The sequence below is a fragment of the Amycolatopsis sp. NPDC051071 genome, from assembly GCF_040682875.1.
Lineage (GTDB): Bacteria > Actinomycetota > Actinomycetes > Mycobacteriales > Pseudonocardiaceae > Amycolatopsis.
Genome location: NZ_JBFBBY010000004.1, coordinates 56811 through 114481, shown reverse-complemented (window position 1 = coordinate 114481; position 57671 = coordinate 56811). Strand labels below are relative to the sequence as shown.

The following is a 57671-nucleotide window of genomic DNA, read 5'->3' as shown; positions in this document are numbered from 1 at the left end:
CAAGGGCGGTCATCCTGGCCGGGTCGCGCAACGAGGACGACACCCTGCAACGGAATCTGACCAAGGAGCTCAAAGCGTTCGAGGCCGCCGACGGCCAGGTCGTGGTGATCGGGCAGCGGAAACTGCCGTTCGACACCGTCCTGCTCGAAAACCGGGCGGGCGCGGCGAATCTGGCCGAACGGCTCGCCGGGCTCGGGCACCGCGATTTCCTCGTCCTTGCCGGGCCACCCGGTTTGATGACCTCGCGTGATCGTGTCCTCGGCTTCCGTGACGGCCTCGCCAGACAAGGCATCCCGCTGCCCGAGAACCACGTGCTACGTGCGGAGTTCACCCGCGACGGGGGTTACGCGGCGATGGTGCGGGCGATCGAGAACGGCTTCCGCGGATGCGTCTTCGCCGTCAACGACGTGATGGCCGTCGGCGCGATGGCCGCCTGCCGCGACCGTGACGTCGGCGTCCCCACGCAGATCGCGATCGCGGGATTCGACGACATCATCACCTTGCGCGACATCAGGCCTTCGCTGTCCACCGTGCGTGTCCCGATCGAGCGGATGGGCGAACAAGCACTCGACTTCATCCTCGACGACCGCGCGGACCACCCCCGCGTCAAACCGATCACCGGTGAGGTCGTGCTGCGGGAAAGCACTCAACCGTTGGAGGGGAAATGATCCGGCCGGGACTCTGTTCGGTGACGCTGCGGCGACTGGACGCCGAGGAGGTCGCCCGCCTCGCCGCGGACGCCGGTTTGAAAGTGGTCGAGTGGGGCGCCGACGTCCACGTGCGCCCTGGTGACGACTGGGCGGCCGACCGCGTTCTCGAAGCCATGGCCACCTACGGCCTGACCTGCGATTCCTACGGGTCCTACTTCCGTGCCACGCCCGCGGAATGCGGGAAGTTCGCCGAGATCGCCGAGACGGCGGTGCGCCTCGACGCGTCCAGGATCCGGGTGTGGGCAGGCAAAGCGGGCTCGGCGGACGTCGACTCCGAAGAGCGGGGCCAGGTCGTGGCCGGGCTGCGCGAAGCCGCCGACGTCGCCGCCGGGCACGGCCTCGAAGTCGCGCTGGAGTTCCACGGCGGCACGCTGACCGACACCGCGGAGTCGACCGTCCGGCTGCTCGACGAGGTCGGCCGGGACAACCTCGGCACCTATTGGCAGCCACCGCAGGATCTGCCCGACGATCCCGCGCTCGCCGGGCTGGAACTGGTGCTCCCCCGGGTACTCGCGGTGCACGTCTTCTCCTGGTGGCCCAGCAACGAACGGCATCCGCTGACCGCGAGGACGGAGCTGTGGACGCGGGCGTTCGCGCTGCTCGCGAAGACCGGACGGCCGCTGGACGCGCTGCTGGAGTTCGTCCCGGGCAACGATCCGGAGCTCATCACCGGCGAGGCAGACTCGCTGCGCGAACTGATCGAGGCGGGCGCGTGAAGTTCACCGAAACGGACCGGCTGCTGTTCGCCGGTGACTCGATCACCGATTCCAGCCGCGACCGCGACGATCCGGCGTCACTGGGCAAGGGTTACGTCCGGGAAATCGCGGACCGGCTGCGTGGCGGGCCGGAGGTGATCAACAAGGGGCTCAACGGCAACCGGATCTACGACCTCGAAGCCCGGTGGACCACCGACGTCCTCGCGCTGCGGCCAACGGTGCTGACCGTGAAGATCGGCATCAACGACACCTGGCGCACCTTCGATCGAGGGCTTCCCAGCCCCGCCGGGAAGTTTCGCGCCGCCTACACCCGGCTGCTGGCCAGTGCGCGACAGAATCTTCCGGCCGAGCTGTACGTCATCACGCCGTTCCTGCTGCCTGTCGAACCGGAACAAGACGAGTGGGTCGCGGACCTCGCACCCCGGATCGAGGCCGCGATCGACGTGGCCACCGAATTCGGCGCACGCCTGGTCCGCGCGGATCTGTTCATGCCGCGTGCGGCGGCCGAGCACGGGGCGGCGGCCCTCGCCCCGGACGGCGTCCACCCCAGCCCGCTCGGCCACCGCCTGCTCGCCGAGGCGTGGCTCGCGGCCGCCGGTGTACCGGTCACCGAGATCTCGCGGCCCTAACGGATACAAGAACGGTTCCCTGGCGCAGAACGGCGAGCGGAGTCCCTAGCGTGCCGTGGATTCTCGTGCGTTGAGCCGCACGGGTACTTCGATCCGGCTTTCGGCGGCGCCGGCTTCGATGAGGTCCATCAACGCCGTGGCCGCACGGCCACCCACCTCGCGGGGATGCACGAACACACCGGTGATCTGCGGCGAAGTGAGCTGAAGCGAACCACTGTCCACCGCGCTGCCGATTCCGAGCTCGCCCGGCACTTCGAGCCGACGGCGACGGGCTTCGTGCAGGACACCGAGCGCGAGGTTCTCCGACGTCGTGAAGACGGCGTCCGGGCAGACCGGCCGGTCGAGCAGCCTGCCCAAGGCCTCCGCGGTGCCTTCGGCGGTCGGCGGCTCGTCGATCTCGGCCACCACGGGCTCCAGTCCCCGCTCCCCGGCCCAGCCGGTGTAGCCGGCGACGAGATCCGCCGCGTAGGAGCGGCTGGTGTCGGTCGTGATCATCGCGGGGCGCTCGTAGCCGTTGTCCGCCAAGTGGTCCAGCATCAGCCGGGCCGCCGCGACGAGGTCGTTGTCCACGACGACCGGGACGGGGCACGGTGCCGCCATCGCGCGGCCGGTGGTCACCAGCGGGCGATCACGGCACCAACCGGTGGCGAAGAACGGTTCGTCGCCACGGGGATCCACGAGGATGGCGCCGTCGACAGCGAAGGCGTTCAACCGGTCGAGGTCCGCGTCCGCGGGGGTCAGCAGCAGGCCGTACGACCGTTTCGACGCGGCTTCGGCCGCCCCGTTGAGAACTTCGAGGAAGTAGTCCGAATTGGGGACGAGCGCGCAGGCGTTGCTCGCGTCCACCGAGTTCGCGAGCTGGATCGCCAGCGTGCGGCTGCGCCGGGTGACCAGTTGCCGCGCGTGGACGCTGGCCTGATAGCCGAGTTCGGCGGCAGCCCGCGTGACACGGCGCCGGGTGTCCTCGGAGATCCGGCCCTGCCCGCTGAGCACATGGGACACGGTGGTGATCGAGACCCCCGCGGCGGCGGCGACGTCACGGATGGTCGGCGGCACGGTCAGGCCTCCACGGACGGTCCCCAGACGCGGTTCGACCGGTCGGTGTCCAGCCGATAGTCGGTGACATGGGCGTCACCCAGCCTACGGCCGAGATCCGCCGCGGCCTCCAGCGGCCGCGCGGGGTCGCGTTCCACCTCGCCCCGGCTGTTGCCGATGCCGACCACGACACCGGCGAGATCTTGGCGGAGGTACCGGGTCAATTCCTGGAACTGGGCTTCGAGGCCGAGTGTCGCGCCGCGATAGCTCTCCTCGCACGAGATCAGCACCGCCGCCCGCTTGTGCATCAACCCGGGTACGACCTCTCCGGTATGCGGCGAACTGGCCGAGGTGTAGCAGAAGAACCGGTCGAAGAACGACTTCAGCCGCCCGGTCATGCCGTAGAAGTGCAGGGGTGTCGCGTAGACGATCGCGTCCGCCGGGAGGACGTGATCGAACAGCAGCCGCTCGTAGTCATCAGCGATGCCACACGAACGGTCGCTCAACCGGCAACTGCGGCAATCCCCGAGCGGAGCCTCGACGTAATCGGAGAGCTGGACGAAGTCGATCGTGTGGCCCGCCTCCTCCGCTCCTTTCGCCAGCGACTGGGCGAGCGCCCAGGAATTGCCTTCACGGCGCGGGCTCGCACTGAGCACCAAGACCTTCACGTGGTTCTCCCCGGAGAGACTGCAAAAACGCTTTTGCAGTCTCTCCGGGCAAGGATTCACCTGTCAAGCGACCGAGGTCAGCCGACCTCGGATGAGCCAAAATCCACACACCTACCACTCACGAGACCGGCCGAGTGCGTGGAACAGGGCCGTCGCGAGGACAAGGCCCTCGCGGGCGATCGGCGCGAGCAGATGCTCGTCGGGCGCGTGTTGCAGGCAACCCGGGTACGAATGCGGCAGCCACAAGGTCGCGATGCCGAGGATGTCGGTGAACACGTGGTTGGGCAGGCCGCCGCCGAAGCTCGGCAGGATCGCCACCGGCCGGTCGGAAACCTCCTCGAGGACGCCCTTCGCCCAGCCCACCCACGGGTTCCCGACCGGGGTACGGCTGGCCTGGAAACTCCCTTCGGCGGCGACTTCGACCATCGAGAACCCTTGCGAGGCAAGATGTTTCGTGATCGCCTCCGCCACACCGCCGACATCGGTCCCCGCGACGTAGCGCAGTTGCAGCATCGCGCTCGCCCGGCCGGGGATCGCGTTGACAGGCCGGTCGATGTCACCGGCGCTCAGCGAAAGGACTTCGAGGGTGTTCCAGCCGTAAAGCCGCTCGGCGGCGGTCAGCCCGGTGTCACCCCAGCCTTCCGCCAACGCCGGATCCCCCGGTTTTCCGGCGATCCGGATCTCCGCGAGCGCCTCGCGGACGCTCTCCGGGAGTTCGGGTGGCAGGAGCCCGGGTACTTGGATGCGGCCGTGCCCGTCGACGAGACAGGCGATCGCACCGGCGAGGGTGGTGGCGGGGTTGCGCAGCACACCACCCCAGTTACCCGAGTGGTACGCGTCGGGGCGCAGGTCGACGTCGAGCGAAATCCGGACGCTGCCACGCGCGCCGAGGAACACCGTCGGTGTCGCGGCGTCCAGCCGCGGGCCGTCCGAAGCGATGAGGACGTCGGCGCCGAGTGCTTGCCCGTGCGCGGCGACGAACTCGTCGAGACCGGGCGAGCCGATCTCTTCACCGGTCTCGAACAAGAACTTGAGGTTGAACCCCAGCGAACCCGTCTCGGCCAGTAGCAATCTCAGCGCGGTCAGGTTGATCAGATGCTGTCCCTTGTTGTCCGCCGAACCGCGGCCGTACCAGCGCTCGCCGTCGGCGGTCAGCGTCCACGGGTCCCGGCCCGCACTCCAGCGCCCTTCGTGGCCGTCGACGACGTCGGCGTGGCCGTAGCACAGGACGGTCGGCAGCCGCGGCGACTCGATCCGGGTGCCGATCAGGAAGGGGCCCCCGGCCGGGTCGGGGTTGGGATACGTCTCGACCGAGCAGCCGAGCGCGGTCAGCGCCGGGGTCAGCACCTCGTCCAGGTATGCCTTGATGGCAACGCGACCGCTCGGATGGTCGCTCACGGTCGGGTACCGGACCAGTTCGGCGAGCTCGGTGAAGAAGGCACCCGAGTCCACGTGCTCGTGGGCCTTCGTAACCAGTTCCGCTGGAATCACCACGTTTTCTCCCGACTCGCTCACCACTTACCGCTGAGAAGCGTAGAACGGTTCTCCTACACTGACCATTGCCGTTTACGGCGCCCTGCGTTCTGATCGAGGCAAAGGAAGACCCGATGCGCCTGCTGCCGATCGCGTTGACGTACTTCCTCGAAGTCGCCCGCACCGGCTCGGTGTCCGAGGCGGCGGCTGAACTGACCGTCGCGCCGTCGGCGATCAGCCGTCAGATCGCGAAGCTCGAGGCCGGGATCGGGGTACCGCTGTTCGTCCGGCATCCGCGTGGCATGGTGCCGACCGACGCCGGGAACCGGCTGCTCGACCATGTCCGCCGCAGCGAGGCCGAATCGGCCGTCCTCGTCGACGAACTTCGTACCGGACGCGGGCTGCACGCCCGTTCGCTCACCGTCGCCTGCTCCGAGGGGTTCGCCCGCCGTGTCGTGCCCCAGGCGATCGCCGCCTTCCGCCGCGAACACGACGTCACCTTCCACCTCGACGTCGTGACCCGCGAAGAAGCCACGCGGCGCGTGCTCGACGGCGCGGCCGACGTCGCCGTCACGTTCGCGACCGGGCCGCAGTACGGCGTGCGGGTCGAAAGCGCTGTCGTCGTCCCGGTGTACGCCATCGTCCCGCTCGGCCATCCGCTGACCAGCCGCGACTCCGTCGGGCTCGCCGAACTGTGCGAATACCCGCTGGCACTGCCGGCACCGGGTCAGAGCCTGCGCGATTTGTTCGACATCGCCGCCACGATCGACCACCTCACGACGCGGCCGGTGCTGGTGTGCAACGAATTGAGTCCCAAGTACGAGTTCGTCCGTCACGGCGGCGGGGTCGCGCTCGTCGGCGGGCTCGGCGACATCCGGCAGGACGCCACCACCGAGGGAGTCGCCTACGTGCTCCTCGACAACGCCGTGTTCCGCAAGCGCGAAGCGCAGGTTCAGACCATGGCGGGGCGGACGTCGTCGTTGGCCGCCAGGCGGTTCACCGCGCTGCTGACCTCGTTCGTCAGGCCGCCGGTCAACGGATGAGCACGCCGGGATTGAGGATCCCCGCCGGATCGAGCGTGGTCTTGGCGGCGGAGAGTGCGGCGGCGAACGGATCGGGACGCTGCCGGTCGTACCAGGGTCGGTGGTCGCGGCCGACGGCGTGGTGATGGGTGATCGTGCCGCTGTGCCCGGCGATCGCCTCGGACACCGCGGCCTTGATCTCGTCCCATTGCGCGACCGTGCTCCCCCAGCGTCCCGCGGCGTAGATCCCGTAGTAGGGAGCGGGACCGTCGGGATAGACGTGGGTGAAGCGGCAGGTCACGACACCGGCGCCACCACACACCTTGTCGATCGCGGTGCGGGCCGCCGACGTGATCGCGTCGTGGAACACCGCGAAATTGTCCCAGGTACAAGCGGTCTCGAAGGTTTCCACGATCAGGGAACGCCTGGCGAGCGCGTCGCGCTGGTACGGCATCCGCAAGAAGGACGAGCGCCACGTCGACGCCGAATCGCTGTCCTGGCGCGCGGAATCCTTGCTGCGGCGGGTTTTCACCCTCCCGCCGTGACCGATGGCCAGTTCCAGCGCGCGATCAAGCCCTACGTCAACGGGGTGGTCCGCCGACTCGAACCCGACCAGCAGCAGTCCTCCACTCACACTCGCGCCCGCGTTGATGAAGGCCTCGGCGGGATCGAGCAGACGGCAGTTCGACGGGTAGAGCCCGGACTGCGCGATCGCACGGGTGGCGGCGACGGCGTCTTCCAGGCGCTCGAACGCGACCGACGCGGTGACCTGCCAGACCGGCCTGTCCTGCAACCGCATCCACGCTTCGGTGATCACACCGAGCGTGCCCTCGGAGCCGAGGAACAGCCGGTCCGGCGACGGGCCCGCACCCGATCCGGGCAGCCGCCGCGACTCGCTGATCCCGGCCGGGGTGACGACCCGCAGCGATTCGGTGAGGTCGTCGATATGCGTGGCGAGGGTGGCGAAATGCCCACCCGCGCGGGTGGCGAGCCAGCCGCCGAGCGTCGAATGGGCGAACGACTGCGGGAAATGCCGCAAGGTCAACCCCAGCGGGCGGAGGCGGTCTTCCAGTGCGGGGCCGTGGATCCCGGCCTGGATCCGGGCCGCGCGGCTGACCGTGTCCACTTCGAGCACGGTGTCGAGGCCACCCAGATCCATCGACACCGCGGGCCCGTCGAAGCGCGGCTCGACGCCGCCGACCACGGAACTGCCGCCACCGTAAGGAATCAGCGGGATTTCCTCGGCCGAACACCATTCGAGCAGATCGACGACGTCCTGTTCCGAACGTGGGCGGGCGACCAGATCCGGGAGGTGGCCGACTTGCCCGAGCAGATTGCGGACGACGTCGCGGAAGGCCTTGCCGCGGCCATGGGACAACCGGTCGGCGGGTTCGTCTCCGCACAACGCGGCCAGCGTCGCGGGCGGGCGGATCCGTGACGGCGGCACCGGGAGATCCGACGGCCGAGGCGGACCATGGTCGGTGAAGTCGTGGCCGGGCAGCACCGCCGCCGTGCGAGCGACGAGCGCGTCGGATTCCTCCGCCGACAACGCGCCGGCGGTGGTGCCCCAGCCCCACCAGGAACGGTCCTCGGTCGACATCGTCGTCTCCGTTCAATCTGACTCAGCAGTAAGTTACTTATCGGTCAGTTACCGTGTCAACGGAGAAGGATGTCCCGAAGGCCCCCTTTGAGACGATGATCGTCTCAAAGGGGGCCTTCAGGACACCGAACCCAGGCGGGTGCGATTCGAGGCCTTCGACGCTTTACAACGTTGTATCAACGATGTAAAAACATCCTGACGACTTGCCTTGGCCCCGCTCACCCCTGATCCCTACTTGGCCACGGAGTCGTTTTCACGCCTGCACAGGTCCAGTGGGAGGTTCACCTCCACCGAGGCGGCCGCCCCCGGAGAAGGGTGTCGAACAGATGTTGTCAACGTTGTCACCTCATCGTCCCCGATGTACGTCCAGAACCGCCGGACGCTTCCGAAAGACACTGACCGCCGCGCTGGCGGTCGTCTCCGCCCTGGCGCTGACCTCGGGCGCCGCGACCGCCGCGGAGAGCGGCTGGAAGATGGGCAAGCCGCGGCTGACCACTCCGTGGACCAACCAGGTCTCGCCTGCGAACGCGCTGCCCGAGTACCCGCGGCCGCAACTGGTGCGCGAGGACTGGCAGAACCTCAACGGCCTCTGGGAATTCGCCGGCGCCGCTCCCGGCGAGGTCCCGCCGTTCGGCGAGCGGCTCGCCGAGAAGATCTTGGTCCCCTACCCCACCGAATCGGCGCTTTCCGGCATCCAGCGCCACGAAGACTTCATGTGGTACCGGCGCACGTTCACCGTGCCGAAGAGCTGGAAGGTGGGCAAGGACAACACCCTCCGGATCAACTTCGGCGCCGTCGACTACAAGGCGAAGGTCTACGTCAACGGCAAGGAGGTGGCCGCTCACCAAGGCGGTTACGGCGCGTTCTCCGCCGACGTGACCTCGGCGCTGAAACCCAAGGGAGACCAGGAGATCATCGTCGGCGTCGAGGACCGTGCCGACGCCACTTGGCAGCCCGTCGGCAAACAGCGCCGGGTTCCCGACCGCGGGATCTTCTACGAAGGCGCGTCCGGTATCTGGCAGACGGTGTGGATGGAACCCGTCGCGGCCAAGCATGTCGGCACGCTCGGCATGGTCCCCGATCTCAAAGCGTCCACCCTCAAGCTCACCGTCGACACCGGCGGGAACTCCGGGCTGACCGTCGAGGCCGTGGTCCGTGACGGCAAGAAGGTGGTCAGCCGCAGCAAGGCGTCCGCTGCCGGGACGATCTCGCTGCCGGTGCCCAAGACGAAGCTGTGGACACCGGACTCGCCCTTCCTCTACGACCTCGACGTCGAACTGAAGGACGGCCGCCGCACCGTTGACAAGGTGTCCTCCTACTTCGGCATGCGCGAGTTCGGCACCACGAAGGGCGCCGACGGCAAACTCCGGTTCACCCTCAACGGCAAGATCCTCTTCCTCATGTCCACTTTGGACCAGGGCTACTGGCCGGACGGCATCTACACCGCACCCACCGACCAGGCGCTGCGCTTCGACCTCGAACAGCACAAGGCCCTCGGATTCAACACGGTCCGCAAGCACATCAAGACCGAACCCGATCGCTGGTACCACCACGCCGACAAACTCGGCCTGCTCGTCTGGCAGGACATGCCCGCGATGCGCACCGGTGGCCGCCCGCCCGCCGACGCCCAGCGGCAGTTCCAGGTGGAACTGAAGGAACTGGTGGAACAGAAGAAAAACTGGACCTCGATCGTCGGCTACGTGCCGTTCAACGAGGGCTGGGGCGAGTGGTCACGCGAGACCACCGGGAAGATCGCCGACGACGTCAAGGCACAGGACCCGACCCGGCTGGTCAACGCGCACAGCGGGGTCAACTGCTGCGACTCCCTCGGTGACTCGGGCAAGGGCGACGTCCTCGACTGGCACGCCTACCCGGGCCCGGCCAAACCGATGCCCGACGGCAGGCGGATCTCGATCGACGGCGAACACGGTGGTTACGGCCTCGAAGTCAAGGACCACATGTGGTTCGGCGAAGGACACGCGTACGAGATGGTGAAGGACCAGGCGACGCTGAACAGCCGCTACGTCCAGAACCAGCGTGACGTGCTCGCGTCGGCGCAGAGCTGCGCCATCAGCGGCGCGATCTACACACAGATCACCGACGTCGAGCACGAGGTCAACGGCTTCTTCACCTACGACAGGCAGGTGAAGAAGATGGACTTCGCGCAGGTGCGCGCGGTCAACCAGGCGATCATTCGCAACGCCGACGGCAGTGGTTCCGGCGCACCCGATCCGGGGCCCGGCACTCCGGGACTCACCGGCGTGCACGCCTACAAGTTCAATGAGGGCACGGGATCCAGCGCGGCGGACTCGGTCGGCGGTGCCACCGCGACGCTGACCAACGCGCGGTGGGCCGGCGGGGTCGAGGGCGGCGCGCTGGCGTTCGCGGGCAACGGCCAGGCCGACACCGGGAAGAACCTCGTCACCACGGCGGGCAGCTACTCGGTCTCGGCGTGGGCGAAGCTGGACGAGGCGAGCGGCGCGTTCCAGACCGTCGTCAGCCAGGACACCGACCGCGACAGCGCGTTCTTCCTGCAGTATTCCGGGCAGGACCAGCGGTGGGCGATGAGCTTCGTCGGTCTCCGCGCCCTCTCCCCGGAGAAGCCGGAAGTCGGCCGCTGGTACCACCTGACCGGTGTCCGCGACGCCAAGGCGGGCACGTTGTCGCTCTACGTCGACGGCAAGAAGGTCGCCTCGCAAAACGCCTGCGCCGCGCCGCCGAGCACCGGCCACACGGTGCTCGGCCGGGGACAGTACGGCGGTCAGCAGGTCGACTTCCTGCGCGGGGCGGTGGACGACGTCCGGCTCTACGACCGGCCGCTGTCCGACGCCGAGGTCGCCGCACTCGCGAAACGCGACTGAGCACACGCGGCGCCGGGAGCCACTCCCGGCGCCGCGCGCTCCGCACGAACGAAGTTACAACGAGGAAGGCGAGGGTGAACTGGGCGACCACCCGATCATGGCCGACATCCGGAAGAAGCTGGCCGTCCTCGGGACCGATCGGATCATCTTCTCGGCCGACCATCCGTACACCCCGAACGAGCCCATGGTGAACCTGCTCAAAACCGCGCCGATCGACGAGGCCGACCGCGAGAAGATCGCGCACGGCAACGTCGAAAAGCTACTTCGCCTCTGACTCGATCCATTCCTGGACGATCTCGCCGAGCAGGGGCAGCGGCACCTGCCCCTGCTTCAGCACGAGGTCGTGGAAGTCGCGGACGTCGAAGGCCTCGCCAAGGCGTTTCTCGGCGAGAGCGCGCAGTCGCTGGATCTCCAGCCTGCCCGTCATGTACGACAGCGCCTGGCCTGGCCATTCGATGTACCGGTCGGTCTCGGACCGCACCTCGATGTCGCTGAGCACGCAGTGCTCGGTGAGGTAGTCCACGCACTGCTGCCGGGTCCAGCCCAGCGCGTGCAGTCCGGTGTCGACGACCAGCCGCGCCGCGCGCAGGGAATCCTCGGTGACCATGCCCAGCCGCATCAAGTCGTCGGAGTACAGGCCCATCTCGTCGGCGAGCCGTTCGGTGTAGAGCGCCCAGCCCTCGTCGAACGCCGACAACGGGACCAGTTTGCGCAGCGGCGGCACGTCGTCGAGGGCGTGCGACAGGCAGGCCTGGAAATGGTGCCCTGGGACGGCTTCGTGGAAGGCGACGGACTCGGCGATGAACCGGAACCGCTCTTCCACCCGATAGGTGTTGGTGTAGTAGACACCCGGACGGCTGCCATCGGCCGACGGCGTCAGGTAGTACGCCTGTGCGGCGGACGGCCCGTCCGACTCCGGCACGGCCCGCACGACGCATTCGGCGGACGGCACCTCGCGGAACCAGCCGGGCGCGGCGGCCGTGGCCCGCGCGACCGCTTCCGCGGCGGTCGTGACCATCTCGTCCGCGTCACGCCAGCACAGCGCCGGATCGGTGCGCAGCCGGCGCCGGACCTCTGCGGGATCGTCCACTCCGAACACGGCGGCGCCGAGACGGCGATATTCCTGGTCCAGCGCGCTGGCGATTTCGAGACCGGTCTCGTGCAGTTCCTCCGGCGAGATCCCGGTGGTGGTATGCGTCCTGGCCAGCCGCGCATAGGTTTCCTTTCCCCCTTCCAGCCAGCAAAGACCCGGCCGTTCGTCGGGGCGCCCCTGCCCGGCGATGTCGCGGGCGAGCATCTCGCGATAGGCGACGAGCGCCGGCTGGACCTGCTCGGTGAACAGCCGTTCCCGCCGTGCGACACGATCGCCGGTCAGCGGCGGGGACAGCAGGGCGTTGGGTTCGACGGCCAGGATCCGGTCGACATGGGCGATGGCGTTGCCGACCGCGCGTTCCACCGGCGTCCGCCCCGCCTCGATCCCGGCGCGATAGCGGTCACCCAGGCCCGCGAGGAACGCGGGGATCGCCGCCATCCTGGCCAGGTAGTCCTCCTCAGCCTGCTCCCCCGACGGCGCCAGCTGCGGCAGCCAAGTAAGTATCCCGGCCGCCTCGGCCGCCATGGGATCGCCGAGGACGAACTCGATCTTCCGCGAGTCCAGTCTCGCCAAAAGGCCTTCCGCGTGATGGGTGATCACGCCGAGCGTGACCCTGTCCGGATCGGCCGACCGTGCCGCGTGCCCCGCGACCCGGACGGCCACCTCCCGCAGCCGCGCGTCCCCGGCCTCGGAGACGTCGCGCAATTCGTGGTCGTGTCCCGGGATGTTGTCGAAGGTCGCCATCAACGGCATCTCGGCCGCGAGGGCGTCGAGGAGTTCGTCGGCGAGTTCCGCGGCGGTCGGCTGGTCGGTCATACCCGACAACTACCAGCTCTGGGGCAGAGCCGGTGGGGAATGCCGGAATTCGCGCACCCTTGGCCGCCTGAAGTACATGATGGCCCCCTTCCTTGCGCCAGGCGCAGGGCCCCGGCAAAGTCGTTTCTGCGGGTCAGGTGATTTTTGGTAGATGTGGTCGTGAGTGGTAAGTGAGTCGTGTTATGTGGGAGGTAGGTCAAGTCTGGCGTGGCTTCTGCCGGGTAGGCCCTTTTCGCGAGCTTCAAGGTGGGAAGGGGTTTTCGCGCGTGATTTGGACCGGTCGTCGGAGCCGACAGTGCTTTGATCGTCCATAATGGACACTTACCGGCGAGTAGATGCCCGGGTCGTGAGTGATAAAGAGGGTTAGAACGACCCAAAACACTCACGACCCCCGCGCAAAGCGCCTAAATCGGACACGAATGACGGGATTGATGTCCCTTGTGGACGGTGAGGCCACGATCAGCCCGGCTGACCGGTGTCCGGCACACCACGTTGCCTTACCTTTCAATAGACCCCCACTGCCACTCGCGACCCCTGCGCGCACTCTCGCGACTTTGCCGGGACCCTTGCGCCTAGGTACAGGAAGGGGTCCTTCACGTACTTGCTTCACTCATGACCGGTGAGCACCCGGTAGAGCGGCCGCAGCAGGGCGGTGACCGAGGTTCCGTCCACTGTGGCCTTGAGCGGCGGGACCTCGTCGAGCAGACCCAGCGGGTCCCCGGCCGGTGGCCGTCGTTTGTCCGTGACGTCGCCGGCCGGGCCCCAGCCGAAGAAGTCCTCCATGACCTCGTCGAGGCCGGGTGTCTCGGCATCCGAGGGTGGGGCCGTGACGCGAGCGCCGGCCTGCCGTCCGATCTCTTCGAGCAAAGTGGTCCGCTCGCGGCCGCGGAAGGCGAGGATCGCGAACGGGTCAGTGTCTGCCTCGTCCGCAAGGGCGATCAGGGCCGCTACGAGATGGTCGCACGGGACCCGGGTACCGGGGCACGTGCAGTCCAGCGACAACTCCCCCTGTTCCGGGAACAACGGGACTCCCTCGGCGGCGAAGAAGCGTTCGATGTCCTCGGGAACCCGGCCGTCGAGCATGGCCACCCTGGTGACTTCGTCGTCGACGACGGCCGCGGTGACCGCCGTCCACACCTGCTTGCCGAACGTCGGCAGGCCGATGCGGACCTCGTAGAACCGTTGCCGGGTCACCCGTACACTGGCGACGGCCGCGCCGGGCCCGATCGTGAGGGTGTCGACACGACAGGGCGGCACAAGTCCTTTGTGGACGCCCAATTCGTCCAGCGCCTGGCGGAAACCGTCAGTCATCGGCCGCCTCCCGCCCCAGTGCGAAGACCTCGTGCAGCGAATCGGTGGACAGCTCGGTGAGCCAGTCCTCCCCGTCGGTGACGACGAGGTCGGCCAGCGCTTCCTTCTTGGTGATGACGGCGTCGATCCGTTCCTCGATGCTGCCGGGGCAGACGAACTTCCGCACCTGGACACTCCGCCGCTGGCCGATCCGGAAGGCACGGTCGGTGGCCTGTTCTTCGACCGCCGGATTCCACCAGCGGTCCAGGTGCAGGACGTGCGTGGCGGCGGTGAGCGTCAGTCCCGCTCCCCCGGTCTTCAGCGACGCCAACAGGATCGACGGGCCGTCACCCGACTGGAAATGTTCGACGATCGAGTCGCGGCGCTGCTGCGACAATCCACCGTGCAGGAAGGCGATTTTCGTCTTCAGCCTGCTCGAAAGATGCGGCACGAGGAGATGACCGAACTCGGCGAACTGCGTGAAACACAGCGCGCGGTCACCCGAATCCAGGATCTCCGCCAGCAGCTCTTCGAGCCGGTTGACTTTGCCGGACCGGTTCCCGATCGGCGAACCGTCGTGCAGCAGATGCGCGGGATGATTGCAGATCTGCTTGAGTTTGGTGATCGCGGCGAGGATGTTGCCGCGCCGTTTGACCCCGGCGCTGTCGGCGATCTTGGTCATCATCTCGTCGACGGTCGCGCGGTAGAGCGTCACCTGCTCGCTGGTGAGGCGGTATTCCTGGAGGACCTCGATCTTCTCGGGCAGGTCGGCGAGTACGGTGGGATCGGTTTTGAGGCGGCGTAACAGGAACGGCCGGGTCAGCCGGCGTAGTTCGGTGGCCGCGGTCAGGTCGCCCCGGCGCTCGATGGGTACCTCGAACCGCTCGCGGAACTCTTGCCTGCCACCGAGGACGCCGGGATTGAGCAGATCGGAAAGCGACCACAGATCGGCCAGCCGGTTCTCGACCGGTGTCCCGGTCAGCGCGACCCGGTGACCGGCGGGGATCCGGCGCAACGCCTGCGCCGGGGCGGTGTTCTGGTTCTTGACCGCCTGTGCCTCGTCGAGTACGAGCCGGTGCCACCGGGTACCCGCGAGTTCTTCGGCATCGCGGGCGGCGGTCGAGTAGGTGGTGACGACGAGGTCCGCCGCGCCGATCCGCGCCGCCAGCCGGACACCGTGCGTCCGGTCCGCGCCGTGGTGGAGATGGACACGCAACCCGGGCGCGAACTTCGCCGCTTCCCGTTGCCAGGTCCCGAGCAACGACATCGGGCAGACGAGCAGCGTCGGGCCGCACTCGTCGCGTGCCCGTTCGATCGCTTCGAGCGCGAGCAACTGGACGGTTTTGCCGAGCCCCATGTCGTCGGCGAGGCACGCGCCGAGTCCGATCGACGCCATGAAGGAAAGCCAGGCGACGCCCCGATTCTGGTAGGGCCGCAGGGTCGCGAGGAAGGTCGCCGGCGGCTCGACCGGTTCGATGGTGCGCTGGACACGGCCGTCGAGGAAGTCGTCGATCCAGCCGTCGGTGGTGACCTCGGTGACCGGCAGCGGCGCGTCGGTGAAGCCGTGCAGCAGGGCCAGCAATTCCGCCGGGGTTGGCAACGGCGGCTTCTCGCGATCCGGGTCGCGGCGCAGGTATTCGAGACCGGCACGCAGCAGTTCGGGGTCGACGCTCACCCACCGCCCGCGCAACCGCACCAAGGACGACTTCGCGGCGGCGAGCCCGGCCAATTCCTCATCGGTCAGCGCGTCCTCCCCGACGGCGAGCGACCAGCGGTAGGAGGCCAGTTGGTGGCGGCCGAGCCGGTGCACGGCGGCCTGGTCGACGGGCGCGCCGCGGACCGACAGTTTGAGCGCGAGCTTCCGGCGGCCACCCCAGCTCGCCGGGAGCTGGACGTCGAAACCGGCCGCGACCAGCAGTTCCGCACCGCCGTCGAGAAACTCCACGGTTTCGGCGACGGTGAGGTCGTAAAGGCCGGGCTTGGTCATCCGGACCGCCGGATCGAGCAGCGGCAGCGTTTCCGCGGCCCGCTCGAGTTCGGCGGTGAAGAGGCCCTCGGGGTCGGTGAACTTCGCGCCGGCCTTGCCGGACCAGACGTCCTCGGCCGGGAGCAGGAGGCTGGGGTCCGCCGTGGAACGCAGCAGGAAGCGCAGCTGCCACTTGGTCCCGTCGCCGGTCTGGTCGTCGGGGTCGTCGAGCGGGCCGTACAACGTGGGGACCTCGTCGAGCCGGAGGCAGACGGTGCCCTCGGTGAGGTCGGTGTCGCCGACCGCGTCCCAGGCCGCGATACCCTCGGCGACGATCCCCATCCGCCCCGGCGCTTGGCTGATCCGGTCGTCGGCGGTCTTCAGCGCGTGGAGCCACGATCCGAACGGTCCTTCGCGCCCGTCGCTTTCCGTGGCGTGACCGGCGGCGGCCAGGCGGTCGCGGACGGCGGCGTCGACCAGGGTGTGGAGCGCGTCGGTGACGAGCGCCGCCGGGTCCGGCCTGGTGTGCTCGGCGCGGCCGACCGGCGGAGTGGCCGCGATCAGCGCCCGGAGCGCGACGGCGTCGCCGCCCCTGGCCACCGGCCGCCAGCGGGCCCGCGCGACGATCTCGTTCCGCACGAGCGTCGGCAGCACCCGGCCGCGGCGGACCAGGTCGTCCGCCAGCCGGGCGATGGCGCGGAGGTGGCGGACGGAGGTGCCGTAGCTGACCGTGTCGGCCAGGTCTCCCAGCTCGGAAGGGTCGATCAGGAGCGCGGGCACCGACCAGGGTTCCAACGTCAGTTCCTGCTGCGGACGGCCGCGGACCCCCAGCTCGGGCGAGGCGACCGGGCCGGTGCGCCGCGACTGCAGGAGCAACGTCGCCGACGCCGGCTTGCCGGGATGCAACGCGGTCAGATCCGCGACCGACGCCGCGAACGGATGCGGCCGGGCCGCGGACGACGGCCGCATCGACGTCGTGGCCGGGCGGTCGCCATGCTCACCCCACAGCACGATCCCGCGGCCACGGGACCACAGGCCATGCACGACGAGTGACGACGTGATCCCCGTTCCGTGGAAGGCGAGCCGGTGAAGATTCACGGCCACTGCGCTTCGGACAGCACGCGCGCGGCTTTGAGGAACGTCTTGCGGTCGGTGGCGGGGAGCTGGTCGAGCAGCCGCTCCTCCTGTTCCTGGATCCGCGTCTGAGCCGACCGCCGTGCGGCGCGGCCGGCGTCGGTGATCTCCAGCAGCCGGACCCGGCGATCGGCCGGATCCGGTTCGCGGGTGATCAAGCCGTCCTCCTGGAGCGTGTCGAGGGTGCCGATGATCCGCGTCTTGTCCGCACCGATCGCCTTGGCGAGCGCGGCCTGCGTGCGGACCGGCCGGTCGTCGAGCGCGCTGAGCACCACGTAACCCCACATGGTCAACCCGTGCTCGGTCAGCACCGGCGACTCGGCCGCCATCAGCCGTCGCATCAGCCCGCCGAGCATCGCCGCGAGATCCGGCCTCCTCTGCTCCGCCATGCGCAGACCATACCGATCGAACTCGCGAACCCTGTTGACGAACTCATATGCGTATGTAGATGATATGCGCATGCCTATCGATGAACTCCGCATCCTCGACGCCATCGTGGTCCGGGCCAGCCTCGACCTCGTCTCCCAGCTCACCCCCGGCGACCTCGAAAAACCGACACCCTGCGCCGCCTGGACCCTCCACGGCCTCCTCGCGCATATGGCCACCCAGCACCACGGCTTCGCCGCCGCGGCCGAAGGGGACGGCCATCTCGACCACTGGCGCCTCATCCCGCTGGGCGAAGACCCCATCGAGACCTATCGCGCCTCGGTCAAGCGAGTACTGAACGCCTTCGTGCCCCACGACCTCGATAGCCGCAAGTTCTCCCTCCCCGAGTTCTCCACCGAGATCACCTTCACCGCGGAACAGGCACTGGGCTTCCATTTCGTGGACTACCTGGTGCATTCCTGGGACGTGGCCAAGACCCTGGGCCTGCCGGTCAAGTTCCAGAAAGAGGTACTCGACGCCGGACTGCGCTTCGCCGAGTCGATCCCGGACGGGCAGAACCGGAAGACCCCGGGCGCCGCCTTCGCCCCGGCAGTCGAGGCGACCGGACCGTCCGCTTTGGACACGATCGTCGCACTGCTCGGCCGTTCCCCGTCCTGGCCCGGCCAGGCGGCCTGAGCATCCTCGGCTACCGGCCCGACCGGCTGACGACGAGCGCCTCGATGCCGTCGCACAAGACTTCACCGCGAAGCCGCTGGCACGCATCCACCTGCCCAGGCCCGTACCGCTGGGCTTCCACGGCAGCTGGGTGGCCGACTGACGAATCGGGCGGTCCGCCGAATCACTGGCGACCACCCTTCCGGTCACACGCCGCTGAGCACCTCCTCCAGTGCCGCCGCGGAGTCCGGGTACTGCCCGACCAGTGCCAGGCCCGCGGTCGCGGTGCTCCCCCAGGACTCGTCGCAGCCCAGCAGGCCCGCCACGGCGTCGCAGGTCGCCGGATGCGCGGCCAGCAGCGCCAGCCCGTTCCCACCCACTTTTCCGGGCGTGGCAAGCGTTTCCGGCTGGTTCTTCCAGGGCGGGACCCATGCGTCGAGCGCCGCGAGACGGCCGGGGAAGACCCGTCCGGCCTCCCGGACCAGCAGCGGCACGAGTTCCGCCCCGCGGGAGCGCAACGTGGTGATCAACGTCGGCAACCACGGCAGCAGCAGCCTGTCCGGGAGCTCGGCGAAGGCGTTCGACACCGCCTCGACGACGAAGTCCGCCAGGCCCGGCGCCGGTTCCAACGCGTGCACGAACCCGCTCAGATACCGTGGATAAGCGGGCAGCACCAACGGATTGGCCAGCAATCCGGCGCACCGCTCGCGCAGTTCCGCGCGCGAGAGGTGACCGAGCTGGACCTGAGCGGCCCAGAGCAGTGCCACCTTCGACGGTTCCTGCGGATGCGATCCGGCAATGGCCAGTTCCAGCTGGGTGCGGTCGCAGCCGAGTGACAACGCCAGCGCCTCCATGCTGAACAGGAAGCCCAGCATCGCGGCGACCTGCTCGACTCCGGCTTCTTCGTCGGTGAAGGCCGCCGGCAACAGGGTGCAGTAGTGCGCGTACCCGGTCCTGACGAAGTCCTCGATCCACCGCGGCAGGACCGGCTCGCTGGTCCGGTAGTGCGCCAGCAGCCTGCGTACACGCCGCAGGACTTCCGGTGCGCCGTCGACCGTGCGCTCGGTCGCCAGCACCTCCAGGGCCCGGGTGCCCAGTTCGCCCGCCAGCCTCGCGCTACGCAGGTACAGCGTCGCGTCCTCGACGGCTTCGAGCACCTTCGCCGCGGTGGCCTGTGGGTAATACGCGGCCCGCCGGAGCCGCTGCTCCAACACCTGTTCGATGCTGACGCCCTCGTAACCCAGCTCGATGAGAGCACGCTGGTGAGTACCCAGCGCCAGATCCCACGACTCCTGGATCGGCCGTTCGCCGAGCCGCCGCTCCCCCATGATCGGCCGCGCCGCGCCGTGCGGCATCAGATACCGCAGCATCCACAGCAAATCCGAGCAGGGCCCCAGCTCGGGTTTGCTGGCGATGTCGAGCAGCGCCCGCTGCACCCCTCGTTGCTGCAACTTGAGGTTCAGCGGTTCCAGCCTGTCGTGCACGTCGCGAGCCAGTGGCGGCAGCGCGTCGTAACCGACCTGGCCGATCCGGTCGCCGCCCATCATGATTTCGACGATGCGGCGCACGTCGCGCCTGCCGGGTACGACGTCCTTCTCGATGCAGGTTACCGCCGCGTCCTGGAAGTCGTACGGCGTTGGCTTCGCCCGGTCGCGCAGGCCCGCCAGCAGGATCGACGTCTCGAACACCGCGATGGCGTCGGCCGTCGACGACAAATAGCCGTTGCGCCGCGCCGCCCGCACGACCTCGACCGACCAGCCGAGCAACTCGGCCTCGTCCAGTCCGTCCAGGACAGGAGGTCGCTGGAGGAAACCGGAAAGCTGATCGGACGCGACCGGGTCCGACGTGGGTTCGGGCAGTTCCGGGGCCTTCTTCCGCTTCGGCCCGCCCACCTGTCCTTCCAGCTGGAACTGCTTCACCCGGGTGCGCTTGAGGTTCTTCGCCCACTCGGTCGCGGCAATCGACACCGATCCCCCGGCAAGGCCGAACTGCGCCTCGATCGACGCGTGACTCGACGGGATCAGCCCGTATTGCCACTTGCTCTCGCTGCGCGGGCTGATCACGAAACCGTCCGTGCCCTCGGCCCCGAACTCCGCGACCCGGCTGGCGGCGTGGAACGCGCCACAGATGTACAGGCAGTCGGCGGGATCGGCACCGGAGGCGGCGAGGTGTTCGCGCATCCTGGTCCACATGTAGCGCTCGCGGTCCTCGTCCACCCGCACCCGGTGGGTGTCGCCCGGCGCGAGCCGGCGGAACAGGCTGCCGATCAGGAACATGACCTGGCGGTAGGTGTCGTGGTCACTGTCGCCGAGCGGCAGCTCGACGTACTGATGCCACCACTCCGACCAGTGCCGCACCCGTCCATGCCGCAGCAGATGCTCTTCGAGCTCGGCGAACCGAGGCCGTAGATCACCGATCTCGACGCCGATCGCGTCGCCGTGCAGTGCCGCTTCCTCCTCGGCGGGCGGCGCGTCCGGATCCGCCGCAGGCTCGCGCTCGTCCCACTGGAAGACGTGGTCGGCGGACCGATCGACGAGGACGAGTTCGACACCCGGGGTGTCCAGGGCGTAGGCGATCGCCTGGTACTCCGCCGAAGCCTCGGTGATCGGCGCGACCACCGACAGCGGCGCCCACTCGGCGGGGAAACCCTTCACCTCGGTCGCGAAGGCCTGCACCGCCACGGGAAGCCGGCAGTTGCGCAGTTCGGTGAGCAGCGGCGCCATGTCCTCGCAAAGTTCGAGGTAGACCACCTTCGGCTGCTTTTCCCGCAGCCGCCGCGCCATCGCCACGGCCGACGCCGGGGAATGGTGACAGACCGGGAAGATCTCCAGCTGTTCCCGCACGGCGCGGTCGACGTCGTCGACCAGGCCGAGCAGGATGCCCTCCAGCGCACCGGGCCCGTCGGCGAAGGCGGCCGCGGCCTCTCGTAACTGGCCGCGCAACGCCTCGAAGGCGCCGCTCACGACAGGGTGGCGATCGCGTCGCGGCCGCCGTCGAGGAACTCCGGCCAGTCCCCGCCCTCGTCCTTGCTGCGCGGCTCGACGACGCCGTGCAGATACTTGTTCAGGATCGACAGGTCTTCTGGTTCACGCCTGGCGAGTGAACCGACCAGCGAGGAAGCGAGCGCGCGGGCGGTCAGGGCTCGATCACCGAAGAAGTTGCTGTGCAGCACCGCGTCTTCGAGCACGCCGATCTGCTCGGCGGTGGACAACGCGGACTCCAGCTTCTCGTCGTCACTGCCCGCCGACGCCGCCGCCGCACGCAAGTCGCCGAAGCTGCGCAGGAGCACGTCGAGCAGCGTCGGCGGCACTTCCAGCTCGATCTGGTGGCGCCGCAGGAGCTCTTCGGTGCGGAAGCGCACGATCTCCGCTTCGCTCTTCTTGTTCGTCACCACGGGGATGCGGACGAAGTTGAAGCGCCGTTTCAGTGCGGACGACAGGTCGTTGACGCCGCGGTCGCGGCTGTTGGCGGTGGCGATCACGGAGAAACCGGGTTTCGCGAAGACGATGCCGTCGCTGTCCAGTTCCGGCACCGAGATGTACTTCTCGGACAGGATCGAGATCAGCGCGTCCTGCACGTCGCTGGTGGAGCGGGTCAGTTCCTCGAACCGGCCGATCGATCCGCCCTCCATCGCGGTCATGATCGGCGACGGGATCATCGACTCACGCGACTGACCCTTGGCGATGACCATGGAGACGTTCCACGAGTACTTGATGTGGTCCTCGGTGGTGCCCGCGGTCCCCTGCACGACGAGTGTGGAGTTGCGGGAGATCGCCGCGGCCAGCAGTTCGGCGAGCCAGCTCTTGCCGGTGCCGGGGTCGCCGATCAGCAGCAGGCCGCGGTCGGACGCGAGCGTGACGATGGCGCGCTCCACGATGCCGCGGTCGCCGAACCACTTCTGCGAGATCTCACGGTCGAGGCCGTCGGCGCGCTCGGCGCCGAGGACGAACAGGCGCACCATCTTCGGGGACAGGCGCCAGGCGAACGGTTTGGGGCCGTCGTCGACCGACTCCAGCCAGTCCAGCTCTTCGGCGTACTTGAGTTCGGCGGGGGCGCGCAGGACGTCGGACATGTCGTGCCTTTCGAGAAAGTTCAGGAGGTGAGGAAGGTCTTGAGTTCGTGGACGAGCTTGGTGATGTGGCCGGAGATCACCGGTGTGCCGAGATCCTTGAAACGCTCGCGGAACCACGGGTTGACACTGCCGCGGCCACCGCTGGTGACCGAGCCGACCGGGATGAACTTCGCCCCGGACCGGTGGATCGCGGCCATGCTCTCGAACAGCTGCTCGACGCGGGTCTCGTAGAAGTCGGAAATCCAGATCACCACGGTGTTGGCTGGTTCGGCGATCTTCGGCTGGGTCAGCGCCATCGCGACCATGCCGTCGTTGCCGCCGCCGAGGTTCGTGCGAAGCAGCGTCTCGAAGGGGTCGTGCACCCAAGGGGTGAGGTCGAGTGCCTGGGTGTCGTAGGCGATCAGGTGAACGTCCACTTTGGGCAGTCCGGCGAAGATCGAGGCGAGGACGGCGCAGTTGACCATCGAGTCGACCATCGACCCGGACTGGTCGACGACGGCGATGAGCCGCTGCGGTGTGGTCTTCTTCGCGGTCTGCTTGTAGAAGAGGCGATCGACGTAGAGCCGTTCTTCTTCCGGGCTCCAGTTGGTGAGGTTCTTCCAGATCGTGCGGTCGAGGTCGAGGTTGCGGAACACGCGTTTGGGCGGGACCGAGCGATCCACCTTGCCCGTCGAAGCCTTCTCGACCTGGGTGCGCAGGACTTCGGCGACCTCGTCGACGAACCGGCGGATCAGCGATTTGGCGTTGGCCAGCGCCACTCCGGACAGATTGTCCTTGTCCCGCAACAACTGTTCGATCAAGGACATACTCGGGCTCAGCTTCGCCGCGAGAGCGGGATCGGCGAGGACCTCACGCAGACGCATCCGCTTCACGAGGTCGGCCTCGATGGCGCCGAGTTCCGGCCCGATCGCCGGAAGCAGCGTGCTCAGGTCGGGTGTCCCGGCGCCGCCGGTACCCCCGAGCCCGGTCGGGCTGATGGCCTTGCCGCCGGGACGGCCGCCGCGCAACTCGCCAGGACGGCATCCCAGGGCGCGTTCGAGCCAGGCCGCGTCGGCCTGCCAGTTCGACAGCTGTCCGGCGGTGACCGTGCCGGGCGCCGCGGCGAAGACGTTGAGCAGCACCTTCGACACCAGTGCCGCACGCCGCACTTCCGCGGCCTTGTCCCGGCTGTCTTCGGTTTCGGGGACCATCAGGCCGTCGAACTCGGCGGCCAGCTCGGGGTGACGCTGGACGATGGAGTCGACCGCGACGTTCGGATCCAGCAGCGCGGGCGGCAGGCCGATGTCCTCGACCACGGCCATACTCGCCGATTCGAGCGTGGCCTGCTCATCGTTGTCGAAGAGCCGGGAAAGCAGCCGCCAGTACAGGACCTGTCGGCGGTTGTCTTCGAGTTCGGTCATGTCCGCAGCAACTTTCCGGCGCGCTCGCGCAGCACGGCCGCGGCGTCGGTGGCTGCCTTCTCGGCCTTGGCCCCGGCCTTGTCCGTGGTGCCGCCCGCCCACGCTCCGGCGTGCAGCACCGTGATCTTCTTGCGCACCGTGGACTCGACGGCCAGCGGCTGGACGCGGAAACCTCCGTCGTCCCACCGAAGCAGGCCGAGACACGCACTGGAGTTCGCGACCGCCTTCGGGGTCAGTGGACCGGCGGCGGGAAGGCGATCGGTGTCCACCGCGAGGCTGATCCCGGCGAAGGTGAACGTCAACGCGTCCTCCTCGCCCTCGGTGCCGTAGCCGTCGAGGAAGACGGGGACCGCGATGCGTGCCGGATGCCGGTCCAGTGGTGCGATCGCCGGTGTGGTGGCGGTGGTCAGTGCGACGCGAGCGGTCGCGAAGGCGTCCGCGGGTTCGCCGAGGCGGGCATGCTCGTCCCGCCAGAGCAGGTCGCCCTCGGCGGTGACCGGCATGTCGACGAGGTCCATCGATCGACCCTCGCTGATCGCCGTGAGCAGGGACAACTGCGGGCGTAGCAGCTGCCAGATCCCGGCGCCGATGATCGTGTCCGGTTTCGGCGCCGTCACACTCGCGCGCACGAGCCGCGGGGCGGTACCGTCCTCGGCTTCGAACACCGCGTGGACCTGGGCCTGCGCGGCTGTCGAGTGTTCGAGCAGGTCGACGCCGAGCGGGAGAAGACGCCCCGTGACAGTGCCGATCGCGGGCGTCGCCGCCACTCCGGGCAGGGTCAGCAGCATCCCGCGCGACCACAGGTCGCCCCAGCGCCTGGTGGGAACGCGCTCCATCGCCGCACCGGGACAGGATGCCGCGAGCTCGGCCGCGAAGCCGTCGAGCAGGACGGCCAGCCGACGCAGGCCCGGTTCCGCGAGCAGCGCCGAGATCACCGGCGCCGACGCGGAAACCAGGTCGTGGTCGATGCCTCGCCACCCGGCACGGGCAAGATCGGACAGCCAGGATCGTGCGGCCGCCAGCAGATTCGGCGATTCGGAAGCGGCTGTTCCGGGAGCCGGCGCTTCGTCGGATGTCCGCCCCGTCGCCTCGGCGATCCGCGCGACGAGTGCGTCGTGCACCGAGCCGAACACCGCGATCCTTGCCACAGCAAGGGAAACGAAATGCTCCTCCCCCGCCGCCCCGGCGGCGGTCTTCTCGGCGGCCTCGGCGACGCGCGTGGCCAGCGGCGAGCCCGCGACAGCGTCGGCGAGCTCGGTCAAACCGGTGACCTGTTGGGGACGCAGCAGTCCGGACACGAGCACCTGATCGAAGGCGTCGACGGCTGCCAGGGCCTCATCGAGACCGGCGATGGGGTCGGTGAGCAGATCAGTCCGCATCACACCACCGCCCTGGTCGGCGGGAACCACTGCAGTTCCGGCACTGGCGCCGTCGAGGGCTCGAACTCCAGATACGCCAAGTGCCGCAAGAACTGGCTGAAGACGGACGCCGCGGCGCTGTTGTCCCCTTGCGACGGCCGGGTGGCGCTCATGGTCCCGGTGATCTCCTGAGCCGTCGGCTCCGCGACCTCCACCCGCAGATAGCGCGCGACACGCTCGGCGCCGTACTGCAGGACCGCCTCGGTGATGAGCGCGAGGATATGGTTGCAGAACATGCCCCGCGCACCGCCACAGGGCCGATTGTTGTTGGTACTACAGGCGAATTCGTACGTGCTCGCCGCGACCGACGAGACGTACACGCGCCCGATGTCCGATCCGCTGGACACCACGCCCTGCACTCGCCCGTCGGCCAGTTCGACGAACGGGACCTTGGCGAGCTTGCGCGGGCGAGCGGGTGTCAGCACCCTGGCCGTACTCGCTCTTTCCCAGTCTGACAACGCATCTTCTCCTTGCGGTGGCACCTCGGTGGGGACTGGGAAGAACCTAGCGCGAGGCACCGACAGTTCTGATCAAGCGTGCCGTTCGCCGAGCTGGTCGGCGAGATCGGCGAGCCCGTCGGCGTGGAAGTCGAACCGATCGCCGGGCTTCGGTGGGTCCCCGACGGGCCGGGCGACGTACGCGGTCCGGAGGCCGACACTCTGGGCACCCCTCAGGTCCCACGCGTGGGCGGCGACCATCAGAAGGCGCTCCGGTGAAGTCTTGGCCACCTTGACGGCCAGTTCGTAGACGGCAGGGTCCGGTTTGTAGGTCTGGGCGTCCTCCGCAGAAAGGGCCTGATGCCAGCGGAGGCCCGCGTGGGCGTTGATGCGCAGAAGCGCCGATCGGCTCGCGTTGGAGAGGCCGATCAGCGGGAAGTGCTTGGCGAGCCTCGCCAGCCCTTCGACGGTGTCGGGCCAGGGCGGCAGCCTTTGTCCGATTGTCGCGAGCTTCTCGGGATTCCTTCGCCCAGCGATGAGCTGGGCTGCTTCGCGGTCGAGGACGTCGCTGGTCGCGTAGGGCCTTTCGCCGTCGACGATGCGTCGCTGCTCGGTTTCGATGTGGTCCTGCCATAGCTTGACCAGCTCATCCGTATCCGCCCGCGGCGCCGCCGCCCGGATTCCGGCGCGGATCCCGGCCGGCTCGTCGACGAGCGTGCCGAGGATGTCGAACACCAAGGCGTCGATCTCCACCGGACCTCCCAGTAAGGGTTAAAGTAGCCGTTGACCATCGAACGTACGGGAGGCCTGTAAGGGATGCAAGTAGCCTTGGACGATTACGTCTGGGCGTCTGGTGTTGCCACCGACCTGGTCAACACCGCGCCTGAGGTGTGGCACGGCGAGGATCACCTGCCTGATCTGGCCTCTCTCGTCGCCTTCGCCGAGCTTCACGGAATTGAGTCCCTTGCTTGTCGAGCAGCCGACCTGCGGGCGGTTCACGAGCTGCGCGTCAGCGTGCGGGAACTGATCGATCATCCTGAACGCGACCGGCTCGTCGACGGGGCTTCCGCCCTCACCTCACCGGCCGGTGCCCTCACCCTCGTCACCGACATTGGACGCACACGGTGGGCTGTTTCGCTTCGCCCGGACGCGAGCGTCTCCGACGCGCTCGCGCTGACCTGCGGCATCGGGATCCTCGGCGTTGTACAGGTTCTCGGCGCGGAACGGTTCCGTGCGTGTGGCGCGCCTACCTGCCAAGGCGCGTTCATCGACACCACGCGACCCGGACGGCGGCGCTACTGCATGCCGGGGTTGTGCGGGAACAGGGTCAATGTCGCCAACCACCGGGCACGCAGGGCCGAAGCGCGACTCAGGCCAGGGACCCGTTGAGGGGTAAGACAAAGGTGGCGTGGCGGATTCGGCGGCGGGAGCGGACTCTTCAGGGCCCGACACCCTTGACCGTCCTAAGGGACAGTTGTGAGATGTCGCGGGTCCAATTAAGGGGCTTTTGCGCGGTTTCGCGAGGGGGTCGTGAGTGGCAAAGAGGGTTAGAACGCGCATTGCCACTCACGACCCCCAGCCAAGACCGCACATCTAGGTATTAATCGGACATTTAACCACCGAACAGCGTCCTTTGTGGACAGTCCTACACCGGGTGACCCTCCGCCTGAAGTCAGCGGACAAGCCATCGCGGCACAGGTTTGGTCACGCCACCTTTGACTTACCCCTCAATAACCACGACCAGTCTCGAATCCGGCCAGGTCGACGACGATCACCCCGGCCTCGGTTCCGGCGACCAACGTCGGACCCGGCGCCGCGGCGAGAGCGTTGATCGGGGTCATGAGGGGGATCGAAAACATCGGCGTCCCTCGCGCCTCATCGTCGAGTCGCCAGAACCGGACCGTTCCCGACGATCCGCCTGCGGCCAGGACGGTTTGCCCGTCCGGCCGGCTGAACACGGCCGAGCAGGCCGCCTTGAATCCGTAGGCGATGGAGCTGCCGGTCGCGTAGTCCACCAGAGCGAGGTTGCCGGGAACATCGGTGATCGCAAGGAAATCGCGGTGCCCAGGCAACGGAACCGCCGCCAAGGGGAAAGCCGGCGAGCCGAACGGGTGTTCGCCGACGACCTCGGCTTTCACCGGGTCCCAAGCTTGTGTCCGGCCCTGCACGTCACCGGAAACCAGGATGGTCCGGCCGTCGGGTAGCCGTACCGCGGTCAAGGACTCGATACCCTTGTTGTGCGCCGTCGGCAGCGGGTACCCGTGAGGTGTACCTGTGTCGACGTTCCACAGCCGGATGGTCCGGTCTCCACCGAACCCACTTCCCACCGCGAGCAACGTACTCCCGGGCCCTCCACTGTCCAAAGTGGAGAGTGGCACTGCCGCAAGGGCCGTGATCAGGCCCATTCCAGGGCACTCGAAGGTCCGCGCGATGGCTCCGGTCGCCGGATCACGCAGGGTCACCCGCTCGTACTGGCCTGCCACCAGCAGCTCGCGCCCGTCCGATCCGATGACCGTCGACAGCGAACCCACCCCATCGACCGCCTCGGCCGCCAAGGAGGAATGGCGTTCGCCGGTACTCAGCCGCCACAGGTTCGCGGTGGTGTCCTCATGTGCCGTCGCGACGAATTCCGCACCGGTGGACCCGAGCACCGCCAGGTGGCCGACCGGCCCGGCTCCCTCCGTGCCATGGGCGGCCCGCCGTCCCGCGCCGGAGGCGAGCGCGGGTGACCAGATCCGCACTGTGCCGTCACCGCCCTCGTCGGCGGAGACCAGCACGGTCGTACTGGTCGCGGTGGTGACACAGGCGACCACTTCGATCCGGTTCGACCGGCCGGTACTGACCTCGCCGTTCCTCGCCTCTGCCGGCGGTAGCCTCGGATCGCACAGCCAAAGCGCCGGTCCACTGCCCACCAGGAGCAGGCCGCTCTCCGTCCCGGCGATCGCATCCGTTCGCTCACCCAGGCTCCACCGGTAATCCTTGGATTCCGACGGCTGCCATGCCCGGATACTGCCGTGCAAGCGGCGGGCCACGAGGACGTCCCCTCCCCGGCCCGGGACGGTGGTCAGCGCGGTGACCGGCCCTTGCCCACGGCTGGTCAGCTCCGACTCATGCTCGTCGAAGACGACTTCGGTGACGTCACCGCTGTCCGGCTCCCAGAGCCGCACGACACCACTTTCCGTGCCGATCGCCACGGCGGTGGGACGACCCGTGAGGCGCATCGGCGCCAGCAACACCTTGCCTTCGGCCTGGTAACGGCCGAGTTCCGCACCGGAGACGAGATCGAGCAGCCGTACCGTGCCCGCCGGGTCGGCGGTGACCACCCGCCCCTCCGGCATGGCGATGAGCCCGCTCAACCGGGTCTCTCCGGCCTGCGGCATCTCGCGAACCTCCCGGCAGGCCACCGGGTCATAGAGAGCCACCACCCCATTGCCGTACCCGACGGCGAGCAGAGACTGGCCGAGGTGTTCCACCACCGCCAGCGCGACCGCGACCCGGTCCACGGTGCCGGGAAGCTCGTCGAGCAACGCGCCGTTCCGCGGATCCCACAACCGGACCCGGCCCGCCCGCGACCGCACCGCGAGCACGGGGCCCACCGCGACCAGCTCGGCGATTCCCGATCCGTGCCCGGCCAGCGTCAGATGCGAAGAGCTGAACCCGGTATGCGTCCAGCGTGGCCACCAGTCGCTCCGCGTGGCCCGCATCGGCGGAACCGTGGCGCCATCGATCATTCTCGCGAAACCGCGGACCGCCGGCCGGGTGTCGACAGGCGTCTCCGGGAGCAGATGCCGCGTGCGGATCACCGCCCTGGCGGTCAACGACGCGTTGGGCCAGCCGAAGGAAGTGGCCACGACGGCGTTGCCGAGGGCGTGCTGGTCGAAGTGGTCCAGCGCGTCCTCGGCGGCGAGCAGCAAGTCCATGGCCTCGCCCAGCTGGGCGTGCTCGGGCAGCCGGCGCACAAGGTACCGGTTGGCGACCGGCCAGCCGTTGCGACGCCCGAGACCGACCAGCACCTTGGTGGCCTGCCAGTGCCCGGGTGCGTCCTGCCACGGGCGGAAATGCTCGACGAAAGTCTGGTGCGCCAGCCGGTAAGTGGCTTGACCGTCCTCGGCGTCGAGCATCACGTAAGGTGCGGCGGTCTCCAGCAGCTCGTCGATGTCGTTCTCGGTGACCGGCGTGTACGACAACGCGCCTGCCACCGTGACCCAGATAAGATCGGCGCGGGGCAGGCCACGGCCACGGGCGAGCGCCAACGCCTGCAACAACGGCTCCGCGGCGGCGAACCCGGCTGTCAGCCGATTCACCGCCGCGCCGAACAACACTCGATGGTCGTGCCCGATGACGTGGAGAAGCTCTTCCTCGTCGTCAAGGAGGTCGGGTCGCTGGAGAATCTCGTGCACGGCCAACCGGGCGAACAGGAATTGGCGATCCTGTCGCCGGATGATCTCGGCGACATTGTCCACAGTGGACTCGGTGAAATCGGGGCGGCCGGCGATCAGCCGCCGCCGGACGTATTCGGCGATCGCGACCGGATCACGATCGACCCAGACCAGTTCGGTGCCCGTCCCGCGGCCGAGTGCGTCGAGCAGATCCTCGTCGGCCGGTGTCTGCTGATCCGGCCCCTCCTTTGTGGACGCACGAGTACCGACGACGACCGTTCCCAGCGGAAGATCCGCGAGCCGCCGGAGTACCGAACGCGCGATGGTGACCGGTTCCTGCGCCTCGTCGAGCGCGTCGGCGAACACCGTGAGCGCGATCCGCTCGCTCCGGAGGGTCTCGACCAGCCAGTCCGCTTCGCCGCCGGTGTCCACCGCCGCCGGCTTCTCGAGACCGGCGGCCCCGGCCAGCTTGCGGATGACCTCGCTCGCGGTCAGCCCGGTGAGATGCACGACGACATCGGGTGCCGCCGGTGCGGCATCCGTGACGGGTTCCCATGCCCTGGCCCTGATCAGCAGGTCACGAAGTTCGGCGTTGGTGTGGACCAGCACGTTGCCGAGCAATGCCGACTTGCCGGCTCCCGCCCGGCCGCTCACGATCAGCATCCCGGAGGCGCTTTCCCGCAACCAGCTCAAGATCCGCTGTTGTTCCCCTACCCGGCCGACGAAGTACCAGGCCAGCTCACCATGCTCGGCGCCTTGTGCCTTGGGCACGAAATGCGCGCGCTGGTCAGCGGGCAGCGCACCGAGGAACTCCGTCAGCTCACGGTAGACGTCGACCGGCGCGGTGGTTTCCGACAGCACGCGACGACGGCGCAGTGCCGCCGCCTTGTGCAGGTCGAGCGGGATCACGCGGCCTTCCAGAATGTGCCGTTGCAGCCTGCCGACGAGGTCCTGCACACCGAGCCGCTCGTCGTGCGCGATGCGGTTCTCGATCCGGCCGACGAGGTCGGGCACCCCCACCCGTTCGTCGTTGTCGTTGTACGACGCCAGTGTCTTCGCGAGCACCCGGGCGAACTCGCCGAGATGACTCGCGCCGTCCCCGCCGACGCCGATCAAGGCGAGGCGCTCGGGGACATCGGTCCGGCTGTACAACGCGGCGCCCAGCCTGCGCACGAACGTCCCCGCCCCGCAGGCGTCGATGACGACGATGGTCCACGCCCGCTCGTCGAGCCCGCGGCGATGCCATTCGGCGATGATCGTGTCGGCCACCGTGGTCACGTTGATTCCGCGATGGGCGATCGGATCCGGGGTGTCGTGGGCGGCGAGCCAGGCGTCGTCGCCGTTCGACTCCCCATGCCCGGTCCAGAACAGAATGGAGCTGCGGGGCGCTTCGGCGTCGACCCATTCGTTGAGCCGGGCCTGGACCGCGCTCGTGGTCCGTTCCGCCTGCGGCGCGTCCCACGCCCGTTCCACGCCGCCCAGCCGGCCGAAAGCCGTGACGATCCGCGCCACCTGCTCGTCGATCCCCGCGAGCCCGGCGTGATGGCGATACTCGCCGATCGCGATCGGGATTACCTCGAACGATGACTCATCGGACATGGCGGCGCTTCAACCCCCGAAGTCTTCGCTGTCCGCCGCCAGCACCAGCTCGGTGACGGCGGAGAAACCGCCTGCCTTGACCTCCACCCGGTAGAGGCCCGGTTTCGGCGCGGCCGCCGTCGCCACCAGCGTGCCGTCCCTACGGCGTGGGATCGGTCTCGAGACACCCGCGCCGGACACGGCGTCGACCATCCGGCAGGACACGGTGTCCCCGGGGGTTTCGCCGGTGCTCACCACGATGTCGAAGGGTTTCCCGGCCTGGACGACATCGGGCACGTCCAATCCCACGACCGTCGCGCCCAAGGGCGGCCCCAGCTCCGTCTCGGTGAGCACCGCCTGAACGTGCGCGATGACCTCACTGGTCTTGGCCAGCGCGCCATGGGCCTGCGGAAGGTACACCGGTGCCACGCCGCCGGAGGCCGAGTCCCGGTAGACCGTTCCGTCGCCACCGCGGTCGATCCGGCGCACACCGTCGGTTCCCGAGTGCTCGCAGGTGTAGTACTTCGGTTCGACCACGCCGTCGCGGAGAACGAGACTTTGCATGGTCGGCTGCCACACACCGACGACCGCGCGGGCTGTTCCGGACGAGCGGGCGAGGTCGTCGTGCAAGTCGGCGGCCTGTCGTGCGAGGTCGGGGTCACCACCGATGGCCGTCACGTCGGCCACGGACAGCCGACGGGCCGTGCTGCCCTCGTCGACGCACCGGTAGGACGGCAGCAGCGCGTGTACCCCAGGGAAGGTTCGCGCGAGGTCACGAAGCCTGCGTCGTGGCAAGGGCAACGGCGTGCCGAGCCCCTGTCCGAGGATGCAGGCCGCCTTTACGGCGCCACGGAACGGGGTGCCCAGCGTGATGGTGGCACGCACTTCGCCTGCCACACCCAGCGTCGTGGTGAAGTACCGCGCCAGCAGGCCACCCATCGAATGCGCGACGAGCACGAGCTTCGCGTCCTTGCCGCCGGCGGGATGCGCCCTCCACCTGGCGAGGTGTTGCTCCGCCAGCTTGGCGAGCTCACCGGCGTTGTGCTCCACGGCGAGCCGCCAGTCGTACGGGAATTCCGCCACCGCGTCCGGGTGAGCGGCCACCTCACGGAGGCCGGAGAGCAGCCGCGTATAGGGCTCGGCGCCGCGCAGGACCGGCGCGAACGCCGGAAACCGGAGCAGCCGGGTCGCCGTGATCCGGCCGGTGCGGCCCAGCCGCTCGTCGTCGGTGACCCGCAACGCCGTCAAGGAGCTTCCCGAGGTCCACGCCCGCACATACCACCGGGGATCGGACAGCCCCCACAGAACGTCACCGGAGTCCGTGTCCACGAGTTCACTGCCCATGATTCCGGGTATGACGATCACGGCGTCCCGATACTCGTCCTTCATTCAGGACCCTGGTAACGGTCCAGCATGATGTCGCGCACCACCAGCTCGGACTGCCATCTGGCAGGCTGGTCCCGCCAGATGTTCGCGGTCCATGAACTGATCTTCAGCATCCGGGCGGACGCTCGGCCATGCTGGTAGATACCGCTGGAATGAAACGACAAGCGCAAGCCGGTGCCCTGACGGCTCACCCGGGGGACGGCGACATCCGGGATCTCCGGATAACCCCATTCCTTGCGCACACGATCGGGTTCGGTGATCACGTCGCACCAGGCCGACGACCACGGATGGAACTTGACGAGGATTTCGGCGAAAGCGGCGGGGTCGAGGTCGTCGTCGTAAAGCCGTCTGCCGAGTTCAGCGGCCACCGGTTCGGCATTGACGTGCAAGACGGAACCGTCGTGGCAGATCACCAGCACCTCTTCCTGAGGCCGCCCGGCCGCCTGGATGCTTTCGTCCGTGACGACCAGCAGCTGCCGAACCCACTCGGCGCCGCCGATCCGCAGAAATCCCGGAGTCAGACGGAGCGAGAAGTCACCGTTGTTCGTGCTCAGGAACAGTTCTCTTCCGGATGCCCCGATGAAGGCCTTCTCGACCCGCTCATCCTTGTACATCAGATGTTTCTGGAACAACTCCACGCACTGATCCTTGCCCAGCGCACGACTGTCACCGCTCATTTCATTCCCCACCCTCTTGACTCCGAATTCGCCCGCCGAAAGAACGGCGTCCGAACCCTTGCCCAGATGTCTCCCGTGACCCACGTTACAAGGACCACTGCGTGACGGCTCACTCACCCTGGGCAGGCAAAGCACGGAGCCCTCCCCGGCAAACGCCGGGGAGGGCTCCGCTTCTACCGAGGTCAGACGCCGGCCACCTGCTGGATCCAGGGCCGGTACCGCGTGATGTTCGTGTACGCCGTCGTGCTCTGCCGGTCACTGGTCGACGCGACGCCCACCTGACGGCCGGAGCCGAACATCGGGCCACCCGAGTCCCCGCCTGCCGTGATGCCGTCACCGCGGCTGGCGCACACCGCGACGCCACCGTTGTAGTCACGGCAGGCGACCGATGTGACGCGGACGTTGGCGTACTTCAGGTAGCGCGACTGGCAGTTGATCTCCGAGCCGCACTGGCTGGTCGCGCCCCAGCCGTAGACCTGCACGGTCTGCCCGACGGCGACGTCGGAGGTGGTGCCCAGCGGCGAGTACGTGGCCGTCACCGGAGCGGTCAGGCGCACGATCGCGAGGTCCGCGGTCGCGTGGCGGGTGACGGTGGAGCCGGTGGCCATGGTGCCGCCGCTCTGCTGGTCGAGGCTGCCGATCCGGAAGGTGAACGTCCCACCACCTGCCACGCAGTGCTTCGCGGTCAGGATGTATTGCGGCGCGATGATCGTGGAGGTACAGGTCTGCCTGCCGTTGGCGAAGAGCCTGGCCGCCCACGGGCCGCTCGACGCGTTCTGGCCACCGATGATCATCGGCTGGACATCGGAGGAGGGTTCCGCGGCGCCCGCCACGGGGGCGGTCGCGCCGAGCAGCGCCAGCAGGGCGGTGCCGGCGATCAGGGCGAATGAGCGCAAGCGCATGGTTCCGACTCATTTCTGCGGCCGGGGTCCGGCCGCGGGGACGGGGAACAGGGGTGCGCTGATTCTGTGACCCGGCAAGGCAAAACGGACACCGACGAAAGTCGCCCGGGTACACCTATTCTTTTCGGGCGTCCACCGTTAGGTGTCTTCTCTAGGTACCGGCACCGGGGTTTCCCGTGCTATGGCCCGTCCGATGTCCGTCCACTGCGGACGGATGGCGGCATAACCGGAGGGACATAACCTCGACGTCGGCCGCCGGTCACTCCAGAATGACCGTCATGACCGCAGCACAGTGGACCCCGACCTACGGTGACCCCTTCGAGCCGGTGCCCTACCGGCCCGCTCGACCGTCCGCGGAAGAATCGCTGGCCACCGCCGCCGATCTGCGCCGCCGGATGGACACCCGCCGCACCGTGCGCATGTTCTCGACCGACCCGGTACCCGAGCAGGTGCTGGTCGACGCCATCGCGGTGGCGTCGACCGCGCCCAGCGGCGCGCATCAGCAGCCGTGGACCTTCGCCCTCATCGAGGACGACGCGACCAAGCAGCGCATCCGCGAGGCCGCCGAAGAGGAGGAGCGCGTCTCCTACGAGGGCAGGCTGGGTGAAGAGTGGCTGTCCGCCCTGCGGCCGCTCGGCACGGACGCCGTCAAGACCCATCTCACCGACGCCCCGTACCTCATCATCGTCTTCCAGCAGCGGTACTTCCTCGACGAGGACGGCACCAAGCACAAGCACTATTACGTCGACGAGTCGGTGGGGATCGCGGTGGGGATGCTGCTCACGGCACTGCACCTGTCCGGGCTCGCCGCGTTGACGCACACACCGTCACCGATGCGGTTCCTCGGCGAACTGCTGGAGCGGCCGCAGAACGAGAAGGCGTTCGCCGTCATACCGGTGGGTTACCCGGCCGACGACTGCGTGGTGCCCAACCTCGTCCGCAAGTCGATCGACCAGGTGCTCATCCGTCGCTGACGGTCGAGGCGACCCGGGTGCGTGCGCGCACCCGGGTTGCGTGAAACATCCCTTTCCACACAGGCAAACTGCGCATTAGTGCAGTTTACTGCGCACTTTGACGCATCTCTTGACATATCTGGCGGCGGTTGGACACAGTCTTGGGCACCGAAGGCGACACGAAGGAGTGTTCTTCATGGCCGACCTGCCCCCTGTCTCCCGGCGGACACTGTTCGGCGGCGCGCTCGCCGCCGGGGCGCTCGCCGCGATCCCGACGAACGCCACCGCGGCGGAAGAAGCGGAAAGCACTCCTCGCCGTCCTGGTCAGCGCAGCATGATCGGGGTGCCGTTCGAGCGGCATACGATTGTCCGAATAGGACTCATCGGTCTCGGCAACCGTGGTATGTCGATGATCGGCGGGTGGAGTGCCGTTCCGGGCGCGGTGGTCACCGCGGTCTGCGACATCCGCGCCGAGCGCGCGAAGGCCGCCGCGGACAAGCTCGCCGCCGACGGGCGCCCGCGTCCGGCCGAGTACGGCGGATCCGCGGACGCCTACCGGAAGATGCTCTCCCGCACCGACATCGACCTCGTCTACATCGCGACGCCGTGGGAATTCCATTACCCGCAGGGCAAGGCCGCGCTGCTGTCGGGCAAGCACGTCGGGATCGAGCTACCCATCGCCACCGAGCTCGACCAGCTGTGGGACCTCGTCAACACCAGCGAGCAGACCCGCAAACACCTGTTCCTCGCCGAAAACTGCAGCTACGGCCGCAACGAACTGGCCATCCTCAAGATGGCGCACGAGGGTGTCTTCGGCGAGGTCACCAACGGGCACGGCGGCTACCTGCACGACCTGCGCGAACTCCTGTTCTCCGACACGTATTACACCGACGCGTGGCGCCGCAAGTGGCATACCCGCAGCACCGCGAGTTTCTACCCGATGCACGGCCTCGCCCCGATCGCCGCCTGCATGGACGTCAACCGCGGCGACCGGTTCGCCACGCTGCGCGCCACCGCGACCGAGCCGAAGGGGCTCGCGGACTACCGGCAGCGGCATATGCCGCCAGGGCACCCGTCGTGGAAAGAGACCTATATCAACGGCGACCTGGTGAGCTGTCTGATCGAGACCGAGCAAGGCCGGATCATCCGCGCCGAGCACGACGTCAGCTCGCCGCGCCCGTACAGCCGCATCAACAGCCTCGCGGGCAGCCGCGGGATCGTCGAGGACTACCCCGAGCGGATCTACGTCGAACCGGACCACACCGGCCACGCGTGGAAGGATTTCAAACCGTACCGCGAGCGCCACGACCACTGGCTGTGGAAGAAGCTCAAGGACGACCCGAACCTCGGCGGCCACGGCGGCATGGACTACGTGCTCCAGTGGCGGATCGTGCAGCAGATGCGCGCCGGGCTCGTACCGGACATCGACGTCTACGACTCGGCGGCCTGGTGCTCCCCCGTGCCGTTGAGCGTGCTCTCGCTGGCCCGCGGCGGGAAACCGGTCGCGGTACCGGACTTCACCCGCGGTGGCTGGTCGAAGCCAAGGGCAGGACTGGACTCGCAGCCTTCGGAGATGCCCTAGGGCGTGTCTGGCAAATCTCGTTCGTGGTCTTCGCGCCCAGGCGGCCCCTGGCGGCGCGGGCCCTTCGACCAAGTACGTCCAGTACGAGGCCGAAGGGCCCACACCACCAGGAACCACCTGGATCACGAACCCCATCGAACAGATTCGCCAGACACGCCCTAGGCCGCCGAGTACCGGGGTACGACGCGGTAGACGCGGAGGTCCTTCGGGGTTCCTTTGGCTCGGAAGTTCCGGCGCGGACGCACGATGACGGCGTCCGCGTCGAGTTCTTCGACGACGCTTCCGCTGGCCAGCACCTCGTCGCCGGCCGCGGCGGCCATGATCCTGGCCGCGATGTTGACGTCGACGCCGAGGTAGTCGTCGCCCACCCGCTGCGGATTCCCGCGATGGAGACCCGCCCGCAGGTGAGGCAGGTAGCCGTCCGCCTTGATCACGCTCACGGCGGAGCACGTCTCGTAGGCGGCGTTCACCGCTTCACCCGGGTCGGCGAAGACGGCCATCACGCCGTCGCCGAGGCCCTTGACGACGCTTCCCCGATGCCCCTTGACGATGGACTCGGTGACCTCGGAGACGGCACGGAGCAGTTCGAGGACGCGGTCGTCACCGGCCTCCAGTGCCCAGGTCGAGAAGCCGACGAGGTCGGTGAACAGCACCGTGATCCCGTCCGTGGCCCGCGGCTCGGTACCGGATCGCCGGACGGCCTGCCAGGCCTGAACGGCGGCCAGCCCCAGCTCACGGGTGGCGCTGGGCCGGTCGGCGCCCGCCTCGGTGAGCAGCCGGGCGAGCCGATCGGACGATCGGCCCGTCGACGGCGCGAGCGGGTCGGCGTCGCCGGGGACGAGCCTGCGGAGCAACCGTGCCCCGCGTACCAGTTCGCCGCGCTGATCCGTCGCACGCAGGAACCTGCGCGTGCGGAGATGCCACGGATCGGGTCGCTCGGTCACGATCAAGAGCGTAGCCGGTCCGGCGGAGTTCCCTCGACCGGAGCACCTGTCACGCGGGTTACAAAAATCCCGGCGTGATATCCCCTTCCCACCTTGCCATGACAATTCCCGATCTCGCTATTCCGCATACGCGTGACAAAATCAACGCGTAAAGAAAAAGCGACGGATCTTTTCCTTTCTCGTTGGTGACTTTCCACCTACATTCGGCTGCGAGCCCATTCAACGACGAAAGGACCCGACATCATGGAAACCCTCGCGCGAAAGGGTGTTCGCCGGTTCCGCGCGGCCGGGATCGCCGCGGTGATCGCGGGAACCGTAGTGCTCACCGCGGCCGGAACCGCGGCCGCCGCGGAAAAGAACCTCACGTACAAGGGCGGCTTTCCCCTCATCGGCGACCAGCAGGTGGCGGTGGTCGTCAAGGCCGAAATCCCGGCGACCGCGCAGGCCGGGACGCCGCTTTCGGTTCCGTTCACCCTCGACGTCGACGCGGGCCAGGCGGCGGGTGACGGGCTCCGGCTGGTCGGCGCCACGAAGGTCTCCGGCACGATCTCCTCGAAGGTGAACGTCGCGCTCGCCGGTGGGCAGTCGGTCTCCATCCCCGTCGAACTGCCCATCCCGGACACCGCGGTGCCCGCCGAAGGCCCGTTGAAGTTCACCGCGGAGGGCAAAGTCGAGTTCACCATCCCGACGGGCACACCCGCTGGTGAAGCGACCAGCAGTGTGGACGGCGCGGCGACCACGCATGTGGTGACCGACAGTTCGCTGGGCGAGTTCGACGTCCAGCTCGCGCTCGACCCGCCCGGCCAGGACACCGTTCTCGGCAAGACGACCGTCAGCTGACCCGCCGAACCCGCCCTCGGCCCCGGTCGAGGGCGGGTTCTTGACCTCCAGTCGACTGGAGGTCGCACACTGTCGATCATGTGGATTTGCGACAGGTGCGGTATCGAACATCCCGCCACCCCGGAGCCGCCTCGCTGCGTCCTCGACCGCGGCGAGGTCGGCATCGAAGAAGCCGGTGACCTCGGCGCGCACACCGGGCGCTGGTGGACGCACGAAGAACTGAACTCCGTCCCGCACAAGACCTTGCACCGCGATCACGGTCGCGGCCTGCACAGCGTGAAACGGGATCCGCACTTCGCGATCGGGCACTGGTCGTTCATCGCGACGACGCGCACGGGAAACCTGCTCTGGGATCCGCCGTCCTGGTTGGACACCGAAGTGCTCGACGTCGTGCGCGGCCTCGGCGACGTCGTCGCGATCGCCACCAGCCACCCGCATATGTTCGGCGCCCAGCTCGGCTGGAGCCGTGCGCTGGGCGGGGTTCCGGTGCTGGTCAACGAACGCAACCGGGAATGGCTGCCCGCCGCCGATCCCGCCTTCGAGTTCTGGGACGAGCGCGCCGAACCCTTGCCGGGTCTCGATCTCATCCGGCTCGGCGGGCATATGCGGGGCAGCGCGGTGGCACGCACCCCGGACGGCAGCATCCTCGCCGGGGACACCATCACCGGCGGGCTCGCGCCGGACTGGGTCTCGTTCCAGCGCAACTTCCCCAAGCACATCCCGATGTCCGGGGCCGTGGTCCGCCGCATCGTCGACCGGCTCGACGACTTCCCCTACGACCGGCTGTACACCCTTGGCGGCGACACCATCGACCGGGACGCCCGCGCCGTCGTGCACCGCAGCGCCGAAACCCACATCCGGTGGGTGAACGGCGACTTCGACCACCTCACTTGACGATGTGCTCGTCCTTGCGGCGGAAGGACAACGCGATGAACCCCGCGACGGCCATGAAGAACGCGACGGCCCACATCCCGGCGCGGAAGCTGCCGGTCAGGCCCTGCAGCCAGCCCGCCAGGTAAGGACCCGCGAAGCCCGCGAGGTTGCCGAACGAGTTGATCAGGCCGATCCCGGCGGCGGCCCCCACCCCGACGAGGAAGGCGTTGGGCAGCTGCCAGAACACCGGGATCGCGGCGAACACCCCGATCACGCAGACGGTCACCGCGATCATCACCAGCAGCGGCGAACCCAGGTACAACGCCGCCGCGATCGCTACCGCGCCGACGAACGCGGCGATGGCGACATGGCCCGCCCGTTCGCCGGTGCGGTCCGAATGCCGTGCCCACAGCACCATGGCCACGGCCGAGACGGCGTACGGGATCGCCGTGATCAGGCCGATCTCCACGATGCTGTAGCTGGTCTGGAACTGTTGCTGGAAACCCTTGATCACCTGCGGGAGGAAAAACGCGAGTACGTAGAGGCCGAAGACGATTCCGAAGTAGACGGCGCTCAGCGCGAGCACGCGCGGGTCGGTCAGCGCCGATCGCGTGCTCACCTCCTTGCCGACTTCGCGGCTGTCCTCCGCGTCGATCGCCGACTGCAACGCCGTGCGCTGGGCCGGTGTCAGCCATTTCGCGTCGCGAGGCCGGTTCGGCAGCAGGAAGAACACCACCACGCCGAGCAGGATCGAGGGCAATCCCTCGGCGAAGAACATGAAGCGCCAGCCCGCGTCGAAGCCGAAGACGCCGTCACCGTGTTCGATGAGCAGGGCGGACACCGGGCTGCCGATGACCGACGAGAGCGGCACCGCGAGGAAGAACAACGCGACGATCTTGGCTCGCTGCCGTCGCGGGAACCAATAGGTCAGGTACAGGATGATGCCGGGGAAGAAGCCCGCTTCGGCGATGCCGAGCAGCACGCGGACGATATAGAAGCTGACCTCGCCCTGGATGAACGCGGTCGCCGAGGCGACGATGCCCCAGGTGACCATGATCCGCGCGATCCAGATCCGGGCGCCGACCTTGTGCAGGATGACGTTGCTGGGCACTTCGAAGAAGAAGTAGCCGACGAAGAACAGGCCGGCGCCGAGCCCGTACGCCGCGGAGCTGATGCCGAGGTCGGCGTTCATGGTGAGCGCCGCGAACCCGACGTTGACGCGGTCGACGTAGTTCAGCAGGTACAGCAGCCCGAGGAACGGGACGAGCCGGATCATCGCCTTACGGACCGCTTGCGCGGTGGACACCTCTGCCGTCTGTTCGTCCATGGTGCACTCCTGCCCTCTTCCCGCCTGAAGATCAGAGCCTAAGGGGTCCGGTCAGAACATCGGCGGCAGGAACGCGCCGAGGTTCCCGCCCGCCGCGCGGTCGGCGGGGTCCGGATCGACCTGGACCGAGTCCGGGTTCCGCGGGTCGTAGGTGACCTTCACCGTCGAGCCACGGGACGGGGCCTGCAACGGCGGGGTGATCATCGTCGTGATCACCGTCCGCTCCCCCTCGTCCGTGGGAAACCGGACCTGCACGGTGAACCGCGGGTTCCCCATCACCCAGATGTTCGTGAACTCGATGCCGACGACGTGGCCCAGCACCTGACGGCCGGTCTGCGCCAGTGCCTGCGCGTGGTCGTCCGCCTCCGCCTTGGTCACGAAGGCCCGCACCAGCACCATCACCATGACCAGCGCCGACACCCCGGCCACCCCGGGGACCAGATACGGCTCGTAGTAAACGATCCAGTCGACGTCGGTCCAGGGTTCCGCCGCGCCGCCGCCGAGGGGCAGCCGTTGCCCGATCGACTCGGGCTTCGTCCACGACGGGATCGCGAAGCCGCTGCCCAGCGCGATACCAAGGCACGCGGCCAGTGTGCTGGCCCGGAAGCCGACCCCCATCCCCCGCAACGACATCCCGCCGCCCCACAGCATCGCGAACCCGAGCGACGAAGCCACCGTGATCGAGATGCTGAAGAACAGGACGAGTGAGACCGCCGGGCCCGTGTCGGCCCCCCACGAGCCGACGCGGTTGAGCGACATCAGCCGGAAGCCGTCGAGCAGCCCGAGGGTGCCCGACCAGCCCGCGACCGCCCACGCGAGTGTCGTGGGCACGCCGAGCAGCCAGAGGCGCGGGCTGGGGCGGCGGGCCTGCCGGGGGTCTCCCGGCAGGCCGAACTCGAAGGAGCCGAACATCGCCGCCGCCTACGCGATCGGGCCGAACACGGCGACCTTCGCCGGGTCGGCGGGGTCGACGCGGGCATCGTGGCGGGTTCCGGGCGCGTACTGCTGGATCGTCGCCAGCGGCGTGATCAGCAGCGTCGCCGTCCGGTAGGTGGTGCCGTCGGCGCGGGTGACGTCGAGCGTCGCGGTGTACTGCGCCTGCCCGGCGATCTTCCGGCCGGTCGGCTCCAGGCCGTGGACCACCAGGGTGGCGTGCTCGCAGGTGTCGTAAAGACGCCGCAGCTCGGTGCCGTAGGCCTGCAGTTCCTGCTGCTGGCGCAGCTGCTCCTCCATCGGCAGCGCCAGGAAGGCCGCCATGTCCGGGTCGGCGTTGAGGTTACGGAACGCCTGCGCGGCCAGCTGCGGCGTCGGCAGCTGCGGGGTGATGTCGTGGCCCTGCGCGGCGGCCGCCCGCCGGAACTGCTCGGCGTGCTGCTGGAAGTCCTGCGTACCCCGGGCCATGCCCTGCTGCGTCGCGTCGTTGATCTTGTCGCGGATCTTCTTGAACATCGGGTCCCGCCCTTTCGCCGTGTCGTTCTTGCTGGACACAGCTTCGGACGGCCGGCTTGCTACCGAACCCAGGTTTTCGCGTCGTCGGTGGCGTCGAGGCAGGTCAGGGGCGCCCAGAAGACCGGCGAGCGGGCCGGTCCGGGCTGCTCGCGCCAGAGCGCGAGCCGGGACCGCTGCCAGGCGTTCAGCTCGGTGACCGGGTCTTCCCCGGCGAGGGCGTTGTCGACGGCGATGACCAGTTCGGCCATCGGGTCCGCGCCCGGCACCGCGGCCGACGTCGGCAGGGCCCAGACGGTCGCGGCGACCAGCCCCGCGCCTGCCGCGACGGCGGCGAGCAGCACACCGAACGGTTCCGCCAGACCGAAGTCACTCGCGCTGGCGCAGCCGATCAGCGCCACTCGCGCGGGCATGGTGTCCACTTCGGACAGTGCGAGGTCGGCGGCGGTGAACGGCCGGTGCTCCCCGATCGGCGTGGCCGTACCGGGCAGGCCTGCCGCGCAGGACAGGTGCAGTGCGGTCTGCGCGCCGTACTCGTCACGGACGCGGCTGACGTGTCCCACGAACACCAGCCGCGAACACGGTTCGGCCAGGAGGTTCGCGAGCAGGCGCCGGTCGGTGTCGGTGCGGCGGACCAGATCGAGCCCGCGTGCGGCGGCGGGAAGGACAGGGCCGTCGGCCAGCCGCGCGTCCAGGTGCCGGATCAGCGGGGACGTCGTGTCCTGCTTGCCGAGTACGGATCCCAGTTCACCGAACGCGCTCTGGCCGGGGATCTTCGGATCGAGCAGGTAGACGGGCGGGCCGTGGGGGGCGGGTGGACGACGCGGGATCCCGGCCGGGGCCAGCAGTGAGACGTCGGCGACGTCGAGAACACGCTCGTCACTGTCGAAACAGGTGCCGATCTCGCCGAGGTCGAGCACATGATCGGCTCGCCGGTCCGGCAGGGCCAGCAGTCCCCAGTGGACACCGGCGAGACTCGGCGACGGCTGGACGCGCAGCAGCGGCCGGCTTCCACTGGCGGCAGCGCGGCGAAGCCGTTCGACGAGGTCCGCGGGCAGGAGGTTGAGCGCGAGGACCCTGGCCAGGCGCTGTTCGCCTTCGAAACTGCCGAACGCCTCTTCGCTCAGGGAGCGCCGGACGGCGTCGGCGACACTTTCGCCCTCGTGCGGGGTCGGCGACGCGGCGTCCAGGAACTCGCGGGCCGTCCCGACCAGCGCGAAATCGAGTGGATGCGTGTGGACGGTGTCAAGGTCCTCGGTGGTCCGCCAGGTGAGGAAGGTGTGCCCGGCGTCGGCGAAGCGCAGGAGGAAGGTCTCACGTCCGGGCCGGGCGGCGGGCCAGGTCTCGACGGTCCCGGTCGCGAGCGGCGGCAGACGGTACCTCTCGACGGCCTTGCCGAGCCAGGAGTCCATTTCCATGGCCGATCCCGGGGACCACCGCAGGGCGGGCGGCGGGGCGAGCCGGAGCGGGAGCGACGACGTGACGGAACCCAGGGCCGCCAAGGGAAGCCGATCGTCCTCAGTGGACGGCAGCAGCACTTCGAGGGTCGGCAGTGTCCCGGTCAGGTCGAGCGACGGCCCCTCCACTCCCGTGTACGCGCCGACCGCGCAGGTGCGTTCGATCAGTTCCGCCGCCAGCCTCGGCTCGTTCAGCCGCGTCAGCAACGCCAGCGCCAGCCCCAGCGTCGGTGCCGCGACGTCGCGTGCCCACGCCGTGCGCGCCTGAGGTGATGTGAACTCGAATCGGTACTCCGCCGCCGCCAGGGTCAGCGGGAGCAGTAAATCCAACACCGCCCGCAGGTCGTCTCCGCGTGCGAACCCGATGGAGGCCGCCACGAAGTCCGTGTGCAGGTGGTCCGACCAGTCCCCCGAGGACCGCGCCGATTCCCTGGCCCGGTCCGCGTACTCCTCCGCGGTCGTCCAGTCGCCTTCCGCCGCGGCGCAGCGGGCCAGTGCCGTGTCGACGAGGCGCAGTCCCGGAACGTCCCCGTTGGCCGTCCGGATCGTTTTCGCGTGCTCGAACTGTGCCCTGGCCTGCGCGACGTCGCCCGTATACAGCAGCAACGTGCCCAGCGCGTGGCTCGCCTCCGCGACGTCGCCGGTCTGGCCCGCCGCCGCGAGTTCGTCGCGGGCGGCGACGATCGCGGCGACCGCACCGGGGAGATCCCCGGCCAGGGCACGGGCTTCCGCCAGCCCGATGTCGGCCTTCGCGGCCAGCGGGCCGCCCACGTGCTGAGCGCTCAGCCTCAGCAGGTCAGCCCGTGCGTCGGCGTCCTCACCGGCCGCCTGGCGGATCCGGGCACGTTCGGCCATGGCCATGGCCTGCTGGTGGGTGACCCGCTCGCGGATCTCGTCGATCTCCGCCATGGTGTCCAGCGCCGCCAGGATCTCCTCGAGCTCAGCCCGCGCACCAGCCAGATCTCCGGCGGCGATCCGGACGCGCACCTCGAAGATCCGCAGTTCCATCTCGTCGGAACCGTGGACGTCGAGCAATTCGGGCGGATACTGGTCCGGCCCCGCGTCCTTGCGGAACGCCGCCCGGTGGCGCTGCCCGGCGATCAGCTCACGCGCCTTGGCGACGTCACCTTCCTCCGTGGCAAGGGAAATGAGCACACGCTCGGCGACCTCCCGGGAGCCTTCGATCATCCGCGCCTCGGCGTACTGTCCGAAGTGGACGATGGCGGCGGCACTCACCTTGAAGGCCTGGAGCACGGCGTCCGCGCATTGCCTCGCGTTGCGCAAGTCGCCCGCTGAGTAGCAGACGTGGGCCAGATCGCTGACCGCGGCGAGGTCGAGGTCGGTCCGGTCGAGCTTCCGCGCGATCTCCCGCATCCGGGCGTACTTCCGGTGCGCACCGGCGGCGTTGCGCACCGCGGCGAGCTGTTTGGCCTGGTCCTGAACCTTGGCGGCTTCGATGAGCAGCTTGTGGTACTTGCTCTCGGAAAGCGAGCACGCGGGCACTTCGCCGTACGGGGCCGGATCGAGACCGAAATGCCTTGCGACACAACGACAGTTGTAGCCATGCGAGGTCGCGGGAGTCACTTCGGGCGGGAGCGGGCGGTCCGGCGGGGTCTGGGGCGGCGGCATACCGACGAGCACGTCAGAACTCCTCTTCGGCGGCAGCGGCCGCGGCCCGTTCCGCCAGTGTCCGGTTTTCCGCCGGACGTGCCCGCACGAGCGCGACCACCTCGGCCCTGTCCTCCGCCGTGGTACCGGCGACCCCCTCGGCGGCCACCCCGACGACGATCCCAATGCCTCCACTGTGGACATTCGCGGCCAGCCGGGACGCGGCTTCGTCCAGGTCCGCCGTCCCGGTGAACCGTCCGGCCCCGAGCGCCAAGGGAACCTCCGCGAACGGCTCGCCGTCGTGGAACGCGACCGCGGTGAGCGTCGCGTCGGCGAACGCCCCCGCGACGTCGACTTCGAGCCGGGTGGCGGCCATGGCCGTGACGATCCGCCAGGTCACCGTCCCTTCGGCGGCGTCCACGACGCCCGGGGGAACGCGCGCCCAGTCGACACTGGCCCGTCCTTCGGCCAGCACACCTTCGCCGGACGTGGCGGGATCGGCGCCGGCCGCCAACGCGTACGCACGTTGGCCCGGCGACACGGTTTCCAGGCGAGCGGCCGATTCCGCCGCCGCTTCGGCACGGACGACGTCGTCCTGGGCGTCGAACCAGGCCGCCAGCCGGGTGCACAGCCCGCGGACCTCTCGGGCGACCGGGAACGCGGCCGCGAAGAGCGCGCCGTCCGCGATCGCCGTGTCGAACAGCTCGGCGGGACCGGCTTCGAAACCGTCGAGGAGACCTTCGGCGACGTCCTCGACCGCGGCCGTCGCGACCGCCGTTTCGAGGTCCAGCAACGCCGAGTCGAGCGAAGGGACTCCGAGTATCGGACTGGCGGGCCACCAGTGGCGTATCCACAGCAGCAGCGCCAGCCTGGCCAGTTCCGGGCCGGCCGCGACGTCGGCGTGCCCCTCGGCGAGCGCGGTCAGCGCGGTGTCCGGGCCGACGAGCCGGGTCAGCCACGGCTCGGCGGCCCCGGCGTCGGTGAGTTCGATCCGCATCGACGCCACGGAACCGGCGAGCAGCTCGGCGAGCGCGAAGCGGACGAGACCGCCGTCCGCCGCGATGACGGGTGTGTGCACCGGATGCGTCACGACACGGCCTCCAGCTCCGGCAGGCGGGCCACGAGTGCGCGGCGCACCTTCGTCCGCAGGTCCAGCGAGGTCGAGCGGACGACGCCGGTGACGAGGTCGCGCACGTCGGCGGCGTCGGCGGGAAGGTCACCGCGGACGTCGAAACCGTGTAGCCGGACCCATAACCTGCTGAGGAACTGCTTGGCGAACTCACGCAGATCGCGCAGGAGTTCGGCGTCGGGCCGCGGGGTGAGCGGCGTGGCACCGGCGAGTGCCCGGCGGGCATGCAGGACGTAACCCTCGCGCGCGACCTGGGCGTTGAGCTGCCGCGCGAACTCGGGGATCCCGGCGGGCGCGGCGCCGTCGAGCGGCCGGAGCGCGGGGGCGACGGCGACACCGAGCGCGAAACACGCGGCCAAGGCGGGCAGGCCGAGCCCGAACCCGGCGGCGGCGCGGGCGAGTTCGTCGTCGACCAGGTCGGCGACGCAATCCCTCTCGGCCAAGGGAAGACGGCGCAACGTGGCGCGTACCCGTCGTTCGACGCTGCGTTCGAGGAGTTCGGAGCCTGCTTCGTCCCGCCGGTTGAGCGGCGGGACGGCGGTGCGGTCACCGCGCTGCAGGCCGAGGTCCGGCACGGGCAGCCCGGAAATCGCGCGCACGGCCCGGAGCACGGCGTCGGCTCCACCCGGCTGTCGCAGGGCGAGACCGAAAGCGTGCCCGGTCGCCGATCCGGCGAGGTCCCGCCAAGCGGAGTCGGAGAGGCCGTCGACGAAGGCCTGGAGCAACGCGACGTCGTCCTCCGTCGCGGGCCCGGCGGATTCGGCGTGCCAGCGGCGCCGGAGTTCCGCGCTCAGATCGGCCGAGATCCTGGGATCCGCCAGGTAGCCGGTCAGCTGATCGGCACCCGTGGCACCGCCCTCGCCGTGCAGATCGCGCAGTGCCGCCGCGGCAGTCTCCGCCGCCTCCGAACCCGGCGTGCCGAAGCCCGTCGCCAGCTCGTAGGCCAGCGGGAAGCATACGTCCTGGACGTTCCCCGCCGTGATGCGCAGGGCGCGCCGCTGGCGCTTCAGGTGAGTGAACCAGGCCGCGGTCGCACGCAATCGGGGCGCGTCGGCGAGCAGCAGCTCCGTCACTTCCGCCGCCGCTGCCGGATCCAGCACGGGACGCCCCAGCCGGGGACGCGCGGCGGTACGGATCACCAGCGGGTCGATGATCTTCTTGATCGTCCGGGTCAGCGGCCCGCCATCGGCCGACGACAGGACCTCCACCCCCGGGATGTCCTCCCACGCCCGCGCGAGGACGGCAGACCGCAGCCGGGACTCGCCTTTTCCCGTCGTCATCGCCCTCCCTCGCGCCCGATTGCACTCTAACCGAGCAGACGACGCGACTTACCACTCACGAGACCCCGACGCTGATCGCGGCCGTCTCGAACGTGGCGTGGTGCTCGGGTTCGCTGTGACCGGCCTGTTCGGGGGGTTGGTGGCCAGGGCAAAGACGTGACTCGCGTGCTTGAACACGTAACTCGCGTGCTCAGGGACGTAACTCGCGTGCTTGAACGCGTAACTCGCGTGCCTGGATGTCGAACTCGGTGTGAGGGGGCTAGCGGGACCGCCTTGCCGTCAGATAATCTGTCCACCCGACGATCTGAAACCGAGATGACCTTCGGCGTCACCCGGGGAAGACGTTTCCTTGTCCAGTGGTGGAGGTCCTGTGGTACTCGAAAATGCCGAGCCGGGCGGCCGTTCGCGGCAGCTCGCGCTCGTCGTCCTGTGTCTGGCATCGCTGATGGTGGTGCTCGACGGAACGATCGTGGTCGTCGCCTTGCCGTCCATCCAGTCCGATCTCGGCTTCGCCCCGACGAGCCTGGCGTGGGTGGTGAACGCCTATCTCGTGCCCTTCGGCGGGTTGCTCCTGTTCTCGGGCAGGCTGGGTGACCTGATCGGCAGGCGACGGGTCTTCGTCATCGGGTTGTGCGTCTTCACCGTCGCGTCCCTGCTTTGCGGCCTGGCAAGCAACCAGACGATGCTCATCGTCTTCCGGTTCATCCAGGGCGCGGGAGGCGCGCTCGCCTCGTCGGTCGTGCTCAGCATGATCGTCACCCTGTTCCCCGAACAGCGTGAGCAGGGCAAAGCACTCGGCCTCTTCAGCTTCGTGCAGGCGGGCGGCGCGTCCATCGGCATGATCCTGGGCGGTGTCCTCACCCAGGGCCTCAGCTGGAACTGGACGCTGCTGGTCAACGTCCCGATCGGCATCGTCGTCGTCGTGGCGACCTTCGCGCTCATCGAGCGGGACACCGGCGCGGGCCTGCGGGCAGGCGTCGACGCGATCGGCGCCGTCCTGGTGACCGCGGGCGCGATGCTGCTGGTCTACGTCATCGTCGACACCGGGTCGCCGACCAGGCGCTGGTCCCTGCTCATCCTCGCCCTGCTCTTGCTGGGTGGTTTCCTTCTCCGCCAGGCCAAAGCGGCGACGCCGCTGCTGCCGTTGGCCCTGTTCCGCTCCCGGCCGGTGACCGGGGGGAACATCGTCATGATCCTCATGGTGGCCGGAATGATGGGCTTCCAGTTCCTCACCGCCCTTTACCTGCAACAGGTTCTCGGCCTCGACGCGCTCACCACCGGCTTCGCCTTCCTGCCGACCCCGGTCGCGAACGCCGTCGTCGCGCTTTGGCTCGGACCGAAGCTGATTGGCCGTCTCGGCATCCGCCCGGTCCTCGCCGGCGGTCTCATCGTCGTGGCGGCGGGTCTGGCGCTGCTGACCCAGGTTCCGGTGAACGGCAACTACTTCGCCCATGTGCTCCCGGCACTGCTGCTCGCCGGGATCGGGATGGGCGCCGCGGTTCCCGCCGTGATCGGCTCCGCCATGTCGGCCGACTCGCCGGAGCACACCGGTGTCGCCTCGGGCCTGGCGAACACCACCCTGCAGATCGGCGCGGCGATGGGAACCGCCGCGCTCGCCACCGTCGCCGCCTCCCGTACCACTTCGCTGGTCGGAAGCGGTACGGAACCGAAGGAAGCGGCCGCGTCCGGTTTCCAGTTCGCGTATCTGGGCAGCACCGTCCTCGTGGTGCTGGCCATTCTCGCCGCGCTCGTCCTGGTACCGATGCGGCTCGGCTCGGCTCAACGCGAACCGCAGCCGGAACCCGCCTGACCCGGGTCGCCGGAATGGCCATCACGGGCGACCCCCAGGCCCGCGGTCATTCCGGCGCCCCTGCCCTAGGGCGTGTCTGGCAAATCTGGTCGATGGGGTTCGCGCCCAGATTTGCCAGACACGCCCTAGGCCGAAAAGCAGGGATTGACCATCGCGTAAGCCATGTCCGATCGGCCAGAAATGCCCAATTTCCGGTACACACTGGACAAATGCTGTTCGACCGTCCGTACCGTGAGGTTCGCGTGTTCGGCGATCTCCTTGTTGCTCAAACCCGCACGGGCGAGACCGCCGATCAGCGCTTCCCGCTCGGTGAGTGCCGTGGTGGTGATGTCGCCGTTCAGCCTGCCCAGCGCGACCCGCGAACGATCCGACCACACCCGGCTTTCACAGTCGTCGGCGAAATTCCGCGCGGTCGTCAGCATCCTGCGGGCATCCTCGAAATCGAGCCGCCGCCAGTGATACAGGCCGAGGTCGAAGGACACCCGGATACGTTCGCTCTGGGTCGTTCCCTGAAGAATCGCCGTGACAGCTTCGCGGAGGTATTGCGCACTGTGCTCATCACACCGGGCGAGGCCCAGCGCGTGCAGCGCGGCTCCTCGCGTCCAGGGCGTTCCCCACGACCGGGCGTACATCAGATCGTCCTGAGCGAGCGAAATCGCCAGATCGCACCGCTGCAACGCGGAAGCGCACAGCGCGGCACGCGAACGCCAGGGCACGACCGCCGGATTGAACACCGACCAGCCGCTCAGTTCCCGGCCACAGGCGATGAAGTTCTCGAGCCCCTGTTCGAACCGGCCCGCCGCGAACTCGACCGCGCCACGGGCCGCCAGTATCAGCGGCCGGTCCCGGCCCTCCGCGATGGAACCCAGCATCCCGTGCGCGTGCAGCAGATCGGTGGCGCTCGAAACGTCACCCAGTTCCGCGAACACCTCGACGAGCCAGATCGCGGCGACCTCGCCGCAGCCGGAGGGCACCTTCGCCAGCTCCGCCAAGACGGACCGCGCTTCACGCAGTTTCCCCGACAGTGCGCACATCCTGCCCCTGATCAGGTCGAGCAGCCGACGGCGGGCAGGGAACCGCGACCAGTGGTTCAGCGACGCGGCCGTGGCGCATTCCCGTTCGGCGAGCGCGAATTCGTCGGCGTGGAGCAACGTCATCAACCCGCACCAGAACGTCAGGACGTCTTCGTAGCCGGACTCCTCCAGCGCGCGCAGCACCAGCGAGATCGCCTGCCGCCGGTCAGTTCCCCGATTCGTCAGCAGCATCGCTTCGACGACATGACGCCGCGCTTCCGCCACGGCGGCGCTCGCCTCTTCCGTAGCGGCGATGCCCAGTGCGGCACATCCCGGCAGGTACACCAGATCCGGCAGCACACCACCGGTCTCGGCCGCCTGTTCGAGAACCTCGCGGACGACGGCGTCCGCGTCCGCCCAGCGGGCGGTGCGCGCCAGTTCGGCACGACGGCGGCCGGCATCCGCCACGTAGCGGCTGTCCATGGTGAATCGATCCCCTCTGTCGCAACGATTCCTCTGGACGAACCGCACCTCGACAACACGCGCCCACGGCATGACACCAAGAGGTTTCGCGACATTGCGAAGGGCATCCACGTTCGATACTGGCAGGGCGGCCGAACGCGCCGCAACCGGCTTGGCACACCGGAACAGGGCCCGGCCGCGGGTAGCGGTCAGCGCACGACGCCGTGCCGGAAGGGGTGTCTCAGCTGAACCACAGGCACATTTCCGCCGACGACGGCAGTTCACGCCTGCTCGAAACCCCGAGTTTGCGGTAGATCGAGGAGAGGTGGAACTCGACCGTTCTCCTCGCCAGCGAAAGACGTTTGGCGATCTCGGTGTTCCGGTAGCCGACAGTGGCCAGCTTCAGGACCTCGACCTCCTGGCGCGACAGCTTCTGTGGTTCGACCACGAGCTCCAGCGCCGCCCTTGCCTGAGCCTCCCAGTAGCTGTTACCGCATTCACGGGCGATCGCGATCGCCCGGTTCAGCTGCTTGCGGGAGCCGCCGAGATCGTTACGGTCACGCAGGATCGTCCCGTGAATGGTCAGCGCACAGGGTAGCTCGACCCAGGCATGAGCCAGTTCGAGCAGGCTGATCGCCTCGTCCGCCCAGCTGTCGGCACGGCGCCCGCCGTCGATGGCCGCCACGACGTACAACGCTCTGCCGACGGCGCTCGGTGCGCCCCACCGCCTCGCCCGCGCCAGTTCGGTCTGCGCCAGGTTTTTCGCGGTTTCGTTCTGTCGCACCGAAATCGCGGCGAGCGCGGCTTGCGGGCGCCAGGGCACCACAGCCGGATTGGTGATGTTCACCCGGTCCAGCTCGGCACCGCACGCGCTGTACTCGGCGATGCCGTCGAGCGGACGGCCCACCGCGACGGCGACCGCGCCACGTGCGGCGAGCAGATCGGCCCGGCCGGGGATCCCAGGCGGCACCGGGCCGGCGAAACCTTGCTCGGCCAGCACATCCAGCGCCTGTCCCGTCCTGCCGACGATGACCAGCGTCTGCACGAGCCACGCCACGGCCGTGGCCTTCAACGAGTCCGGCGCGCCGCCCGCGAGCACTTCCTGGCAATGCGCCAGCGCACCCCGCGAATCGCCTGCCACCGAACAGATCCTGGCTCGCAGGAGGGAGAGCATCTTCTTGGCGGGCGGACAATCCGCCCAATACGATTCGGTGGCGAGTCTCGCGCAGTGCTCGTCGGCCCGGACCAGGTCATCGGCGCAGATCTCGGTGATCAGCGCGGACCAGACGCAGTTCAGATGATATTTGCACGCCTCGTCGGCCAGTGCGCATTCCGCCAGCCGGACCGCGGTGGCGCGGTGGTTTCCCGCGATGGTCAACCGGTACGCCTGCGTCGCGAAACACGAGTCTTGGGCCGAATGGGCACATCGCCCGCCGTCGGGGCATTCCTCATCCAGCCCGAACATCCGCTCCGGAACCGGCTGCGCGACCCTGTTCGCGGGCGCGCGATCCCCCGCACGGAAACGTCTGGAGAGAAACGAATGGCCGAACAACATCGTGTCCGGCGTGCGGCGGATCTGCTCAGGGAGCCGTTGTTCCCAATAGTCAGGAACACGGTCATCCTGAACGCCTTCCGCCACTGTCAGCGGATCATCCTGGCCGACCTTCATCAACACAGTCCCCCAGCCGGTTCTCGACCATCCGTCGCGTGATCCCGATTTCGACGCGACAAAACCCTTTGACAAGAACCAATTTCGTGCTCCCCAACGAGTTCAGGTCCACGTTACCGTAACCGCATCGAGGTGTCCAACAGCGGCCGGTTCCTGAAATTCACACACGAACGCTTGTAACACAAGGGAAATACGGATTTCGCACCGGTCAAGCGGACATACCTCCGTCGATGGTGAGCGCCGCGCCGGTGATGAACTTCGTTTCATCGCCGAGCAGAAAGGCCGCGAACGCCGCCACTTCCTCGGGGTCGCCGACGCGCCCGACGGGCGTATGCGCCGCGGCGTCCGCGACGATCGCCTCCCGACCGGTCACCCCGGTCGTCGAGCAGAGAGCGGGTGTGTCGACCGGCCCCGTCACCAGCGCGTTGACCCGCACCCCCTGTGCGGCGAACTCGAGCGCGGCGGCTCTCGTCAGCCCGACAACGCCGTGTTTCGCCGCCACATAAGCGGATGCCCCGGCCTGTCCCCGCACCCCGAGCAGGGAGGCGTTGTTGACGATCGCGCCGCCACCACCGGCCACCATCGCCGGGATCTGGTATTTCAGCCCGAAGAACACGCTGGTGAGGTTGGTCTCGATACCCAGTCGCCACGACGCGGTTTCGAGGTCCGGAACCAGTCCGTCGGTGGTCATGGCGCCGGCGTTGTTGAATACGCAGTCGATGCGCCCGGCCAGACGCAAAGCGTTCTCCACCAAGGCCTCCGCGTCCTTCTCGACGGTGACGTCGGTGGGCACGAAGGCCGCGGTCCCCCCTTCCCCTTCGATGACCGAAACGATCTCCCGGCCGGCTTTTTCGTTACGCCCGGCCAGAATCACGTGCGCGCCGTCGGCGGCCGCGCGGAGGGACAGTGCCTTGCCCATCCCCGAAGTCGCTCCGGTCACGATGACGGTCTTCGCGTTCAGGTTTCCGGTACCCGACATGCGCTTGTCTCCTTCGGCGCGTCGGCGCGCCGAAGGAGACCTTCCGCCGTGCGCGCGGTCTGCCGCCGACGTTACCGGGGATACGACCGGCTTTGATCAACCGTTCCCCGTGTGCCAGCGAAGATCACTCGGTCGGTGCACCGCGCCGGTCAGAAATACGTAGTGTTGGGCTCCTGGTCACACAAATGCCTGCCGTAGAGCTCGATGTTCGTCTGCGGGTTAAAAAATCCGTGCAGGAGCATGGCGTGCAGGTCGCGGTGGATCCGCACGATCGGCACCTTGCGGTAGATGGAGGAACCTCCGCTCGCCGAAGCCAGGATCTCCACGGCCTGCTTGCACAGCTGTCCGACCCGCCCGATCTGGACCCGCGAGGTGATCCGTTCGGCCTGGCTCCAGGGTTCGGCGTCCCGGGTCTTCTCCGACATCCGGTCCGCGAACTGCCTCGCCCTGGTCAACGCCTCCTCGATCAGCATCGCCGCCTCCCCGACCTGCAGATGGGTGACCGAGGCCGCCGCCTGGCTCTGGTAGTCGGTGTAGCTGATCGGGCGGCCGGGGAGCCGTTCCAGGAAGCTCGCGAGCGCGTACTCGGCCGAACCGAGCAGCACGCCGACCATGGCGACCGTCGCGGTGACCGGGATCGGCACCTGGTACAGGCCTTTGGTGGAGTTCGTCTCCGACTGGCACGGCTTCGCCATGAACTCCGCGGCGTCGAGGATGTGCTTGTCCGGTACGAAGACGTCCTTCGCGACAGTGGTGACGCTGCCGGTGCCCTCCAGGCCGACCGTGTCCCAGTCGTCACGCAGTTCGAGCGACTCGACCGGGAGCAGCGCGAAGACGCCGCCTTCACCGTCCGGACCGGAGGTCTTCGCCGCGCTCAGCTTCCAGTGACTGTGCCGGACACCGCTGGTGAAGGCCCATTCGCCGCTGACCCGGTAGCCGCCGGGGACCCGGGTCGCGGTGCCGGTCGGGGCTCCGCCACCGCACACCCGGACATTCGGCCGCGCGAACACCTCCGCCAGCACCTCGTCCGGCCAGAGCGCGGTCATCCAGTTCTGCAGTGAATAGACGGCCACGCAGAAGGCCGCCGACGTGTTCCCCTTTGCCAGCTCCGCGTGCACGTCCACGAGGGTCCGCGCGTCGGATTCGAAGCCGCCGTATTCGACGGGCACCTGCATCCGGAAGATGTCGGTCTCCTCCAGTGCCTCGATCACCTCGTCGGGCATCGTCCCGTGCTCGTCGATCCAGAGCGATCGTTCCCGCAGCAACGGAACGACCTTCGCGGCCCGCTCGACGAGCTCTTCCCTGGTGGGCACCACGGTTTCCGTCATCGTTCACCTCTCGTCGGCTCGACTGCCGTAGACGTTGTTCCGGGAAGACGGGCGGCCGCTTCGCCCAGCAGCTCCGTCTGTTCATGCCAGTCACCGGAGAACGGGACCCCGACCACGCGGGTCGCGCCCGCCTCCGCCAGCGACGCGAGGAACTCCGCGCCGTCGTCCGCGGAGCCGCGCAGGATGGTGGCGTTCGCCTCGGCTTCGGTGAGGCCGTGCGCGCCGAGGATCCGGACCTGCCGGTCGAGGTCCTCGGCGGTGGGATTCCCCAGCGCGAGACCGACGGTGATGACGACCTCGGGAACGGGGACGCCCGCCGAAGCCGCTTCCTCGGCGATCCCGGGTACCTGGGCGAAGACCTTCGCCGGTGCGTCGATCGCGGCCATCCAGGTGCCACCGTGGCGAAGACACCGCCGGATCGCGGCCGCCCGGCCACCGAACAGCAGGGGCGGCATCGGCGCGGCGGGCGCCAGCCGCACCGTCTCCCCGCCGAACACGCACGGCTTGCCGCGCACGAGGTCCGGAAGCAACGCCAAGGCCTCGTCGGTCAGCTTTCCCCGTTCGCGGTGGTCGACGCCGGCCGCGCGGAAGCCGTCCCACCCGTGCTTTTCGTCGCCCACCCCGATTCCCAGCAGCACCCGGTTCCCGGAAAGCCGCTGCAGGGTCGCGATCTGCTTGGCCGCCCACGCCACGGGCCGCTGGCTGAGAACCATCACGGCGAAGCCGAGGCGGATCCGTTCGGTCGCCGCCGCCACCGTCGCCAGCACCAGGGTGCTGTCCGGCATCGACGCCAGATCCGAAATCAGCTGGTCACCGGTCCACAACGACTCGAGGCCCACGGACTCGGCATGCCGCGCGTCCGCCGCGAGAACGTGTCCCAGCCGCTCTTCGTCCTTGCCGTAACCCAGCGCTATTCCGACATCGAGGCGAGGCGCCACGGGTCTCCTTCCTTGACCGTCTGCGGGTCCGCGGGCGGGCCGAACCAGCGCCGCAACGCGGAATCGAGGGGGGTGGGGCAGTCCGGTACCCAGGCGACGTAACCGTCCGGGCGGACCAGGAGGGCGTGCGGCAGGGTGGCGATCTCGGGGAACACCGCCACCTCGACGCGATCCGCCCAGTTCGACGCCGTCGCCGCGAGAAGTTCACGGTCGCCCAGCAGGATCAGCAGCCCCTTGCCGCCCCTCAGCAGGGCCGCGACCGCGGATCCGCCGAGAAGCTCCGGAGGCAGCCGCCGTCCCACCGACGGGGGCAGGCTGTCACCGAACTCGTAGCGCAGGCCGGTCCCGCTGATCGTCCCGGCCAGCTCGGCCCGCACCGCCGGCTGCGCGATCAGCCTGCCGAATACCGACCGCAGCGGCTCGATTCCCGGCCCGCCGAAGAGCAGTTCCGCCTGCGCGGAGATATCGGCCAAGGTCTGCGCGCCGACGGCGTGCCGTTCGTCGTGGTAGCTGTCGAGCAGCTCCGCCGATTGCCTGCCCGCGACCACCGTGGCGAGCTTCCAGCCGAGGTTGACCGCGTCCTGGAGGCCGAGGTTGAGGGCTTGGCCGCCGATCGGCATCTGCCGGTGCGCCGCGTCCCCGGCGAACAGCAGCCTGCCGTCCCGGTACCGCGCCACCTGCCGGGTGGTGTCGTCGAAAGCGTTGACCCACAACGGTTCGCCGCCGGAGATGTCCTCACCGGTGACCCGGTGCCACGCCTTGGCCAGTTCCTCGAAGGCGGGCTCACCCGTCCGAGGCACCGGGGTGCCGCCGGACTCGTGGACCATCACGCGGGTGACGCCGTCCGGGCGGCGGGCCGCGACCGCGAGACCACGTGGCAGCCTTTCGAACCGCCGGTCGGGAACGGCGATCCCGGCGACGTCGCCGCGCAGCAGCTCCCGCCCCGCGTCCCGGCCGGGAAACGCCGCGCCGGTCAACCGCCGGACGGTGCTTTCCTCGCCGTCACAACCGACGACGTACTCGGCGGTGACGGTGAGCGGACCCCGCGGACCGTATGCCTCGACGACCACGTCGTCGCCGGTGACCACGAGGCCGTCGACGGCGTACCCACGCCGGATGTCCGCCCCGAGCGAACGGGCCCATTCCTCCAGCACGACCGCCGCGGCGGCCTGGAGTACCTTCCACTGCCCCGGATACGGGCCGGGGAGGGTGAGGTCCATCTTGATCCCGCCGAAATGCCCCATGGCGTCCCGTGGCGGAGTGCCCAGTGCTGTCAGGAGGCCGCGGCTGTCGAAGATCTCCATCGTCCTGGCGTGCAGGGTCGACGCGCGGGATTCGGTGGTGGGCTCGGTCAAGGTCTCCAGTACGACGACGTCCGCGCCGCCCAGCCGCAGCTCCCCGGCGAGCATCAGCCCGACCGGTCCCGCTCCGACCACGACGACCTGGGTCCGCTCCCCCGGCTTCACCTGCTCGGCTCCGCGTGGGCCTTGGCGTACCCCAGGGTCGCCGTGCTGTTGGTGCTGAGTGCCTCTTGGACCTGCTTCTTCACCGTGTCGACCTCGACACCCTCGGCGATCTTGTCCGGATTGAGCACCACCGTGTGCTGCGAGGTCGCGATCACGCCGGAACCGTTCTCCCGGAACGTCCAGTACCCGGTGTGCAGTGCCAGCAACGCGGGAAGGGTCACCTGCTTGTAGGCGATCTTGTCCGGGGCGAGGCAGACCCGGTAG

Annotated in this window: 45 protein-coding genes and 1 pseudogene (2 of these 46 cut by a window edge); 14 read left to right on the top strand and 32 right to left on the bottom strand. The window is 68.8% G+C overall.

The window, feature by feature from the left end:
• The 3 genes in view from AB0M65_RS02620 to AB0M65_RS02610 are tightly spaced (each overlapping or abutting the next) and all read left to right on the top strand, a layout consistent with a single transcriptional unit that may run on beyond the window.
• Nucleotides 1–668, top strand: partial view of a LacI family DNA-binding transcriptional regulator gene (locus tag AB0M65_RS02620; protein ID WP_364020316.1) — the 3' portion only. Its footprint begins 370 nt before the window's first position; only the last 668 of its 1038 coding nucleotides appear in the window; its start codon lies beyond the left edge, outside the window; it ends in the stop codon at nt 666–668.
• Nucleotides 665–1426, top strand: a complete 762-nt coding sequence (locus tag AB0M65_RS02615; RefSeq protein ID WP_364020313.1) for a TIM barrel protein — start codon at nt 665–667, stop codon at nt 1424–1426. Before AB0M65_RS02620 ends, AB0M65_RS02615 begins: the two co-directional genes overlap by 4 nt.
• The gene (locus tag AB0M65_RS02610; protein WP_364020310.1) at nt 1423–2055 is read left to right on the top strand and encodes a GDSL-type esterase/lipase family protein; all 633 of its coding nucleotides are present in this window, start codon (nt 1423–1425) and stop codon (nt 2053–2055) included. Before AB0M65_RS02615 ends, AB0M65_RS02610 begins: the two co-directional genes overlap by 4 nt.
• Nucleotides 2056–2100: 45 nt before the next feature.
• Here AB0M65_RS02610 and AB0M65_RS02605 read toward each other — a convergent pair whose 3' ends face one another.
• The 3 genes from AB0M65_RS02605 to AB0M65_RS02595 all read right to left on the bottom strand — a co-directional run bounded on the left by AB0M65_RS02605 (nt 2101) and on the right by AB0M65_RS02595 (nt 5252).
• Entirely contained in the window at nt 2101–3111 is a 1011-nt protein-coding gene (locus tag AB0M65_RS02605) for a LacI family DNA-binding transcriptional regulator (RefSeq protein WP_364020307.1), read from the bottom strand.
• Between the two features lie 2 nt (nt 3112–3113).
• Nucleotides 3114–3758: a flavodoxin family protein gene (locus AB0M65_RS02600; RefSeq protein WP_364020304.1), complete on the bottom strand. Its 645-nt coding sequence runs from the start codon at nt 3756–3758 to the stop codon at nt 3114–3116.
• Nucleotides 3759–3869: 111 nt separating this feature from the next.
• A complete protein-coding gene (locus AB0M65_RS02595) occupies nt 3870–5252 on the bottom strand; it encodes a M20 family metallopeptidase (protein ID WP_364020301.1) in 1383 nt (460 codons plus the stop codon).
• A 113-nt stretch (nt 5253–5365) separates the two neighbouring features.
• On the opposite strand from AB0M65_RS02595, the gene AB0M65_RS02590 reads away from it, so the two are divergent.
• A complete protein-coding gene (locus tag AB0M65_RS02590) occupies nt 5366–6274 on the top strand; it encodes a LysR family transcriptional regulator (RefSeq protein ID WP_364020298.1) in 909 nt (302 codons plus the stop codon).
• On the opposite strand, the gene AB0M65_RS02585 is transcribed toward AB0M65_RS02590, so the two are convergent.
• Nucleotides 6264–7853, bottom strand: a complete 1590-nt coding sequence (locus tag AB0M65_RS02585) for an FAD-binding oxidoreductase (protein ID WP_364020295.1) — start codon at nt 7851–7853, stop codon at nt 6264–6266. The two genes, AB0M65_RS02590 and AB0M65_RS02585, sit on opposite strands and share 11 nt — an antisense overlap.
• A 407-nt stretch (nt 7854–8260) precedes the next feature.
• Between AB0M65_RS02585 and AB0M65_RS02580 the strand changes: the two genes are divergently transcribed.
• Nucleotides 8261–10714: a LamG-like jellyroll fold domain-containing protein gene (locus tag AB0M65_RS02580; RefSeq protein ID WP_364020361.1), complete on the top strand. Its 2454-nt coding sequence runs from the start codon at nt 8261–8263 to the stop codon at nt 10712–10714.
• A 97-nt stretch (nt 10715–10811) separates the two neighbouring features.
• Nucleotides 10812–10988, top strand: a complete 177-nt coding sequence (locus AB0M65_RS02575; protein WP_364020292.1) for an amidohydrolase family protein — start codon at nt 10812–10814, stop codon at nt 10986–10988.
• On the opposite strand, the gene AB0M65_RS02570 is transcribed toward AB0M65_RS02575, so the two are convergent.
• The 4 genes from AB0M65_RS02570 to AB0M65_RS02555 all read right to left on the bottom strand — a co-directional run bounded on the left by AB0M65_RS02570 (nt 10974) and on the right by AB0M65_RS02555 (nt 17402).
• The gene (locus tag AB0M65_RS02570) at nt 10974–12623 is read right to left on the bottom strand and encodes a DUF885 domain-containing protein (protein ID WP_364020289.1); all 1650 of its coding nucleotides are present in this window, start codon (nt 12621–12623) and stop codon (nt 10974–10976) included. The two genes, AB0M65_RS02575 and AB0M65_RS02570, sit on opposite strands and share 15 nt — an antisense overlap.
• A gap of 606 nt (nt 12624–13229) precedes the next feature.
• The gene (locus AB0M65_RS02565) at nt 13230–13934 is read right to left on the bottom strand and encodes an SWIM zinc finger family protein (RefSeq protein WP_364020286.1); all 705 of its coding nucleotides are present in this window, start codon (nt 13932–13934) and stop codon (nt 13230–13232) included.
• Nucleotides 13927–16983 carry a DEAD/DEAH box helicase gene (locus AB0M65_RS02560; RefSeq protein ID WP_364020283.1) on the bottom strand — a complete coding sequence of 1019 codons (3057 nt, stop codon included), beginning with the start codon at nt 16981–16983 and terminating at the stop codon, nt 13927–13929. The genes AB0M65_RS02565 and AB0M65_RS02560 overlap by 8 nt, the downstream gene beginning before the upstream one ends.
• Nucleotides 16974–17402 (bottom strand): MarR family transcriptional regulator, encoded by a 429-nt coding sequence (locus AB0M65_RS02555; protein WP_364020280.1) that lies wholly within the window; start codon nt 17400–17402, stop codon nt 16974–16976. Before AB0M65_RS02555 ends, AB0M65_RS02560 begins: the two co-directional genes overlap by 10 nt.
• Before the next feature lie 70 nt (nt 17403–17472).
• Here AB0M65_RS02555 and AB0M65_RS02550 point away from each other — a divergent pair, with 70 nt between their 5' ends.
• Nucleotides 17473–18075 carry a TIGR03086 family metal-binding protein gene (locus AB0M65_RS02550; RefSeq protein WP_364020277.1) on the top strand — a complete coding sequence of 201 codons (603 nt, stop codon included), beginning with the start codon at nt 17473–17475 and terminating at the stop codon, nt 18073–18075.
• A 64-nt stretch (nt 18076–18139) separates the two neighbouring features.
• Nucleotides 18140–18217, top strand: a pseudogene (locus tag AB0M65_RS02545) (hypothetical protein); the annotation flags it as partial.
• 43 nt (nt 18218–18260) lie between these two features.
• Here AB0M65_RS02545 and AB0M65_RS02540 read toward each other — a convergent pair.
• From AB0M65_RS02540 to AB0M65_RS02515, 6 genes are all read right to left on the bottom strand, one after another.
• Nucleotides 18261–21017: a DUF5682 family protein gene (locus AB0M65_RS02540; RefSeq protein ID WP_364020274.1), complete on the bottom strand. Its 2757-nt coding sequence runs from the start codon at nt 21015–21017 to the stop codon at nt 18261–18263.
• Nucleotides 21014–22126 carry an AAA family ATPase gene (locus AB0M65_RS02535; protein ID WP_364020271.1) on the bottom strand — a complete coding sequence of 371 codons (1113 nt, stop codon included), beginning with the start codon at nt 22124–22126 and terminating at the stop codon, nt 21014–21016. Before AB0M65_RS02535 ends, AB0M65_RS02540 begins: the two co-directional genes overlap by 4 nt.
• A gap of 20 nt (nt 22127–22146) precedes the next feature.
• On the bottom strand, nt 22147–23526 hold the full coding sequence (locus tag AB0M65_RS02530) for a VWA domain-containing protein (protein WP_364020269.1): 1380 nt from the start codon (nt 23524–23526) through the stop codon (nt 22147–22149).
• Nucleotides 23523–24905, bottom strand: coding sequence for a hypothetical protein (locus AB0M65_RS02525; protein ID WP_364020266.1), 1383 nt, complete (start codon nt 24903–24905; stop codon nt 23523–23525). The genes AB0M65_RS02530 and AB0M65_RS02525 overlap by 4 nt, the downstream gene beginning before the upstream one ends.
• A complete protein-coding gene (locus tag AB0M65_RS02520) occupies nt 24905–25402 on the bottom strand; it encodes a hypothetical protein (RefSeq protein WP_364020263.1) in 498 nt (165 codons plus the stop codon). The genes AB0M65_RS02525 and AB0M65_RS02520 overlap by 1 nt, the downstream gene beginning before the upstream one ends.
• Nucleotides 25403–25474: 72 nt before the next feature.
• On the bottom strand, nt 25475–26134 hold the full coding sequence (locus tag AB0M65_RS02515; RefSeq protein ID WP_364020260.1) for a haloacid dehalogenase type II: 660 nt from the start codon (nt 26132–26134) through the stop codon (nt 25475–25477).
• 75 nt (nt 26135–26209) lie between these two features.
• On the opposite strand from AB0M65_RS02515, the gene AB0M65_RS02510 reads away from it, so the two are divergent.
• A complete protein-coding gene (locus tag AB0M65_RS02510) occupies nt 26210–26770 on the top strand; it encodes a CGNR zinc finger domain-containing protein (protein ID WP_364020257.1) in 561 nt (186 codons plus the stop codon).
• Between the two features lie 338 nt (nt 26771–27108).
• Here the strand turns inward: AB0M65_RS02510 and AB0M65_RS02505 are convergent, their stop codons facing one another.
• From AB0M65_RS02505 to AB0M65_RS02490, 4 genes are all read right to left on the bottom strand, one after another.
• The gene (locus tag AB0M65_RS02505; protein WP_364020254.1) at nt 27109–31359 is read right to left on the bottom strand and encodes a hypothetical protein; all 4251 of its coding nucleotides are present in this window, start codon (nt 31357–31359) and stop codon (nt 27109–27111) included.
• A gap of 9 nt (nt 31360–31368) precedes the next feature.
• Nucleotides 31369–32727: a hypothetical protein gene (locus tag AB0M65_RS02500; RefSeq protein ID WP_364020251.1), complete on the bottom strand. Its 1359-nt coding sequence runs from the start codon at nt 32725–32727 to the stop codon at nt 31369–31371.
• Nucleotides 32724–33401, bottom strand: coding sequence for a hypothetical protein (locus AB0M65_RS02495; RefSeq protein WP_364020248.1), 678 nt, complete (start codon nt 33399–33401; stop codon nt 32724–32726). Before AB0M65_RS02495 ends, AB0M65_RS02500 begins: the two co-directional genes overlap by 4 nt.
• A 182-nt stretch (nt 33402–33583) precedes the next feature.
• Complete coding sequence (locus AB0M65_RS02490) at nt 33584–34303, bottom strand: trypsin-like serine protease (protein ID WP_364020245.1); 720 nt, start codon at nt 34301–34303, stop codon at nt 33584–33586.
• Nucleotides 34304–34581: 278 nt separating this feature from the next.
• Here AB0M65_RS02490 and AB0M65_RS02485 point away from each other — a divergent pair, with 278 nt between their 5' ends.
• Together AB0M65_RS02485 and AB0M65_RS02480 are read left to right on the top strand one after the other, a co-directional pair.
• A complete protein-coding gene (locus AB0M65_RS02485) occupies nt 34582–35277 on the top strand; it encodes a nitroreductase family protein (protein ID WP_364020242.1) in 696 nt (231 codons plus the stop codon).
• Between the two features lie 175 nt (nt 35278–35452).
• The gene (locus AB0M65_RS02480; protein ID WP_364020240.1) at nt 35453–36838 is read left to right on the top strand and encodes a Gfo/Idh/MocA family oxidoreductase; all 1386 of its coding nucleotides are present in this window, start codon (nt 35453–35455) and stop codon (nt 36836–36838) included.
• 158 nt (nt 36839–36996) lie between these two features.
• Here the strand turns inward: AB0M65_RS02480 and AB0M65_RS02475 are convergent, their stop codons facing one another.
• Nucleotides 36997–37788, bottom strand: coding sequence for an adenylate/guanylate cyclase domain-containing protein (locus AB0M65_RS02475; RefSeq protein WP_364020237.1), 792 nt, complete (start codon nt 37786–37788; stop codon nt 36997–36999).
• A 237-nt stretch (nt 37789–38025) separates the two neighbouring features.
• Between AB0M65_RS02475 and AB0M65_RS02470 the strand changes: the two genes are divergently transcribed.
• Together AB0M65_RS02470 and AB0M65_RS02465 are read left to right on the top strand one after the other, a co-directional pair.
• Nucleotides 38026–38622, top strand: a complete 597-nt coding sequence (locus tag AB0M65_RS02470; RefSeq protein ID WP_364020234.1) for a DUF6801 domain-containing protein — start codon at nt 38026–38028, stop codon at nt 38620–38622.
• 78 nt (nt 38623–38700) lie between these two features.
• Nucleotides 38701–39516 (top strand): hydrolase, encoded by an 816-nt coding sequence (locus AB0M65_RS02465; RefSeq protein ID WP_364020231.1) that lies wholly within the window; start codon nt 38701–38703, stop codon nt 39514–39516.
• On the opposite strand, the gene AB0M65_RS02460 is transcribed toward AB0M65_RS02465, so the two are convergent.
• From AB0M65_RS02460 to AB0M65_RS02435, 6 genes are read right to left on the bottom strand one after another with little or no spacing between them, the layout of a single operon-like run.
• Entirely contained in the window at nt 39509–40822 is a 1314-nt protein-coding gene (locus tag AB0M65_RS02460; RefSeq protein ID WP_364020228.1) for an MFS transporter, read from the bottom strand. The two genes, AB0M65_RS02465 and AB0M65_RS02460, sit on opposite strands and share 8 nt — an antisense overlap.
• A gap of 51 nt (nt 40823–40873) precedes the next feature.
• Nucleotides 40874–41734, bottom strand: a complete 861-nt coding sequence (locus AB0M65_RS02455) for a DUF3592 domain-containing protein (RefSeq protein WP_364020225.1) — start codon at nt 41732–41734, stop codon at nt 40874–40876.
• Between the two features lie 9 nt (nt 41735–41743).
• Complete coding sequence (locus AB0M65_RS02450; protein ID WP_364020222.1) at nt 41744–42271, bottom strand: hypothetical protein; 528 nt, start codon at nt 42269–42271, stop codon at nt 41744–41746.
• A gap of 59 nt (nt 42272–42330) precedes the next feature.
• Nucleotides 42331–45366: a tetratricopeptide repeat protein gene (locus AB0M65_RS02445; protein ID WP_364020219.1), complete on the bottom strand. Its 3036-nt coding sequence runs from the start codon at nt 45364–45366 to the stop codon at nt 42331–42333.
• Nucleotide 45367: 1 nt separating this feature from the next.
• Complete coding sequence (locus tag AB0M65_RS02440; RefSeq protein WP_364020216.1) at nt 45368–46423, bottom strand: hypothetical protein; 1056 nt, start codon at nt 46421–46423, stop codon at nt 45368–45370.
• Entirely contained in the window at nt 46420–47742 is a 1323-nt protein-coding gene (locus AB0M65_RS02435) for a hypothetical protein (RefSeq protein WP_364020213.1), read from the bottom strand. Before AB0M65_RS02435 ends, AB0M65_RS02440 begins: the two co-directional genes overlap by 4 nt.
• A gap of 370 nt (nt 47743–48112) precedes the next feature.
• Between AB0M65_RS02435 and AB0M65_RS02430 the strand changes: the two genes are divergently transcribed.
• Nucleotides 48113–49552 carry an MFS transporter gene (locus AB0M65_RS02430; protein WP_364020210.1) on the top strand — a complete coding sequence of 480 codons (1440 nt, stop codon included), beginning with the start codon at nt 48113–48115 and terminating at the stop codon, nt 49550–49552.
• A 125-nt stretch (nt 49553–49677) separates the two neighbouring features.
• Here AB0M65_RS02430 and AB0M65_RS02425 read toward each other — a convergent pair whose 3' ends face one another.
• The 7 genes from AB0M65_RS02425 to AB0M65_RS02395 all read right to left on the bottom strand — a co-directional run.
• The gene (locus AB0M65_RS02425; RefSeq protein WP_364020207.1) at nt 49678–51048 is read right to left on the bottom strand and encodes a helix-turn-helix transcriptional regulator; all 1371 of its coding nucleotides are present in this window, start codon (nt 51046–51048) and stop codon (nt 49678–49680) included.
• A gap of 220 nt (nt 51049–51268) precedes the next feature.
• Nucleotides 51269–52696: a helix-turn-helix transcriptional regulator gene (locus AB0M65_RS02420; RefSeq protein ID WP_364020205.1), complete on the bottom strand. Its 1428-nt coding sequence runs from the start codon at nt 52694–52696 to the stop codon at nt 51269–51271.
• A gap of 208 nt (nt 52697–52904) precedes the next feature.
• Entirely contained in the window at nt 52905–53675 is a 771-nt protein-coding gene (locus AB0M65_RS02415; RefSeq protein ID WP_364020202.1) for an SDR family NAD(P)-dependent oxidoreductase, read from the bottom strand.
• Nucleotides 53676–53824: 149 nt separating this feature from the next.
• Nucleotides 53825–55003, bottom strand: coding sequence for an acyl-CoA dehydrogenase family protein (locus AB0M65_RS02410; protein WP_364020199.1), 1179 nt, complete (start codon nt 55001–55003; stop codon nt 53825–53827).
• On the bottom strand, nt 55000–55941 hold the full coding sequence (locus AB0M65_RS02405) for an LLM class flavin-dependent oxidoreductase (RefSeq protein ID WP_364020196.1): 942 nt from the start codon (nt 55939–55941) through the stop codon (nt 55000–55002). Before AB0M65_RS02405 ends, AB0M65_RS02410 begins: the two co-directional genes overlap by 4 nt.
• A complete protein-coding gene (locus tag AB0M65_RS02400; protein WP_364020193.1) occupies nt 55914–57407 on the bottom strand; it encodes an FAD-dependent monooxygenase in 1494 nt (497 codons plus the stop codon). The genes AB0M65_RS02405 and AB0M65_RS02400 overlap by 28 nt, the downstream gene beginning before the upstream one ends.
• Nucleotides 57404–57671: the 3' portion of an aromatase/cyclase gene (locus AB0M65_RS02395; RefSeq protein WP_364020190.1), read on the bottom strand. 665 nt of this gene lie beyond the right edge of the window; only the last 268 of its 933 coding nucleotides appear in the window; its start codon lies beyond the right edge, outside the window — the gene reads right to left on this strand; its stop codon occupies nt 57404–57406. The genes AB0M65_RS02400 and AB0M65_RS02395 overlap by 4 nt, the downstream gene beginning before the upstream one ends.

Coding starts and splice junctions, on each gene's coding strand:
- AB0M65_RS02615 (WP_364020313.1), top strand. CDS start 665: ATGATCCGGCCGGGACTCTGTTCGGTGACGCTGCGGCGACTGGACGCC.
- AB0M65_RS02590 (WP_364020298.1), top strand. CDS start 5,366: ATGCGCCTGCTGCCGATCGCGTTGACGTACTTCCTCGAAGTCGCCCGC.
- AB0M65_RS02585 (WP_364020295.1), bottom strand. CDS start 7,853: ATGTCGACCGAGGACCGTTCCTGGTGGGGCTGGGGCACCACCGCCGGC.
- AB0M65_RS02575 (WP_364020292.1), top strand. CDS start 10,812: ATGGCCGACATCCGGAAGAAGCTGGCCGTCCTCGGGACCGATCGGATC.
- AB0M65_RS02570 (WP_364020289.1), bottom strand. CDS start 12,623: ATGACCGACCAGCCGACCGCCGCGGAACTCGCCGACGAACTCCTCGAC.
- AB0M65_RS02565 (WP_364020286.1), bottom strand. CDS start 13,934: ATGACTGACGGTTTCCGCCAGGCGCTGGACGAATTGGGCGTCCACAAA.
- AB0M65_RS02555 (WP_364020280.1), bottom strand. CDS start 17,402: ATGGCGGAGCAGAGGAGGCCGGATCTCGCGGCGATGCTCGGCGGGCTG.
- AB0M65_RS02550 (WP_364020277.1), top strand. CDS start 17,473: ATGCCTATCGATGAACTCCGCATCCTCGACGCCATCGTGGTCCGGGCC.
- AB0M65_RS02535 (WP_364020271.1), bottom strand. CDS start 22,126: ATGTCCGACGTCCTGCGCGCCCCCGCCGAACTCAAGTACGCCGAAGAG.
- AB0M65_RS02530 (WP_364020269.1), bottom strand. CDS start 23,526: ATGACCGAACTCGAAGACAACCGCCGACAGGTCCTGTACTGGCGGCTG.
- AB0M65_RS02525 (WP_364020266.1), bottom strand. CDS start 24,905: ATGCGGACTGATCTGCTCACCGACCCCATCGCCGGTCTCGATGAGGCC.
- AB0M65_RS02505 (WP_364020254.1), bottom strand. CDS start 31,359: ATGTCCGATGAGTCATCGTTCGAGGTAATCCCGATCGCGATCGGCGAG.
- AB0M65_RS02500 (WP_364020251.1), bottom strand. CDS start 32,727: ATGAAGGACGAGTATCGGGACGCCGTGATCGTCATACCCGGAATCATG.
- AB0M65_RS02495 (WP_364020248.1), bottom strand. CDS start 33,401: ATGAGCGGTGACAGTCGTGCGCTGGGCAAGGATCAGTGCGTGGAGTTG.
- AB0M65_RS02490 (WP_364020245.1), bottom strand. CDS start 34,303: ATGCGCTTGCGCTCATTCGCCCTGATCGCCGGCACCGCCCTGCTGGCG.
- AB0M65_RS02485 (WP_364020242.1), top strand. CDS start 34,582: ATGACCGCAGCACAGTGGACCCCGACCTACGGTGACCCCTTCGAGCCG.
- AB0M65_RS02480 (WP_364020240.1), top strand. CDS start 35,453: ATGGCCGACCTGCCCCCTGTCTCCCGGCGGACACTGTTCGGCGGCGCG.
- AB0M65_RS02470 (WP_364020234.1), top strand. CDS start 38,026: ATGGAAACCCTCGCGCGAAAGGGTGTTCGCCGGTTCCGCGCGGCCGGG.
- AB0M65_RS02465 (WP_364020231.1), top strand. CDS start 38,701: ATGTGGATTTGCGACAGGTGCGGTATCGAACATCCCGCCACCCCGGAG.
- AB0M65_RS02460 (WP_364020228.1), bottom strand. CDS start 40,822: ATGGACGAACAGACGGCAGAGGTGTCCACCGCGCAAGCGGTCCGTAAG.
- AB0M65_RS02455 (WP_364020225.1), bottom strand. CDS start 41,734: ATGTTCGGCTCCTTCGAGTTCGGCCTGCCGGGAGACCCCCGGCAGGCC.
- AB0M65_RS02450 (WP_364020222.1), bottom strand. CDS start 42,271: ATGTTCAAGAAGATCCGCGACAAGATCAACGACGCGACGCAGCAGGGC.
- AB0M65_RS02435 (WP_364020213.1), bottom strand. CDS start 47,742: ATGACGACGGGAAAAGGCGAGTCCCGGCTGCGGTCTGCCGTCCTCGCG.
- AB0M65_RS02425 (WP_364020207.1), bottom strand. CDS start 51,048: ATGGACAGCCGCTACGTGGCGGATGCCGGCCGCCGTCGTGCCGAACTG.
- AB0M65_RS02420 (WP_364020205.1), bottom strand. CDS start 52,696: ATGAAGGTCGGCCAGGATGATCCGCTGACAGTGGCGGAAGGCGTTCAG.
- AB0M65_RS02415 (WP_364020202.1), bottom strand. CDS start 53,675: ATGTCGGGTACCGGAAACCTGAACGCGAAGACCGTCATCGTGACCGGA.
- AB0M65_RS02410 (WP_364020199.1), bottom strand. CDS start 55,003: ATGACGGAAACCGTGGTGCCCACCAGGGAAGAGCTCGTCGAGCGGGCC.